Source organism: Parvibaculum sp. (assembly GCF_049651025.1).
GTDB lineage: Bacteria > Pseudomonadota > Alphaproteobacteria > Parvibaculales > Parvibaculaceae > Parvibaculum.
Map to the genome: position 1 here is coordinate 54983 of NZ_JBASBH010000061.1, position 55551 is coordinate 110533.

The following is a 55551-nucleotide window of genomic DNA, read 5'->3' on the forward strand; positions in this document are numbered from 1 at the left end:
TTGAATCTGTGCTGCTGGAGATCGCCAATAGCTTGTCGAAGGGCGATACGGTGAAGCTGTCCTCGTTCGGATCTTTTTCGGTCCGTCAAAAGGGCGGTCGCATGGGACGGAATCCAAAGACGGGTGAAGAGGTGCCGATCAAGCCGCGCCGCGTTCTTGTCTTCCGCCCGAGCCACGTACTCAAGGAACGGATCAATGCGGCGCTGAGCGGCAAGGCCGCGGCCGCCGAATAAGCACCGGAGCATTCCGTGAGCAGATCCGTTTTAAGAATTCGGATTGAAGAGCGGAGCCAAGGACCTGGTTTGTCGATACAAAAGTCGCCCGACGCTTTCAGAACCATCAGCGAAGTTGCGACTGAGCTTGATGTGCCGCAGCACGTGCTGCGTTTCTGGGAAAGCAAGTTCAACCAGATCCGCCCGCTGAAGCGTGGCGGCGGGCGGCGCTATTATCGCCCCGAGGATGTGGACCTGCTGCGCGGCGTGCGCACACTCCTCTATAATGACGGCTATACAATCAAAGGCGTGCAGAAGGTTTTTCGCGAACAGGGCGTGAAGTTCGTGAGCGAAACCGGCAAGGGCACTGTCGATGCGTCGCTCGCCGAGCTTGCCCGCGAGGCCGTGCAGCGTAGCGAGCATGTGGAGCCAGCGGCGGCCGGACTGGTGATCGACGCCGGGGCGCGCAAGACGCTTGAGACATTGCTTGAAGAGCTTGTCTCTTTGAAGGAAGAAATCGACGAAACCATCTGGGAGAGCGAAGACGACGCGGAATAGTGCCTCTGCTCGTCATGCGATGGTTTTGCCGCCATGATTCTCGCGGCTTTGGCTACAGGGTGAGGTGAAAAAAAGCCTCACAAAAGCGGCGATTGAGGCGTTGCCCGGGCAGGAACCCCCGTCTATATTCCGCGCCACTGAGGGTGCCCCGGCGCCCTTTCATCCGGTTTCGTCGGAGCGTAGCGCAGCCCGGTAGCGCACTTGTCTGGGGGACAAGGGGTCGTCGGTTCGAATCCGGCCGCTCCGACCATCTATCGGGGTCAACGTATTGATTGCGTTGACCCCACTTCTAAAGCGGGCATTTGCCGCAAGCGGCAGCCTTATTCGCATTCTGGAGTTTGATTGTCATGCTCACTGTTCTTCCGATCGTCATTTTCCTCGTCGTCATGGCCGCTCTGAACAAGTACCAGACGGGTACGTTCTTCTGATCTGACGTCGAGCTTTCGAGAGCCGGTGCGAGCCTTATTCGTCCGGCCGCAGCATCCAGATCATCACGTAGCGGAACGGGAATGCCCAGATCGTGCCAGCGATCAGGTAATAGGCGAACTGCACCGCGCCATTTTCCGGCAGATGGCCGCTGACGGCGATCGTCATGATCAGCAACGAATAGAAAAACAGAAACACCAGCAGCGCCAGTGTGCCGATGAGCTTGCGTGTGCGTTGGGGCAGGCGAGGCATTTAAATCTCCGGACGGGCCCTGCATAGGGGCACTGGCGTTCTGATACGTTATTCGGCCTGAGGGCGCAAAGGGCGGCCTTCTGTCGCGGGTTGTCCCTGCTGTGAGATATGCCGCGTTCGGGTTATCACTTCACCCATGGACAATAAGCCTCATAACGCCGCTCGGCGGCAGATCGCGGTCTGGCTCTTCGGCGTCTCGGCGCTCATCTTTCTGATGGTCGTGGTCGGGGGGCTGACGCGGCTCACTGAATCGGGATTGTCGATCACCGAGTGGAAGCCCGTCGTCGGCGCTCTGCCACCGCTGAGCGAGGCAGCCTGGGCTGACGCATTCGCCAAGTATCAACAAATTCCGCAATACCAGCTCGTCTTCACGAATATGACGCTCGGCGAGTTCAAATATATTTTCTGGTGGGAATGGAGCCATCGCTTTCTCGGGCGCTTCATCGGCTTTGCCTTCCTCGTTCCTTTCCTCTGGTTCCTCGCGACGCGGCGCATTGAGCGCGCATTGGTGCCGAAGCTTGCGATCATGTTCGTGCTCGGCGCGGCGCAGGGCGCGCTTGGCTGGTGGATGGTCAAAAGCGGTTTGACGCATCGCGTCGATGTCAGCCAGTACCGCCTGACGGCGCATCTCGGCCTTGCGACGATCATCTATGCTTACATGATGTGGGTTGCGCTGGGGCTTTGGCGCGACCGTCCGGTGTTTGTCGTCAGCGATGGTTTGCGCAAGGCGTCATGGGTGCTGCTCGCGCTCGTCTTTGCCCAGATGATGCTCGGCGGTTTCGTGGCGGGCCTCAAGGCCGGCCATATCTACAACACATGGCCGCTCATCGATGGCGCGTTCTTTCCCGCCGGGCTCATGGCGCATGAAGTCTGGTGGCGGAATTTCTTCGAGAACATGCTGACCGTGCAATTCGATCATCGCATGGTCGCTTATCTGCTGACCTTCCTCGCGCTCTGGCATTGGTTTGCGGCACAGCGCTCAGGCATACGCGATGCAGCGCAAGGCGCGACCTGGCTCGGCCTTTCCGTTCTCGCGCAGGTGGGCTTGGGTATCTGGGCGCTGCTTTGGGTCGTGCCCATTCCGCTCGGTGCAGCGCATCAGGCGGGTGCGATGGTTGTCTTCACGCTGGCAATCATCCATGCGCAAAGGCTCAACGCACCCGCCGTCTAGGCGTCAGGCGCTCAGGGCTTTGTCGAGCGCCTTGATGATGTCTTGCGGATCTTCGAGCCCGATGGATAGGCGCACCACATCCGGGCCTGCTCCGGCGGCCTTTTGCTGCTCTTCGGTGAGCTGGCGATGGGTGGTCGATGCGGGATGGATGATGAGGCTGCGCGTATCGCCGATATTGGCGAGGTGGCTCAGCAACTCGATCGAGTTCACCAGCGTCACACCGGACTCATAGCCGCCCTTGATGCCGAAGGTGAAAAGCGCACCGGCGCCCTTCGGCGCATAGCGCTGCTGCAGCTTGTAGGACGGATCGTCCTTCAGCCCGGCATAGGAAACCCACGTCACCTTCGGATGCGTCTTCAGATATTCGGCAACCTTGAGTGCGCTGTCGGAATGACGCTGCATGCGCAGCGGCAGCGTTTCAATGCCGGTCAGGATCATGAAGGCGTTGAAGGGCGAGAGCGCCGGTCCGAGATCGCGCAGGCCGAGCACGCGGCAGGCGATGGCGAAGGCGATGGCGCCGAATGTCTCGTGGATCTTCAGCCCGTGATAGGAGGCATTGGGCTCGGACAAGGTCGGGAATTTTCCGCCCTTCGACCAGTCGAACTTGCCGCCGTCCACGATGACGCCGCCCATCGAATTGCCGTGGCCGCCGAGGAACTTCGTCGCCGAATGCAGCACGATATCCGCGCCATGTTCGATGGGGCGCAGCAGATAGGGCGAGGCCAGCGTATTGTCGACGATGAGCGGAATGCCCGCCTCATGCGCGACAGCAGCGATCGCCGCGATGTCGATGACGAGGCCGCTGGGGTTTGCAAAGCTCTCGATGAAGACCGCCTTGGTCTTCGGTCCGATGGCCTGCTTCACGCTTGCCGGGTCGGTCGCATCGGCCCAATCGACGTGCCAGCCGAACTTCTTGAAGGAGTGGCCGAACTGGGTGATCGATCCGCCGTAAAGCTGCTTTGCCGCAACGAAGTGATCGCCCGTTTCCAGCAGCGTGTGGAACGTCAGCATCTGCGCCGCATGACCTGATGCGACGGCGAGCGCCGCCACGCCGCCTTCAAGCGCGGCGACGCGCTCTTCGAGCACGGCGGTCGTCGGATTGGTGATGCGCGTATAGATATTGCCGAATGCCTGCAGGCCGAAAAGCGAGGCGGCGTGATCCACATCGTTGAAAACGAACGATGTCGTCTGATAGATCGGCGTTGCCCGCGCGCCTGTTGTGGGGTCGGGTTTTGCCCCGGCATGAATCGCGAGTGTGTCGAAGCCATAATCGGTCATGGCATATTCCTTCTACTGTGCTGGTTTTATGATCTTCTTTTGGTCAGCGGATCATTCTTGGTATTTCGATTTTCGGGCAGCGGTTCATTATGACCGTGAGGCCTGCTGCTTCCGCTCGCCTGGCGCCTTCTTCATTCGTCACGCCAAGCTGCATCCAGATATATTTTGCACCGATTGCGATGGCTTCATCGCAAAGCGGTCCTGCCGCCGCAGAGTTGCGGAAGATATCGACCATGTCGATCTTTTCTGGAATGTCGTGGAGGGAGGCATAGACCGTCTCTCCCAGAAGTTTCTTTCCGGCAAGGCCCGGATTGACCGGAATGACGCGATAGCCCTTGCGCTGCAGGAACTGCATCACCTCGTTGCTGTCGCGCGCGGTATTCGCGCTCGCGCCCACAAGCGCGATGGTTTTCGTATCGTGCAAAATGTCGGCGATCAGTTCGGGGCTGTAGCGCAGATGTTCGAGCGTGGCCACTATCGATCCTCCCACTTGGGGTCGCGCTTTTCGATGAAGGCGCCAATGCCTTCTTCGGCGTCGCGGGCGAGCATGTTTTTCACCATGACTTCGCTCGCGTGGTCGTAAGCATCGCTCAGCGGCTTTTCGAGTTGCTCGTAAAAAGCCTCCTTGCCGATGGAGACAGTGAGCGTCGATTTCGCGGCGATTTTCTCAGCAAGCTCCCTGACGGTGGCGTCGAGTTCGGCGCTATAGACCACGCGGTTGATGAGGCCGATTTCGGCGGCCCGCGCGGCGTCGATCATCTCGCCGGTCAGGAGCATTTCCATTGCGTGCTTGCGAGGTAGATTGCGCGACAGCGCCACCATTGGCGTCGAACAGAAGAGGCCGATATTGACGCCGGGCGTTGCGAACTTCGCACTATCGGTCGCAATGGCCAGATCGCAGCTTGCGACAAGCTGGCAGCCTGCCGCCGTCGCAATGCCTTGTACGCGGGCGATGACGGGTTTTGGCAGGCGCACGATGGATTGCATCAGCGCGCTGCACTGGCGCATGATTTTCTGGAAATAGGCGCGGCCCCGATCGGCGTCGCTGCGATGGGCGGTCAGTTCCTTGAGGTCGTGGCCGGAGGAAAAGGCCGGTCCGTTCGCCGCAAGCACGACGACCCGCACGGAGGCGTCCGCTGCGACGCGCGCCAGCTCGTCGGAGAGAGCAGACATCAGACCTTCAGACAGGCAATTGCGCTGCGCCGGACGATTGAGCGTCAGCGTCGCGATCCCGTTGCGGTCATTGCGCAGAACCAGCGGTTCGGCGGCGGTGTCTTTTTCAGCGGGTTGGCTCATCTCTGGTTCCCGGATTGGCCACTTGGTATTCCGCCCGATCATAACCGGACCGGGCGATGAAGTCAGGGCCGAATGGGCGGGCGCCTGAGCCGATAAAGTACGTGACGTTTCAGCACATGGCCGTCCGGCACGCGGGGATGGTCGAAATCGTCCGTCTCGTTGCGCGTCATGCCGAGCCGCTGCATGACCTGTTGCGAGCGGATGTTCGCCGGAACGGTGAGAGCGACGATTTCGTCAAGGCCAAGCTCCTTAAAGCCATATGCCAGCGCCGCTCTTGCAGCTTCCGTCGCATAGCCATTGCCCCAATGCGAGCGAGCCAGTCGCCAACCGACTTCGACGGCCGGAGCATAGGGCGCGTCAGGCCGTACGTTGAGGAGCCCGGTGAAGCCGATGAAGGGCGCAATGCCGGGGGCCTCGACCGCCCAGAACCCGAAACCATGGGTTTCGATATGTGCCTTGAGCAGTCTGGCCACTTCGTCGCTTGCGGCGCGGTCGGGCAGAGGAAGGAGAAATTCCATCACCTCCGGGTCAGCCGACATTGCAGCAAAAGCGTCGAAGTCTTCGTCGCGCCAGGGCCGCAGGATCAGCCGTTCTGTTCTGATGGTCGTCGGGGTCATGGAGCACATCCCTATTGATACGCGCGGAGCATATCCGGTTATGCTCCGCACAAAAATCAGGGAAGGGCGTTTCCATGAACAGGCTGAAAGCGACTGCGACCTATTTCGGCCTTGTCTTTGCGGCCGGTGTTTTCCTCGGGCCCATTCGCGAAAGCTGGGCCGTGCCGCGCTTTGGCGAGGCGGGCGGCGTGCTCGCCGAAGCCGTGCCGATGCTTGCCGTCATGTTCTTTGCGGCGCGATGGATCGTCTATCGTTTTGAATTGCCCGATGCACTGCGCGAGCGGCTGACGATAGGCCTATGGGCGCTGGGCCTGCTCGCGATTGCCGAAGTTGCAGGCGCGATGTTTCTGCGCGGGCAATCGCCCGGGGCCTATGCCGCGCATCTCGTCACGCCGCCCGGCCTTGTCTCGCTCGTCTTGTTTGCTGCTTTCGCCCTGATGCCAGCCCTCGTGCGAAAGGGTTAGGCGAGAGGCGGCGCGGGCCGCTTCTCGCCTGCTTTTTTAGAAGGTGGACTTTGCGACCACGGACCAGTCGCGCACCGTGCCGGGCTTGCGGTCGGACTGCATGCCGCTCATCCAGTTCGGATAGAGCGGGGCAGGCTTGCTGATCGCGTCGATGGCGTCGAGGTCTTCCTGCGTCAGCTTGACGTTCACGGCGCCGAGATTGTCCTTCAACTGCGTTTCGTTTTTCGCGCCGATGATGACGGTCGTCACATAGGGCTTGTGCAATTGCCAGCCAAGCGCGACCTGCGCGACGGTGACCCCGTGCTTCTTTGCGATCTTCTGCAGCACCTCGATAATGTCATAGGCTTTCTCGACATTGACGGGCGGGAAGTTGAATTGCGTGCGCCGCCCTTCATTGGCGCGGCTGTCGCGCGAGAATTTGCCGGAGAGGACGCCGCCAGCAAGCGGGCTCCATGTCATCAGCCCGAGCTTCTGGTCCTCCAGCAGCGGCACGATTTCATGTTCGAGGTCGCGGCCCACCATGGAGTAATAGGCCTGCAGCGTGACGAATTTGTCGAGGCCCTGTTGCGCCGATACGCCGAGGCCCTTCATGATCTGCCATGCGGCCCAGTTGGAGCAGCCGAAATAGCGCACCTTTCCCTGACGGACGAGATCGTCGAAGGCGCGGAGCGATTCCTCCATCGGCGTCACATTGTCGAAGCCGTGGATCTGGTAAAGGTCGATATAATCCGTTCCAAGACGTTTAAGGCTCGCTTCCACCTGCTGCATGACATGAAGGCGTGAAATGCCCACCTGATTGGGCCCGGGGCCCATGCGTCCGAAGACCTTGGTGGCGAGGACGACGTCCTTGCGCTTGGCGCCGAGCGCCTTGCCAAGGATCGTTTCGGATTCACCTGCCGCATACATATTCGCCGTGTCGACGAAGTTGATCCCGGCGTCGAGCGACTGGCCGACGAGTGTTTCGGCTTCCTTCTGGTCGAGGCCGCCCATGACACCGAAGAGAGTGCCCTTGCCGCCAAATGTCATGGTGCCGAGGCAGAGACGTGAAACGAAAGCGCCGGTATTGCCAAGTTGCTGATACTGCATTCGAGTGCTCCATCCATGTTCAGACTGTGATTGCGTCCCAGCAGGCGTCCATGACGCTTTGCTGATCCGTTTGGTCGAGAGTGACGATGTCGGCGATCGCGCGCGTGACGAGCGCGTTCAATGGACCGGAAATGAGGGCTGAGAGAATTTGGGGCGGCAGCGACTTGAAGACGCCTTGCGCGTAGCCGTCGCCGAAAAACCGGGCGAGTTCGCTCGACATATCGATCTGGATCGCCTTGGTGACATCGCGCAGATATGGCGAGAAGGCATATTGCTCGGTGAACTTGAATTTGCGCGGATGCGTGACGCAATAGGCGTAGGTGTTCATCCAGAAGAGCTCAAAGCGGGCGCGCAGCGACATGGCCGGGTCGTAGCCTTCCAGCGTCGCGGCAAGGCGCTCGCGCTTCATCTCCACATAGAGCGCGTGGATCAGCTCTTCCTTGCCTTTGAAGTGCCGGTAGATGGTGCCGACAGGGACACCGGCTTTTTCAGCCAGTTTTGCCATCGAGGCGCCGTGAAAGCCGTAATCGCTGAAAAGCTCAAGCGCCGCCTCCAGAATCTGGCGGCGTTTCTCGTCTTTTGCGGGCGGGGCATCGGAATGAACGTTCATTCTTCGCCAGATAGTGTGACGCAAACGGGGCCGCAAGGGGCGTTTTGCAGGAATTTTGGTTGGGCGGGGCCGGGGAGACCTGTAATCAAGCTTCAAAACAAGGGAGCGCTTGATTCAATGACGCAGAAGCAGTCGCCTACGAAGCCGGTAATGAGCGTTGAAGAGCTCGACACATTCATGGACGTGGCTTTTCCGCAAATGCGTGATGGTGACAGGCTGACCGTCATCGAGGCGGTCGGGCCGCTCAGCGCCCAGCTTCGTCTGCGCTATTCGGATCGGAACCTTCGTCCGGGCGGCACGATTTCGGGACCTGCCATGATGGCCCTTGCCGATTACGCGATGTATGCGGTGGTGCTTGCCCATATCGGGCCGGTGGCGCTCGCGGTGACGACCAATCTCAGCATCAACTTTCTGCGCAAGCCCGGACCGGCCGATGTGGTCGCCGAGGCAAAGCTCCTGAAGCTCGGGCGGCGGCTTGCGGTTGGCGAGGTCGTCATCACGCAGGAAGGACTCGACGGCCCGGTCGCCCATGTCACCTCGACCTATTCGATCCCGCCAAGGAGCTGAATGAAAGTGGGGGACGCGGTCATCCATTCCGACGGATTGCCCATCCCGCGCCGCTATCGCGCGATGCTGACGATCGGGCTTGGCGTGACCATGGCCGTACTCGACGGCGCGGTCGCGAACATCGCTCTGCCCACCATTGCGCGCGAACTCAACGCGACCGCCGCGCAATCGGTCTGGGTGGTCAACGCCTATCAGCTCGTCATCGTCGTCTCGCTGCTTCCCTTGTCGTCGCTTGGCGAGATCATCGGCTATTCGCGCATCTATCGCGTCGGGCTTGCAATATTCGGCGTTGCTTCGCTTGCCTGCGCCCTGTCGAATTCTCTCGAGACGCTTGTTGCCGCGCGCGTGCTTCAGGGCATCGGCGCGGCTTGCATCATGAGCGTCAATTCGGCGCTGGTGCGCTTCATCTATCCGCGCGCCCAGCTTGGGCGCGGCATCGGCATCATCGCTTTTGTCGTGGCGCTGGCCGCGGCAGCGGGGCCGACCGTTGCATCGGGCATTCTCTCCATTGCGCCATGGCAATGGATCTTCGCGATCAACGTCCCGCTCAGCCTGATTTCAATTGCGGTTGCGGGCAGCCTGCCGCTGACGGTGCGGGCGCTTCATCGCTTCGACTGGCTGAGCGCCGCGCTCAATGCGGCGGCCTTCGGCTTCTTCATCCTCGGCGTCGATCATCTCGGCCATGGGCTCGACCATCTTGGCCGCGTGGCGATTGAATTTGCGATTGCCATTGCCTGCGGCTTCTGGCTCGTCCGGCGACAGCTTTCGCGGCCCGCGCCTTTGCTGCCCGTCGATCTTCTACGCATCCCGATATTCGCCCTGTCGATCATGACGTCGATCTGCTCCTTCGGGGCGCAGATGCTCGCCTATGTGACCCTGCCGTTCTATTTGCAGAATGTGCTTCACCGCAGCGCCGTCGAAACCGGCCTGCTGATGACGCCCTGGCCGATCGCGCTCGTCTTCGTGGCACCCATGGCCGGTCGTCTGGCCGACCGTTACCCCGCGGGCCTGCTCGGCGGCATCGGCATGGCGATCTTTGCGGTCGGGCTCGGGGCGCTCGCCTGGCTGCCCGCCGACCCGTCTTCCCTCGATATCTGCTGGCGGATGCTGGTCTGCGGCGTCGGCTTCGGCCTGTTCCAGTCGCCCAATAACCGGACCATGCTGTCCTCCGCGCCCATCGAGCGGGCAGGCGGGGCAAGCGGCATGCTGGGCACCGCCCGGTTGACCGGGCAAACGCTCGGAACGGCCGTTGTCGCCTTGATTTTCAACCTGGCCACGTCGAATGGCAGCAGAATCGCACTGATGACGGCCACGAGCCTCGCTCTCGTCGCCATGATCCTCAGTTCTCTGCGCCTGACGGATGCGGGAAGCTCGGCCCAAAACGGGTGGAAATAAGCGGTATCATAATACCGCACGTCTAAAGGCCCGCTTTTGCGGGGCTTTTCATGCTATTTCGTTGACACATTGCAGGACGTGCCTTAGAAGCGCGCCAACACTGACCTCCATCCTTATTGGGATTTTTCGCATGACGACCTACTCCGCGAAGCCCGCCGATATCGAGAAGAAGTGGATCGTGATCGACGCCGAAGGCGTCGTCGTTGGCCGTCTCGCGAGCTTTATCGCGAACCGTCTGCGCGGCAAGCATAAGCCGACCTTCACGCCCCATCTCGACGACGGCGACAATGTCATCGTCGTGAACGCAGGCAAAGTCGCGTTCACCGGCAAGAAGTACGAAGACAAGCGCTACTATCGCCACACGGGTTATCCGGGCGGCATCAAGGAAACCTCGCCCAAGCGTATTCTCGAAGGCCGGTTCCCCGAGCGCGTCATCGAACTCGCCGTGAAGCGCATGATTTCGCGCGGTCCGCTGGCTCGCAAGCAGATGGGCAACCTGCACATCTATGCTGGCGCCGAACATCCGCATGAAGCGCAGAAGCCCGAAAAGATCGACTTCGCGTCGTTCAACCGCAAGAACGTGAGGGCCGCATAATGGCGCAGGAAACCCATTCGCTCGAAGATCTGAAGGGCGCTATTGAAGCTGTGGACGCTCCCGAAGAGCGCCAGCCCAAGCTCGACAAGTTCGGCCGCGCCTATGCGACCGGCAAGCGCAAGAACGCTGTTGCGCGCGTCTGGCTGAAGCCGGGTTCGGGCAAGATCATCATCAACGGCCGGGAACTGGAGCGTTATTTCGCTCGCCCCGTGCTGCGCATGATCCTCAACCAGCCGCTCGTTGCGGCTGCCCGTGAGAAGCAGTTTGACATCAACGCAACGGTTGTCGGCGGTGGTCTTTCCGGCCAGGCCGGTGCCATCCGTCACGGCATCTCGCGCGCGCTCACCTATTTCGAGCCCGCTCTGCGCGGCGTCCTCAAGAAAGACGGCTTCCTCACGCGCGACAGCCGTGTGGTTGAACGTAAGAAGTACGGCAAGGCCAAGGCCCGCCGCAGCTTCCAGTTCTCGAAGCGCTGATCGCTTATTGCGGTTACGATCAGGGGCGCTTCGGGAAATCGAAGCGCCCTTTTTCTTTGTTTACTGTTCTGCGCGGAGTGCGAAATGGTCACGAAAGTTTTCATCGACGGCGAAGCAGGCACCACCGGTCTTCAGATCAGGTCGCGCCTCGACACGCGGCGTGACCTTGAGTTCATTCAGCTGACCGAGGCGAACCGCAAGGACGCCAAGGCCCGTAAAGACGCGCTCAACGCCGCCGATATCGTCATTCTCTGCCTGCCTGACGATGCCGCGAAGGAAGCGGCGACGCTGATCGTCAATCCGCATACGCGGGTGATCGATGCTTCGAGCGCGCATCGCGTCTCGCCCGGCTGGGTTTACGGCTTTCCGGAAATGGCGTCGGTACAGCGCAAGATCATCCGCGAAGGAAAGCGGGTGACCAATCCCGGCTGCTATCCGACGGGGGCGATTGCGCTCATCCGCCCGCTCGCGCGTGCAGGCATCGTGCCCGATAGCTGGCCGATCACGATCAACGCCGTGTCGGGCTATTCCGGCGGCGGCAAGCAGATGATTGCCGAATTCGAAGACAAGACCTCATCGACGCATACGGATGATGCCTATCGCATCTATGCGATGGGTCTTGAGCACAAGCATGTGCCCGAGATCGAGCAATACAGCCTTCTCGCGCAGCGCCCGCTATTTGCGCCTGCGGTGGGTCGTTATGCGCAAGGCATGATCGTCGAGGTTCCGCTTCAGCTTTGGGCATTGCCCGGCGCGCCGTCGCTCACGCTTGTGCATGAGACGATTGCGGCTGCCTATGAGGGCGAGCGTTTCGTCAGCGTTGCATCGCTGGAAGAAAGCGCCAGCCTCAAGGGCCTTGATCCCGAAGGCCTCAACGGCACCAACAATATGAAGCTGTTTGTTTTCGGCAGTGAGACGAACAAGCAGGCGCGCCTTGTCGCTCTGCTCGACAATCTCGGTAAGGGCGCCTCAGCGCAGGCCGTTCAGTGCATGAACATCATGCTCGGGCTGGACGAAGGTCTGGGCGTCGATCTCGGCTAGAGCTTCAGCAGGATCACGCCCGCCGCGACAATGGCTGCCGCGATCACGGCGCGTATGCCCAAGCCTTCTTTCAGGATCAGGCCCGAAATCAGTGCGCCGAAAACGACGCTCGTTTCGCGCAAGGCAGCGACCGGCCCGAGCGGCGTGATGCTCATCGCCCAGATGACGAGCCAATAGGCGATGGTCGATATGGCGCCGCCGCCAAGCCCGTAAAGCATGTCGATGCGCGGGCGGAGCAGGGCGGGGCCGCGCCGCCACAACGCGATGGCGGTGATGCTGATGCCATCGAGCGCAAAGAGCCAGACCACATAGGAACTGGCGTTTTCGGCCACGCGCCCGCCCAGCCCGTCATTCAGCGTATAGGCCGCGATGAAAAGCGATGTGCCGAGTGCATAGAGGATCGCGCGCGGATTGGACGGGCCTCTTGCGTGGTTTTTCGTGCGCCAGGCAAGGCTGATGATGCCTGCAAGGATCAGGAAAATGCCAAGCGTCGAAAGCGCGGGCAGCGTCTCGCCGAGAAAGAAAAATCCGACCAGCGTGACGATGGCGGGCGCCGTTCCGCGCGCAAGCGGATAGACCTGCCCCATATCGCCATGCGTATAGGATTTGATCAGGAAGACCTTGTAGCCCGTGTGCAGCGCCAGCGAAAGCAGGATGATTTTCCAGACTTCCCAGCTCGGAAACGGCGCGAAGGGCAGCAGCGGCAACATCAGCAGGCTGCCGCTGCCCGCGACAAAGGCCATCATCGAAAGCCGGTCGGCATTGGATTTCAGAAGCGCATTCCAGATCGCATGCAGCAGCGCGGCGAGGAGAATGAGCAGGGTGATGGAAAGGGACAGGGCGGACTCCGGCGTTCAGCGATGGTCGGCAGACCCTACGCGCTGACGGCCCTGCTGCGTATACGGAATTTTCGGCATGGGCTTTGCGTTTTGCCACTCACTCCACCCAATGGAGTCATCCCGGGACACCGCTGAAAATGTGGCGACGCCGTGAAGCTCAATCGTCCGATTTCACCAGCACATACGATCCCGGCGCGTCTTCCAGAACGGGCAGCTTGCCGTCGCCGGGCACGCGTGCGGGCACCATGGGGCCTGATTTGGGCTTCAACCAGTGTTCCCAATCTGGCCACCATGAGCCGGGATGTTCCTGTGCGCCTTCCAGCCATTCGCTTGCGAGCGCGGGGTGCGCGTCGCTCGTCCAGTACTGATATTTTCGTGCGGCGGGTGGATTGATGACGCCTGCGATATGGCCGGAACCGGCGACGATGAATTTCACCGGGCCGCCAAAGAGCCGCGTTGCCTTGTAGACGGAATTATAAGGCGCGATGTGATCTTCGCGGCTCGACTGGAGATAGACCGGCACCTTGATTTTCGTGAGGTCGAGCACCTTGCCGCCAAGCATCATGCGGCCTTCGGCGAGGTTGTTCTGCAGATAGCATTCGCGCAGATAAAAGAGATGCATCTTCGCGGGCATGCGCGTCGCGTCGGCGTTCCAGTAGAGCAGGTCGAAGGGAACGGGTTCGCGGCCGAGCATGTAGTTATTGACCACGTAGGACCAAATCAGTTCGTTCGAACGCAGCATGTTGAAGGTCGAGGCCATGGCCGAGCCTTCAAGCAAGCCGCCATGCGCTTCCATCTGTTGTTCGAGGCCTGAGATTTGTTCCTCGTCGATGAAGACCTGAAGATCGCCCGCTTCGGTGAAGTCGACCTGCGTTGCAAAGAAGGTCGCCGATTTGATGCGCCCGTCTTTGTTTGCCGCCATATGGGCAAGCGTCGATGCGAGCAGCGTGCCGCCGATGCAATAGCCGATAGCGTTCACGTCTTTTTCGCCGGTCGCCTTCTCGACGGCATCGAGTGCCGCATAGGCGCCTTCGATCATGTAGCTCTCGAAGGATTTCATCGCTCGCTTCGCGTCGGGGTTGACCCAGCTCACGACGAAGACGGTGTAGCCTTGCGCCACGGCCCATTTGACGAAGGATTTTTCCGGCGTCAGATCGAGGATGTAATATTTGTTGATCCAGGGCGGGAAGATCAACAGCGGCCGCTGGTGGACCTTTTCCGTCGTCGGCTCATATTGCAGCAGCTGTATGAGGTCGTTCTGGAAAACGACCTTGCCCGGCGTCAGCGCAATGTTTTCGCCGAGCCTGAAGGCGCTCATGTCGGTCTGCTGGATTTGCAGCTTGCCGTTGCCGCGCTCGACGTCTTCGAGAAAATGCTGCATGCCGAGCACGAGATTTTCGCCATTGGTTTGCAGCGTCGTGCGCAGGACTTCCGGGTTCGTCAGCAGGAAGTTCGACGGCGAAAAAGCATTGGCGAATTGCTTGACGTAAAATTCGGCTTTCTTGCGCGTATGCTCGTCGATGCCTTGCGTGTTGCGCACCTGCTGATCGAGCCATTGGCTCGCAAGCAGATAGGATTGTTTCATCAGATCGAAAATGATGTTGTTCTGCCAGTCGGGGTCCCTGAAGCGCTTGTCGGCGCGGCCGGGTTCGGCGATTGGCGCGGCCTCCTGGCCCATCAGCCGTCGCGTCGTCGATTGCAACAGATTGATATAGCCGTTCCAGAGTTGCGTCTGCGCCTCGATGATTTTTACCGGATTTCTTACGTAGCTCGAGGCGACATTCATCATCGTCTTGCCGATGCGGCGCATGTCGTCGGCTGCCGATCCCAGCGAGCTTGAATCCTCGCCGCCGATCATCAACCGGGCGGCTTTCTGGCCCAGCGTGGCGGCCTGAATGAGATTGAGCGCTATCGCACTCATATCGGGAACGGGATAGGCGGAGCCTTCCGGAGGCATTGTGCCTGCAGCAGTCGCTGCGGCGGCGGCTTTGTCTCCGGTCGATTTTTCCCCGGAGGGCGAACTCTTCCTGCGTGACGACACAGCTTTTCCCTGATCCCGTTTGCCGTAAGTGGCGGCTTGCGCGTGGTTATCGGTTTTGTGTTCGGTCCCTATACTATACGCTCTGGCGCGCCCGCCCATGAAAATGCGATGAATCGCGTTGGCCAGGTGGGCTCACGTCGAAATGTCAGGGAGCAGGGACCTTTATGTCCAGACAGGGATCGGAAGTTGCGCGGAACCGGAGCAATCCGTTGGGGAACGCCATGATCAGGGTCGCCGCTGCTGCCGCGCTCATGGGCGGCATCGCCGCATGCTCGTTGATGCCGGACAGCGTGAGGCCCGGCGCCGTTTATGGTGACACAGCGCCCGCCCAGACGCCTGAGGGCACGACGGGCTTTCCCGCCCTTGCCGATGTGCCCGGCCAGAAGCCCGCATCGACCAGCGCGGCGGACCAGAAAGCCATTGCCGACAGCCTTGCCGCCGATCGCGAGAGCGCCAAGCATACCGATGAAGTTCTGCGCGGCGGCACGGAAGCGCCTGCGCCCGCGCCGCAACTGACCCCGCCCGCACCCCTTCCGGTCATGAAGGATGTGCCCGCCGACGACCCGGATGCCGACAAAACCAGCAACGAGCCGCCCAAGCTTCTGCCCATGCCGGGCAGGGGCGGGCATTCGACGCTTGAAGGTGCCAAGCGCATCCAGACCGCGGCCGTGGACCTGACCAAGAGCGCCGAGGCAGCCGCGCCGGAAGAGCCGAAGGCAAATCCGGATGCTGAACAGCCGGTCAGTGCGGCACCCACCACGCCCGTCGAAGTGAAGCCGACGGTCGATGGCGGGAAGAGCATGTAAGGCCGACAAGTCCGATACCGGCATTTTGTTTTGCCGATTGGAAAATAAGGCGCTGGCGGGGATAAATCCGTCATAATCTTGCCGTGAGTTGACTTGCTATTGGGTTGGCCTGCCGTCCGAGCGGATCGCGGCGGCGCCGCCCGTTTTCTGCCCTTTTGACGTGGCCCGGTTCCCGGATTGGCGCTATAAGGGCGGCGTTACAGGGGGCTTTGCGCCCCGTTTCAGGATCTGGCCATGAGCGAAGAATTCCATCGCATTAAGCGTCTCCCGCCCTACGTGTTTGAGAGCGTCAACAAGCTCAAGGCCAAGGCGCGGGCCGAGGGCAAGGACATCATCGATTTCGGCATGGGCAACCCCGACATGCCGACCCCGCCCCATATCGTGGAAAAGATGATCGAGGCGGTGCGCGACCCGAAGACGCATCGTTATTCGTCGTCGCGTGGCATTCCCGGTTTGCGCCGTGCTCAGGCCGCCTATTACGAGCGCCGTTTCGGTGTGACGCTCAACCCGGAAACGGAAGTCATCGCGACGCTTGGCTCGAAAGAGGGTCTGGCCAATCTCGCCCAGGCGATCACTGCGCCCGGCGACGTGATCCTTTGCCCCAATCCGAGCTATCCGATCCATGCCTTCGGCTTCATCATTTCGGGCGCGGTCATCCGCAGCGTGCCCTTCGAGAGCCAGGCCGGTTTCTTCGACATGCTGGAACGCGGCGTTCGCCATAGCGTGCCCAAGCCCGTGGCGCTCGTCGTCAGCTATCCGTCGAACCCGACGGCGCAGGTCGCCGATCTCGACTTCTATCGCGAGATCGTTGCCTTTGCCGCCAAGCACGATCTCTACATCATTTCCGATCTCGCCTATTCCGAGATTTATTTCGACGGCAATCCGCCGCCGTCGATCCTGCAGGTGCCGGGCGCGCGCGAGCGGGCCGTCGAGTTCACCTCGCTGTCCAAGACCTATGCGATGCCCGGTTGGCGCATGGGCTTTGCGGTCGGCAACGAGCGTCTCATCAACGCGCTTGGCCGCGTGAAGTCCTATCTCGATTACGGCGCGTTCACGCCCATTCAGGTTGCGGCCACCGCAGCCCTGAACGGCCCGCAGGATTGCGTCGAGGAAATTCGCCAGACCTACAAGAGCCGCCGCGACGTGCTGGTCGACAGCATGGCCCGTTCAGGCTGGGATATTCCGAGCCCGCCGGCCTCGATGTTTGCCTGGTCGCCGATCCCGGAAAAGTTCCGCCACATCGGTTCGCTCGGTTTTTCGACATTGCTGCTGGAGCAGGCAGACGTCGCCGTCGCGCCGGGCATCGGCTTTGGCGAATATGGCGATGGCCATGTGCGTATCGGCCTTGTCGAGAACGAGCAGCGCATCCGTCAGGCTGCGCGCGGCGTGAAGCGCATGATGCAGCACGCCGATCAGATCCTTGCTGAATACGAAGAACGCGTCGGCATCAAAGGAAACGTCGTTCCTCACCCCAATACGACGAGAGCGGGCCGCACGTGAACAAACCTCTTCGGATCGGCGTAGCTGGCCTCGGCACTGTCGGCGTCGGCGTCGTCAAAATTTTGGCCGAGCGTCGCGAATTTCTCGCTGCCGCTTCTGGCCGCTCAATCGAGATTGCCGCCGTCAGCGCGCGCGACGCGAAGAAGGATCGTGGCATCGATCTGAACGGCGTGCGCTGGGAAACTGATGCGCGCGCGCTCGCATCCGCGCCTGACGTCGATGTCGTCGTCGAGTTGATCGGCGGCGCGGACGGCGTTGCGCGTGAGCTTGTCGAGATGGCGCTCTCGAACGGCAAGCATGTCGTCACGGCGAACAAGGCATTGATTGCCCAGCACGGCGTCGCGCTTGCGCGTGTCGCCGAGCAGCGCGGCGTGGCGCTGAATTACGAAGCAGCCGTTGCCGGTGGCATTCCGATCGTGAAGGCTCTGCGCGAAGGGCTTGCGGCCAACGAGATTGCCAGCGTCGTCGGCATTCTCAACGGCACCTGCAACTACATCCTGACCGAGATGGAAGCGACGGGCCGCGATTTCGCGGAGGTGCTGAAGGAAGCTCAGGCGCTTGGCTATGCCGAAGCCGATCCGACCTTCGACGTTGGCGGCATCGACACGGCGCATAAGCTCGCCATCCTTGCGAGCCTCGCTTTCGGGCGCGAAGTCGATTTCGACAATGTGCAGATCGAAGGCATCGAGAAGATCACCGCGACGGACATCAAGTTCGCCAAGGAGTTCGGCTACAAGATCAAGTTGCTCGGCATCGCGACGCGCGGCGTCGATGGCATCGCGCAGCGCGTGCATCCGGCTCTCGTGCCGGACGGCTCGCCGCTCGGCGCTGTGTCGGGCGTGTTCAATGCGGTGGCTGTGCGCGGCGATCGCGTCGGGCTTCTCGTGCTTGAAGGGCGCGGCGCAGGCGAGGGGCCGACCGCATCGGCTGTGCTCTCCGATCTCATCGACATTGCGCGCGGTCTCGTCATGCCGCCCTTCATCGTGCCGACGAGCCATCTGAAGGCGCCTGCCAAAGAGGCCAATGGTGGGCATGATAGCGCTTACTATCTGCGCTTCAGTGCCATAGACCGTGCGGGCAGCATGGCCGACATCACGCGCGCGCTGGCGCAAGGCTCGGTGTCGATCGAGCGCATCGTGCAACGCGGCGAACGCAAGGAAGGCGAAACGGGCCGCATGCCTGTCGTCTTCGTCACTCATGCAACCGACGAAGGTTCGATGCGCGCCGCGCTCAAACATTTGTCGCAGATAGAAGAAGTGGCGGGCAAACCGCTCGTGATCCGCATCGAAGACGGCGAATCACGTTAATCAGGCTGAACACGTCCGACGAGGAAAAGATCGATGGTTGAGAAGACGGGGCTGAGCAGGATGCTGACGCTGGAGGTGACGCGTGTCACCGAGCGAGCGGCGATACTTTCTTCCTTGCTCGCGGGGCGCGGCGATGAAAAGGCAGCCGACCAGGCGGCCGTCGACGCGATGCGCACGGAACTCAACCGGCTCGACATTGACGGCACCATCGTCATCGGCGAAGGCGAACGCGACGAAGCGCCGATGCTTTACATCGGCGAGAAGGTCGGCACCGGCAAGGGGCCGAAAGTCGACATTGCTCTCGATCCGCTCGAAGGCACGACGCTTTGCGCCAAGGCTATGGCGAATTCGCTCGCCGTGCTCGCCATGGCCGAAGGCGGCAGCCTGCTGCACGCGCCCGACACCTATATGGACAAGATCGCCATTGGCGGCGGCTATCCCGAAGGCATCGTCGATCTCGACGCGAAGCCCGGCGACAACATCCGTGCGCTGGCGAAAGCCAAAGGCGTCGACGTTTCGCAGATCACCGCCTGCATCCTCGACCGGCCGCGCCATGCCGAGCTGATCCGCGCCGTGCGCGAGACTGGGGCGCGCGTGACGCTCATCACTGACGGCGACATTGCGGGCGTCATCAACACGACCGACCCGACGACGGGCGTCGACATCTATATGGGCGTCGGCGGCGCGCCGGAAGGCGTGCTTGCGGCGGCGGCATTGCGCTGCATCGGCGGCCAGATGCAGGGTCGTCTCGTCACGTCGAGCGATGAGCAGAAGGCTCGCGCGGCGAAAATGGGCGTGACGGATTTCAACAAGAAATTCAGCATGGAAGAAATGGCCTCGGGCGACGTGATCTTCGCGGCGACCGGCGTCACCGACGGCAATATGCTTGAAGGCATCCGCTATGTGCGCGGCGGCTTCACGACGCATTCCGTCGTCATGCGTTCCAAGACTGGCACCGTTCGCTGGATCAAGGCGATGCATCCGACGATGCAGAAGTTCAGGGAATAAGGCAGCACGGTTTGGGCGAGGCATCGCGGCATTTTCTGGGCGTTGAGCGGTCGCTGACCGGCCGGGCCTGGGTCAGCCGTCTCGCCGACGATCGGCTCGCGCTTGCCATTTCGCAGCGCGAGGGCTTGCCGGAAATCATTGGCCGCGTCCTTGCCGGGCGCGGCATCGCGCCTGAGGACGTCGCCGCCTATCTCGCGCCGAGCCTCAAGACGCTGCTGCCGGACCCCTCGTCGCTTCTCGACATGGACAAGGCGGCAAACCGCATTGCGCAAGCCATCATGTCGTCGGAGAAAGTTGCGGTCTTCGGCGACTATGACGTCGACGGCGCGACGTCGAGCGCTGTGCTGCAGCGCTTTTTCCGCGCGGTCGGCAGCGATCTGCGCATCTACATCCCCGACCGTATCCGCGAAGGCTATGGGCCCAATGCGCCCGCGCTGATGACGCTGCGCGATGAGGGCATCAAGCTCATCATCACCGTCGATTGCGGAACCATGGCGCACAGGGTTCTCGGCGTCGCGCAGGATGCCGGGCTTGAGATCGTCGTCATCGACCATCATCAGGCCGAGCCTGCCTTGCCGCCTGCCTTCGCGCTCGTCAATCCGAACCGTCTCGACGACACAAGCGGGCAGGGCACTCTTGCCGCCGTCGGCGTCGCATTTCTTTTTATCGTCGCGATCAATCGCTTCCTGCGCGATGGCGGCTGGTATCGGACGCATGACGAGCCCGATCTTCTCTCGTTGCTCGACCTCGTCGCGCTCGGCACGGTTTGCGACGTGGTGCCGCTCACCGGCCTCAATCGCGCATTCGTGTCGCAGGGGCTTCGCGTCCTCGCGCGGCGGCGGAACATCGGCCTTGCGGCGCTTGGCGATGTGGCGCGGCTTGAGGGTGTGCCCGGTGCCTATCACCTCGGCTTTCTTCTCGGCCCCCGCGTCAATGCAGGCGGTCGCGTCGGGCGCTCCGATCTCGGCGCGCGTCTGCTGACGACCAGCGACGCAGAGGAGGCAAGCGCCATCGCCCTTGAGCTCGACGTGCTGAACAAGGAGCGACAGGCGATCGAAGCGCAGGTGCTTGAAGAGGCGCTGCAACAGGTCGATCTCGCGCTCGGCGCAACGCGCCGCAATTCGCCGCCGCCGCTTATCGTCGCTTTCGCAAAGGGTTGGCATCCGGGCGTCATCGGCATCGTCGCCGCGCGCCTGAAGGAGCGCTATGAGCGCCCGGCCATCGTCGTCGCCTTCGACAATAAGGGCGAGGGCAAAGGCTCCGGCCGTTCCATTCAAGGCGTCGATCTTGGCCGCGCCGTCACGGCGGCGCTCGAAGCGGGCCATCTCGTCAATGGCGGCGGTCATGCCATGGCGGCCGGTTTGACGATCCGCGAGGACAAGCTCGAGGCGCTTGTCGCTTTCCTCGAAGCGCGGATGAGCGTTGAGGTCAGCGCCGCATCCGAATCACGTGCGCTGCGCCTCGACGGGGCGCTGGCGGCGCGTGGCGCCAGCCGCGAGCTTTACGAAATGCTGGAACAGGCAGGCCCATATGGTTCGGGAAATCCCGAACCGCGCTTTGCCGTTCCCTCCATGCGGGTCGCTCACGCCGATATCGTCGGTAAGGGCCATGTTCGCTGCATGCTGACGGGTGAAGACGGCGCACGCCTCAAAGCCATCGCTTTCCGCGCCGCAGAGACGCCGCTAGGCCAGGCTTTGCTCGATCGGGGCACCGGTTTGATCCACGTCGCAGGCCGTCTCAAGGCCGATGATTGGCAGGGACGGCGCGGTATTCAGCTCACGATTGAGGATGCAGTCGCAACTCGGGACGCAGTTCCGTAAAAAGGCTCCACAAACTGGCTTAATCGGTCTTGTCAGAGTCGCTTCGGGCCCTTATAAGCCCGGTCAGTGGCCTTCGGGTCCAGCGCTTTGTGCGCCCTTCGTCTATCGGTTAGGACGCCAGATTTTCATTCTGGAAAGAGGGGTTCGACTCCCCTAGGGCGTACCACTTTCCCCGCCATTGGCGGGAAGGCGCGGGCCGGACATCCGGCTATCAATTTCCCAGCTCTGTTCTTTCTGTCATTCGCGATTGCGGGAAGGCTTTGCCATGCGTATCGAACGCGACAACTTTCATATTTTCACCGGCGGGCCGGGTTCGGGCAAAACCAGCGTCATCGAGGCGCTGCGCGCTCATGGGCATGTCTGCGTTGCCGAGGTCGGCCGCCAGATCATTCAAGAGCAGATCGCCATAGGCGGCGATGCGCTCCACACAGCCGATGCGGTCAAGTTTCGCGATCTGATACTGTCGCGCTCCATCTATACCTACAATCAGGTACAGGAACGCGAAGCGCCGGTCTTTTTCGACCGGGGTATCCCTGAACTCGTCGGTTACGGCGACCTGATCGGGGCCGACACGCCTGCCTATATCCACAAAGCCGCCGATTTATTTCGCTACAATAAAAGAGTATTTATCATGCCTCCCTGGGCTGAAATTTATGCTCAGGATGACGAGCGCAAGCAGGACTTTGCCGAAGCCGTCGCCACCTACCGCTTTGCGGCGGAAATCTACCCGAAACTGGGTTACGAACTTGTCGAAGTGCCGAAGTTTTCCGTCTCCGGCAGAGTGGATTTCGTTCTGGCTTCCATCGGATCGAAACCGGAAATCTGATCGAGGATCTTGAATGATGACGACCGCTCCGATGACTGCCAGCGAACTTCCCTTGGAGCGCATCGGGCGCGGCAAGGTGCGCGACATTTATGCAGTCGATGCCGAGCGCGTGCTGCTCGTTGCGACAGATCGCGTGAGCGCCTTTGACGTGGTGATGAATGAGGCCGTGCCGTTCAAGGGCGCTGTGCTGACGCAGATCAGCGCCTGGTGGTTCCGCCAGATGGAAGACGTGACGGCCCATCACATGCTGGCGGCCAGCGCCGCCGAGATCGTTGCCGCCGTGCCCGCGCTCGCCGGTCATGAGCGCGCCATTGCGGGCCGCGCCATGCTGTGCCGCCGCGCCACGGTCTTTCCGATCGAATGTGTGATCCGCGGCTATCTTTCCGGTTCCGCATGGAAGGAATATGCGGCGAGCGGCACACTTGCAGGTGAGCCGCTGCCCAAGGGTTTGCGCGAAAGCGACAGGCTGTCGCCCGCGATTTTCAGCCCGGCGCACAAGGCCGAAACCGGGCATGATGAAAACATCACCATATCGCGCATGCGCGAAACGGTCGGCGCGGAAGCGACGGCGGATCTTGAGCGGTTGACGCGCGCCGTCTATGAGCGCGGCCGCGCCGTTACCGAGACGCGCGGCATCATCATCGCCGATACGAAGTTCGAATTCGGCCGCGCCTCCGATGGCAGCATCATTCTGATCGACGAAGTGATGACGCCGGACAGTTCGCGCTTCTGGCCCGCGGATCAATATGCGCCGGGCCGCACGCAGCCGAGCTTCGACAAGCAGCCATTGCGCGACTATCTCGAAGGCTTGAAGAAGGCAGGGCGCTGGAATGGCGAAGCGCCGCCGCCGCCTTTGCCGTCTGAAGTCGTGGCGGAAACCAGCGCGCGTTATCTCGACGCGTTCAAGCGCGTGACAGGCGCGGCGCTCGATACAGCGTCATACGGCTGATCGCTGTCATCTGCGTTATTGCATCGTGACGCCTTGTTGCGATGCCGGAGAATTGGACTAGGCTCTTCTCATCCGCAAATGAGGAGACATTTCCCATGATCGACTTGTATTACTGGCCTACGCCGAACGGCAGGAAGGTCACGATCCTGCTTGAGGAAACGGGTTTGCCCTACAGGGTCGTGCCCCTTAATATCGGACGCGGCGATCAGTTCACGGAAGAATTCCTGAAGCTCAATCCGAACCATCGCATGCCCGCGATCGTCGACCATGATCCGACTGGCGGCGGCGCGCCCATCGGCATTTTCGAGTCCGGCGCGATCATGATGTATCTCGCCGAGAAGGCCGGAAAGTTCTGGCCGCAAACGCTGCGCGAGAAATATGAAGTGACCCAGTGGGTCATCTGGCAGATGGCAAATCAGGGGCCGAAGCTTGGCGAGTGCGGGCATTTCCGCCGCCTCGGCGACACTCAGGGCGACCAGTCCTATGCGGTTCGGCGTTTCACAGACGAGGCGAACCGTCTCTACGGCGTTCTCAACAATCGCCTTTACGACCGTCGCTATATTGCAGGCGACGAATATTCCATCGCAGACATGATCTCCTATCCCTGGTCCGTCGGCTGGAAGGCGCAGGGGCAGGACATTTCGGAGTTCAAATATTTCAAGCGCTGGTTCGATGAGATGCGCGCGCGTCCTGCCGTCGAGCGTGGCATGGCGGTGGGCGCCGATCTGTCGGACGATCCGGCGAAGCTGCCGCCCGAGGAGCTGGAGCGCCGCAAGAAAATTCTCTACAACCAGCGCGCACGGCCCGCGCCTGAGAAATAGCCTCAGAGCATCCGCTTCAGCAGTTCGAGCGCGAACTCGACGCTCTTCATGCGGATTTCTTCGCGGCCTATATCGCCGAAGCGCTGCATCTCGTGGATAATTCTGCGTCCACGGCGTGCGGCGCCGAAGTGAACGAGACCGACCGGCTTCAGCGCCGTGCCGCCGCCGGGACCGGCAACGCCCGTGACCGACACGGAAATCTGCGCGCGTGAATTGTTGAGCGCGCCTTCGGCCATGGCGCGCGCCACCGGCTCGCTGACTGCGCCGAAATCCGCAATCAGGTCGCCGGGCACGCCGAGCGAATCCCGTTTGGCTTCATTGGAATAGGTGACGAAGCCGCGCTCCACGACATCGGAGGAGCCGGGTATTTCCGTGAGCAGCGCGGCGATGAGGCCGCCCGTGCAGGATTCCGCCGTCGCGATCTTGACCTTTGCATCGCGACAATCGGCGAGCAGAAGCTCGGCGCGTTGTACCAGCGGACGGGGAAATATCGACATCAGAAGCCCTCGACGAATTTGCGCAAGACAAGCAGCACCATCATTGCATAGGCGGCGGCGATTATGTCGTCGAACATGATGCCGAAGCCGCCCTTGATCTTGCGGTCGGCGAGGCTCACCGGCCAGGGCTTCAGCACATCGAAGATACGAAAGCTGACAAAAGCCGCAGCCCATGCGAGCGGCGTCACCGGCATCATGGCCAGCACCAGCCATTGCGCGGCCACTTCATCGATCACCACTTGCGACGGATCGGGGCGACCCGCGGCTTGCGCATAGCGTCCCGCCGCCCATGTGCCCAGGGCGAAAGCAATGCAGGCCGCAACGACAAGCGCCAATGCGCCACCGAAATGCGCAATGAGCAGCGCGGGCGGCAATGCGGCAAGCGAGCCCCATGTGCCCGGCGCTTTCGGCAGAAGGCCGGAGCCGAACCATGTGGCGATGAGTGCGACCGGATCGCGAAGGCGCAGAGATGCGGGGAGCGGGGCGAGCCACGCCATCAGCGGAAACTGAGCGTCGCGAGCGCTTGCGCGGCGAGCCCCTCGCTGCGGCCTGTAAAGCCAAGCCCTTCGGTCGTCGTCGCCTTGATGCTGACGCGATCCATGTTCAGGTCGAGAATATCGGCAACGCGCGCGCGCATGGCTTCGCGCTGCGGTCCGATTTTAGGACGTTCACAGATGAATGTGACGTCGACATGGACGATGCGCGCGCCCGCGTCTCGCGCGAGTTTTGCGGCATGGGCTAGAAAGCGGTCCGACGACGCGCCCTTCCATTGCGGATCGCTTGGCGGGAAATGTTGCCCGATATCGCCTTGGCCGAGCGCGCCCAGTATCGCGTCGGTCAGCGCGTGCAATCCCACATCGGCATCGGAATGGCCGACAAGCCCATGCGTATGCGGCACCGGCACACCGCAAAGCATGACGTGATCGCCGGGTCCGAAGCGATGGACGTCATAGCCGGACCCCGTGCGCGTCTCGCCGCCGTTCATCAGAAGCCGTTCGGCGCGCGCAAGATCGTCGGCGCTGGTGATCTTCATATTGGCCTCGTCCCCCTCGATCATCGCGACCGGGATGCCAGCGCTTGCGGCGACTGCCACATCGTCTGTCAGTTCTGCGCCCGCCGCCTTGCGATGCGCGTCGAGAATAGCCGCAAAATGAAATGCCTGCGGCGTCTGCGCGCGCCACAGCCCGTCACGCGGTATCGTTTCGCCCGCAAACCCGTCGCTTGCGCGCCGCACCGTATCGGTGATCGGCAATGCGACCAGCGCGCCCGCATGTGCATCAAGCGCCTCGATGCTGCGCGAGATGATGCCGGGGCTGACCAGCGGCCGCGCGCCGTCATGGATGAGCACGCGTGACGGTTTCAGCGTTTCCAGCATTTCAAGGCCGAGGCGAACGGAAGCCTGCCGCGTTGCGCCGCCAAGACATAGGGGTGCGAGTTTCGGCAATCCCGCCGCCGCCGCTTCATAAGCCTCGCGGTCGTCTGGATGGATCACGGCCAGCACAATGTCGATGCCCGGATGCGTTGCGAATGCGGCCAGCGCTCGGCGCAGCACGGGCTCGCCCGCTAGCATCCGGTATTGCTTCGGCCCGCCCGGCCCGGCGCGTGTGCCCCGGCCGGCGGCGACTATGAGTGCCGCGACAGTCATATAAAGGTCTGTCGCATTCGGAGCGGGCGGGCGCAAGCCGAAACGGCTGCGGGCGGGGTTAAATCAGCGCTGGCCGGTGGGAGAAACCAGAAAAATATAGTCGCTGAGTTCGAGCCTGATCCTGCCGAAGCTGGCGATGCGGCAGGCGGCAATCGTCAGATCATAAAGCCTGCCGACAAAGGGGCTTTTCCTCCGCAGCGCCGCCCGGCGCGACGACTCGTAATAGATGAGCGCGGTCGCATCGCCGCTTTCCGATATGGCCACGCGCCGAAGCTGCTCAGGGTACATCGAATAGCGCATGAAAGTCGGGAAGGGCGGATAGCCCGGCTGTCCTGCCATTGTCAGCTTGAACAGGTGCCGCAACACCAGAACGTGGAACCAATGCGGCGTGAACTTCGTAATCATGCCGGACAGGGAATTCGGATTGGGCGCCGCCACGACAATCAATCCGCCCGGTTTGATCGCATTGAGGAAATTGGCGAAGACCAGCGCCGGATCGTCGAGATGCTCGAGCACATCCCAGCAAATGATGAGGTCGTAGCCTCGCGCGGGCAGTTTCTCGGTATGCAAATCGCCCAAAATCTTGTGCGCCGCATAGGTGTTCCGCTCAAGCTGCTCGCGCGAAATGTCGATCACGGTCACAACGGCATCATCATCGAGGTCGACCCGGCTCAGCGACCCGCCGCCCGCTTCGAGAACGGAGATCCCTCGCCTGTTTCCAAATTGCCGGGCGATGATGGCGCTCATCCGGGCCTTGGCTTCATCCACGCCGTCGCAAATGACGGGGGTTGACCTCGGCTCGATCAGGCCGGAAGAAAACAATATGTCGCTCATCAGGCCCCGCCTTCGCTACATCCGCCGCGTCGATCTAAAACAGATCAAAGGATTGTAGTTCCTTAGCGCTATCCGGGGATAAGAGACTGATCCACTTGTGCGCTCTTCGCACTTGCGGTAGATTGTTGAAAATTTGTGCAGCCCCCATTGGTGCCTATATTTTGACCATATCCATCGGCCCCCACACGCTTGCAACGCCGGTTTTGCTCGCACCCATGGCAGGCATCACCGACCTGCCGTTCCGGCGCTGCGCGAATAACCTCGGGGCCGGACTGGTCGTTTCCGAAATGGTCGCGAGCGATGAACTCGTTCGCGCGCGGCCCGATGTGGTTCGCCGCGCTGCCGGGGCAGGCGAGGTCGATCCGCTGGTGATCCAACTCGCAGGCCGTGAGCCTCACTGGATGGCGGAAGGCGCGCGGCTGGCGCAGGCGGCGGGCGCGCAGATCATCGACATCAATATGGGCTGCCCGGCCAAGACCGTGACATCGGGCCTTTCCGGCTCGGCCCTCATGCGAAATCTCGATCACGCGCTCACCCTTGTCGAGGCGACCGTCGGCGCCGTCTCGGTCCCGGTGACGCTGAAGATGCGTACAGGCTGGGACCACGAGACGCGCAACGCGCCGGAGCTTGCTCGCCGCGCCGAGGCCGCAGGCGTCAAGATGGTGACGGTGCATGGGCGCACGCGCTGCCAGTTTTACAAAGGCCGCGCCGATTGGGGCTTCATCGCTCGCGTCAAGGAAGCCGTCTCCATCCCCGTCATCGCCAATGGCGACGTGACGAGTTGCGAAGACGCAAAACAAATTCTCGCAGAGTCCGGCGCTGACGGCGTGATGATCGGGCGCGGCGCGCAGGGCCGTCCGTGGTTCCTCGCGCAGGTCGCGCATTACCTCGCAACGGGCGAGCATCTTGCCGCGCCGTCATGGGCGGAGCAGGGGCGTATCGTCGCCGCGCATTATCGTGACATGCTTTCCCATTACGGGCATGAGCTTGGCATGCGCATGGCGCGCAAGCATCTCGTCTGGTACCTCGAAGAAGCCTCGCGCGCTTTCCCCGACGATGCGATGGCGGTGAAAAACGAAGTCGTGCGGATGCGCGAGCCGCTTGCCGTTCTCGCCAGGCTTTCCCGCTTCTATGAGCGCGCGGAAGACGCCGCCGCAACCGTCGCGAGCGAGGCTGCGTGATGGCCCGGATCGCCAGGCCCGCATCGACGCAAGCCTTGCCGGAAGCGGCAGCGATCCTCAACGCCATGCCTCATCCTGTCATCATGGTCGATCGCGATCTGCGCATCGAATATGTGAATGACAGCGCCGAGCAGTTTTTTGCAGCCAGCGCCGCCGTTCTTCTGCATCACCCGTTGCGCGAGGTCGTCGCCTTCGGCAGTCCGGTCCTCTCGCTGATCGAGCAGGTTCTGGAGCATGGCGTTTCAGTCAATGAATATGGCGTCGAAATCGGCACGCCGAAATCCGGCGAGCGCGCCGTCGATATTCAGGTCACGCCGGTCAACGAATATCCCGGCCGCGTTCTGCTGATCCTTCAGGTGCGCACCATGGCGCATAAGATGGATCGTCAGCTCACGCATAGAGGCGCGGCGCGTTCCGTCACCGGCATGGCGGCAATTCTTGCGCATGAAATCAAGAACCCGCTATCGGGCATTCGCGGCGCAGCACAGTTGCTTGAGCTGAATGCCAGTAGCGATGACCGCACATTGACACGGCTGATCTGCGACGAGACGGATCGCATTTGCAAACTGGTCGACCGCATGGAGGTTTTCTCCGACGAGCGCCCCGTGCCGCGCGAGCCGGTCAACATCCATCTCGTACTCGGCCATGTGAAGCAGCTTGCCGCGACGGGCTTTGCGCATGGCATCAAAATTCATGAGGAATACGATCCTTCTCTGCCAGCGGTTCTGGGCGACAAGGATCAGTTGATTCAGGTGTTTCTCAATCTCGTCAAGAATGCAGCTGAAGCAATCGGCGGGCCGGAGGGCGAGATCATTCTGACGACCGCCTACAGGCCGGGCGTTCGCCTTTCCATGCCGGGCAGCCGGGATCGCGTGAGCCTGCCGCTTGAAATCTGCGTCATCGACGATGGCGCAGGTGTTCCAAACGATCTGATGCCGCATCTCTTCGATCCCTTCGTGACGACGAAGTCGTCCGGCACCGGTCTTGGCCTTGCCCTTGTCGCAAAGATCATCGGCGATCATGGCGGCATCGTCGAATGCGAAAGCCAGCCGCGGCGGACGATTTTCCGCGTCCTTCTGCCCATGCATACGGGCGAAACATTCACTTCGAGCAAGCTGTAACAGGAACAGGTTTTATATGGCGAGCGGCACAATTCTCCTGGCAGACGACGACGCGGCAATTCGCACCGTGCTCAATCAGGCGCTCGGCCGCGTTGGTTATGATGTGCGCGCGACGAGCAATGCGGCGACGCTGTGGCGCTGGGTTGCGCAGGGCGATGGCGATCTCATCATCACCGATGTCGTGATGCCCGATGAAAACGCCTTCGATCTCATTCCGCGCATCAAGCGCGCGCGACCGGAACTTCCGATCATCGTGATGAGCGCGCAGAATACGTTGAAGACCGCGATCATGGCCGCCGAACGCGGCGCATATGAATATCTCCCCAAACCCTTCGATCTCAATGAGCTGATCCGCGTCGTCGACCGCGCGCTCACCGCGCCGCGCGACAGGGGAGTGCCGCGCTCGACATTGCCCGAAGACGACAAGATTCCGCTCATCGGCCGCTCGCCCGCGATGCAGGACATCTACCGCGTTCTCGCGCGGTTGATGCAGACCGACCTCACGGTGATGATCTCGGGCGAAAGTGGCACCGGCAAGGAGCTTGTCGCTCGCGCACTGCATGATTATGGCAAGCGCCGCAACGGTCCTTTCGTCGCGATCAATATGGCGGCCATCCCGCGCGAGTTGATCGAAAGCGAATTGTTCGGCCATGAGAAGGGCGCTTTCACCGGTGCGAGCCAGCGCGCCACGGGGCGTTTCGAGCAGGCCGAAAGCGGCACGCTCTTTCTCGACGAAATCGGCGACATGCCGATGGAGGCGCAGACGCGGCTTTTGCGCGTGCTTCAGCAGGGCGAATATACGACCGTTGGCGGGCGCACGCCGATCAAGACCGATGTGCGCATCGTCGCCGCGACCAATCGCGATTTGCGCCAGCTCATCAATCTCGGCCTCTTTCGCGAAGACCTGTTTTTCCGCCTGAATGTCGTGCCGATCCGTCTGCCCCCATTGCGCGAGCGGACGGAAGACATTCCCGATCTGGTCCGGCATTTTCTGGCGCAGGCGGAAGCCGATGGCTTGCCGCCCAAGACCATCGATGCGGAAGGCATGGAACTCATCAAGCACTATCGCTGGCCGGGTAATGTGCGCGAACTTGAAAACCTCGTTCGCCGTCTCGCTGCTCTCTATACGGAAGAGACGATAGGCGCTTCGGTGCTTGCGGGCGAGTTGGCCGAGCCTGATTTCGGAAGGCCATCCGAGCAGGTGCCGACCGACGAGCCGCTGACCTCATCCGTCGAGCGGGCGCTGAACCGCCTGTTTGCCAGCGCTGGCGATACATTGCCGCCGCCCGGCCTTTACGACCGCATATTGCGCGAAGTCGAAAAGCCGCTATTCGGCATGACGCTGGCCGCCACGCGCGGCAACCAGATCAAGGCCGCGCATCTGCTGGGTATCAATCGCAACACGCTCCGCAAGAAGCTCCGCGATCTCGAGGTGCAGGTTGTGCGCGGGTTGAAGTAAAGGCCCGGGGCACCTTCATCCGACAAACCAATGTCACCCCGGCCTCGTGCCGAGGTCCAGGAGCCGCACGCTCCGCATATGACGCTCTGGATCCCGGCACAAGCCCGGGATGACAGCGGAACGTATAGCAACGACTAGTTCGAACGTCGCACGCTGTTCCTCGCCGCCTTCTTCTCGCCCGCAAAATCGAAAAACATTTCCGCGGGCGCGCGCATTCCCTCCGCTGCGCCGAGTAGCACCAGCGCGGTCGTCATCTCCAGCCCTTTCAGCGGCAGCCGCACCATATCGGAGGGTCCGGTATTGTGCTCGGCGAACCATCCAAGCGTAACGGCGGGAATGCGGAACTGGCGTCCATAGCGCTCGACGCCGATGCCGTTTCCCTCTGGCGGGATGAAAAGCTCCGCGCCTGCGCGCTGAAGAAACTCGGCAATCGGATCGTAGAACTGTGCGCCATGAGCGGGCGAGAGCATGGCGATCTTCATGCCAGCAATATCGTGCGGCTTGATTGCACCCTGCGTGGCGAGCGACGATTCCACCGGAACGAGCAGGCCCACCGGCTCGCGTCGCAACACAACCTGTTTCAGATCGTCTGGATAGAGCACTTCGCTGCTGTCGCGTTTTGTCGGCACCGCGTCGAAATCCTGTCGCGAGATCGGCATGCCGATAATAAGCGCGAGATCGAGTTTGTTGCGCGTCAGGTCGTCGACGAGTTCGCCTTGCCAGCGATTGTCGATGTCGAGGGAAATTTCAGGATGCGCCGCCATGAAGCTTTCGATGAGCTGCACACGTTGCGGAATATCGATCGTATAAAATGCAGCGCCGATGCTCAGGCGACGTGCGCTTTCAAGCCGGAGGTTCTTGATCGCACTCTTTATCCGTTCGCTTTCCTCGATCATGCGTCGCGCGTCGCTCAGAAAGGCGCGGCCCTCGCGCGTCAGCTCGATGCGCCGCGTCGTGCGAATGAAGAGATTGAAGCCTAGATGTTTTTCAAGTTCACGCACCTGCATGGATAGCGTCGGCTGCGTGACATGCAGCCGCTCTGCCGCCTTTGTGAATGAATGTTCTTCAGCCACGGCGACGAAGCAGCGAAGCGGTCTGCTTTCGAAATCCATCGGTTAGTTTTCCTCCCATAGAAAACTTTCTTCCTCACCGTCATTTATAGACGATCTTTATAAATCAGAGAAATCTTCCAATTGGACCGGCGGCGGCATGACGCCCACGATGCTCGAGGAGAAGTGAGGGAGGAGCGTCGGATGGCGTGCTGCGCATTTGCGGTGTTTCTGCTCGGCCAGATCGTTTTCGCGTTTGACCGCGCCCGCGACTTTGTTTTCGGCGTCTTCGGCGTGTCGGCAGCGAGGCCGGACACGCATGACCTTGCCGCTTCCTGGAGACCGGGCTGCGCGATGACTGTAGTGGCTGACCGGCCGTGGCATTTGCGGCGCTTCAGCGCGCCGCGTCTTGCCGTTGCCGCGGTCTGTCTTGAGCTTGTCGTCGCGACGGGCGGTGTCGTGGGCTGGTCCGCCTACGCCGGGCAGTCCGCCAGTCTCGATTTCGCCATGGCCTATATCTGCCGTGGCGGTCAGATCCTGCCGCTCTGAATTTCCATGCCATACAACAATAAGACTTGAGGGATCGCGTCATGACGACCATCGAACATAGCGGCGAAGCGTTGTTCTCGCGCAAGCGGGCAGGCGGCAACGGTCCGGTGACGAGCGCGCGTCTGCGCCGCACGGCGATGATCTATGCCGCAGTCTGGTTTGCCGGATTGCTGCCCGTCCTCATCGGCGCGTCTGCCGGCTGGCAGGCTTTCGGCCTCGGGCTCTGGATGCCGGGTGCAGGTTTTGCGGCCGTCGGCGGCTGGGCGATATTGCTCTTTCCACTGACGATCATGCTTTTTGTCGTCTCGCTCATCGCCTGGTTTTGGGCGGGTCTTGTGCTCGCGCCCGTGACGGTTTGGGCGGGTGCTGCACTTCTCGCGGGTGCCATGGCCTCTGAGACGGCTTGGCCGGGCGCGCATGTGGTCGTCGCGCTCTGCATGGCAGGCACGGCATTTTATTTCCGCAGTCGCGGCGAGAAGCGGCGTGAAAAAGACAGGCAGAAATTCGTCGCCCGCACGGGTTTCCTTCCGGCCTCGCTTGCCGAGGTCGAGGCGCGGACCGCCGCCGTGCCGGACGCCGCCGCGCGCGAAATGTCAGCCGATGATCTTGCCGCGCTGCGCTATGTGCTCGACCGCGCCCTGCAGCCCGTCGAGGAGTTCAACGGCTTCAACATCATCGACCAGTTCCAGCCCGCCGCGTTGCGCTATCAGATCAACCATATGGGTTTTACCCTCGGTATTGCGCAGGGCAGCTACACGCCGAATTTCACCGGCTATATGGGCGAGGCGCAGCGCAACCTCATCTCGAAATATCTGCTGCGCAAAGTCTGGGGATATTGGGTTTACGAATCTTGCTGGGGACATCTTAATTTCACGAACTTCGACCCCGCCAATCGCGACAACATTATGCTCACCGGATGGTTCGGAATGCATGTCGGCCAGTACATGCTGAACAGCGGCGATCGGCGTTACGCGGAAAAAGGCAGCCTCACATTCAAGCTCAACGAGCGCACAGCCTATGTGCATGATTTTCACTCAATCATTGGCTCGGTTGTGCAGAATTATGAGCACTATCAGTCACAGTTCTGTTTGTTCCCCTGCGAGCCGAACTGGATATACCCGATCTGCAATCACTACGGCATGACTTCGCTCGTCGTGCATGACAGCCTCTTCGGCACGCAACACACGGCGCGATTTCTCCCCACCTGGCTCGACAAGCTCGACACGGAATTCACCGACGAGAGCGGTTCGATTATCGGTTTGCGGTCGCAGCATACCGGCTTTGAATTGCCGTTTCCGGTGGGCGAGGCGGGCTATGCGAATTTCGCCAATTGCTTCTCGCCCGAACGCGCCCGGCGTCTCTGGGCCATCGCGCGCAAGGAGATCGAACCGGCCTTGACGAGAGATGCCGAAGGGCGGTTGCGGATAAGTCTGCCCGGCAAGGGCATCGACGCCGGGAATTACAGCACCGGCCACACGGCCGCCTATTCCTCGATCCTCGCCGGTGCGCGCGAGTTCGGGGATAACGAACTTGCCGACGCCGCCCAGCGCTCCCTCGACCTTGATTGCGGCTTGAGCACAGAGGGCGGGGTGCGGGCCTATCTCAAGGGTTCGAACCTCGCCAATACCAATGCCGTAATGGGACGATTGATGCGGACAGGCGATTTCCGCCGCTCCTTCGTCGAAGGCCCATCGGCTGCAACGCTGGCCGGTCCCGTTCTCGCACGGGCCAGATATCCTGACGTTCTTGTCGCCCGGGCGTTCAGCAATGGCGACGATCTGGACCTTGTCCTCCATCCCGGTGCCGTGCCTGGCCCCCAACAAATCACGCTCGAACGCCTTCGGGCGGGTGCGGATTATCTGGTCGAAGGTGCCGAACCCGGGCGCTTCACCGCGAGCGGGGAAGGGAAAGCAGCATTGACCGTCGATCTGACGGGACGCACCCGGATCATTGTCAAACTCACCCAATAACGGGGGCAATCCACATAAGGCGTGGTAAACTTGTCACATTCCTGTTGATCGGGCGTGTTCTGTAGGCCACAATGGCCCTTGCCGTTAGTGGCATGTGGCGCATTTGGCACGGGAAATTTGGGCTTGGTCACCGTCGATCATGCTGTTTCGTGCCCGCCGCCGGAACTATGACCGGGTCCAGGACGGGAAATGACGACAGTAGAACGCGTCGACAGGACAAGCTGGGACAACCGGCTCTGGCGACTTTTTTCCCGCAGAGGGTTTTCGGGCACGCTGGCGATCGGTCTGGCGATCGTCGCGATTCTGCTTGGCTCGTTCACCTACATGACGCTGACCGGGCTTGCGCCATTGCCGCCGAGCCGCGGCCTCGTCATTGCGCTGTTGCTCGGAAACCTCGCGATTGTTCTGACCCTCTTCGCGCTCATTTGCTGGCGCGTGGTTCGGATCATCATTGCACGGGTGAGCGGCGCGGCGGGGGCAAAGCTCCATGCGCGCCTCGTCGCCATGTTCTCCATCGTTGCCGTAATGCCCGCCATCATCGTCGCGGTCTTTGCGGCTGTGACGCTCAACCGGGGACTGGACGCCTGGTTCAGCCAGCGCACACAGGTCATCATCTCCAACGCCCAGACGGTCGCCGAGGCCTATCTGAGCGAGCATCAGCACGTCCTGCGTGGCGATACGCTGGCCATGGCGACCGACCTCGATCGCGCGGCGCCATATCTGGCTTCAACGCCCGAGCGTTTTCAGGAGCTTGTCGGGACACAGGCGGCACTTCGTTCGCTGCCCGCCGCCTATCTCATCAACTCCAAGGGCCGTGTGTTGGCGCGGGCGAGCATCGCCGGGCTGCCCGCCATCGGCATTCCATCGCCGGAGCAGTTTGCGGCTGCCAGCAAGGGGGAGGCGGTGCTCTTCACCGTCGACGCGGTCGATCAGATCCGGGCGCTGGTCAAGCTGCCATCCCTTGACGACACGTTTCTCTACGTGGCCCGGCCCGTCGATTCCCGCGTTCTCGAGCATCTTGCCCAGACGCGCGAGGCGATGAGCGAATATAAGAGCCTTGAGCAGCGGCGAATAACATTTCAGGTCACATTTGCGCTTATCTACGTTGCCGTCGCGCTGGTGACGCTGCTTGCGGCTGTCTGGCTGGGTCTGTGGGCGTCGAACCGGATTGTCGACCCCATAGGCAAGCTGGTCGAGGCCGCGGAGCGCGTTTCAAGTGGTGATCTGGGTGCGCGCGTCGAGCCTGGCGAGACGGGCGATGAGCTTGACGTGCTGAGCAGCGCCTTCAATCGCATGACGAGCCAGCTTGAAAGTCAGCGCAACGATCTGATCGAGGCAAATCACCAGCTCGACCAGCGGCGGCAATTCACCGAAGCCGTGCTTTCCGGCGTCAGCGCGGGCGTGTTGGGCCTCGATAATGAAGGCCGCATCAATCACGCGAACAGGGCCGCATCGCGCTTCTTCGGCAGCGTGGATGCCGATCTTGTGGGCCGCGATATCGCCGTTGCAGTCCCCGAGATGGCCGAGGTTGTGAGCGAAGCGCAGGCGCATCCCGAGCGCCGTGCGCAAACCCAGATAGCGATTCAGCGTGAAGGCCGCGAGCGCATGCTCAGCATTCGCGTGACGAGCGAAGTAACGGATTCGGGTCTTGGCGGCTTCGTGCTGACATTTGACGACATCACGGAGCTTGTCAGCGCGCAGCGGACCTCCGCCTGGGCCGATGTGGCGCGGCGTATCGCGCATGAAATCAAAAATCCGCTGACGCCGATTCAGCTATCGGCGGAGCGCCTGAGGCGCAAATACAGCAAGGAAATTCTGACCGACCCGGAAGTTTTCCAGCAATGCACCGACACGATCATTCGTCAGGTGGGTGACATTGGCCGCATGGTGGACGAGTTTTCCTCGTTCGCGCGCATGCCATCTGCCGTCATGAAACCTGTCGAGCTGAATGAAGTCGTCCGTCAGGCGGCGTTTCTTCAGCGCGTGGGGCATCCCGAGATCGAATATGTCCTCGATCTGCCGCTGACATCCGTATGGCTCGATTGCGACGGGCGGCTGGTCAGTCAGGCGCTGACCAATATTCTGAAGAATGCGGCGGAGGCCATTCGCGGCCACAACGCAGCGGAGCATGGCGATCAGGATGTCGAGGAAGGCGAGCTCGGCCGCATTCTCGTTCAACTGACGGAAGCGCCGGATCTTGTTTCCATCGTCGTCACGGATTCAGGCTGTGGCTTGCCGCAGGCCAACCGCACGCGTTTGACCGAACCCTATATGACGACCCGTATCAAAGGCACCGGGCTTGGGTTGGCCATCGTCAACAAGGTGATGGAAGACCATGGCGGCACATTGTGGCTGGAAGACGCGCCAGCGTCAGAAGGCTGGGAGAGCGGCGCGCGCGTGCGTCTTTCTTTCCCGCGCCTGCATCAAGAGACGACCGAGACGACCGAGACGAACGAGCTGAACGAGGCAGTGCATGACATCTGAGATTCTGATCGTCGACGATGAAGCGGATATTCGCGAACTCGTTGCCGGCATTCTGAACGACGAGGGTTACGACACGCGCGTCGCCGGTGACAGCGACGGTGCGTTGGCAGCCATCGAGGCGCGGAGGCCAGGTCTTCTGGTGCTCGACATCTGGCTTCAGGGGAGCCGCCTTGACGGGCTGGAGCTTCTTGATGTCATCCACGAGCGGCATCCCGATCTGCCGGTCGTGATCATCAGCGGGCATGGCAACGTCGAGACGGCGGTTTCGGCGATCAAGAAGGGCGCTTACGACTTTATCGAAAAGCCGTTCAAGGCCGATCGCCTCATTCTCATCGTTCGCCGCGCTCTCGAGGCTTATCGTCTGCGCCGCGAGAATGACGAATTGCGCGTTCGCGTCGGCGACGACACGACGCTGATCGGCGTTTCGGCCGCTGTCGCCCATGTGCGCCAGATCATCGACAAGGTCGCACCGACCGGCAGCCGCGTGCTCATCACGGGACCGTCGGGTGCTGGCAAGGAGGTCGTGGCGCGGCTGCTGCATTCGCGCTCACGCCGTGCCGCGCATTCATTCGTTGCCATCAACACGGCCACCATGGCGCCTGAGCGTATGGAGAGCGAACTCTTCGGCACCGAGGCGTCGGCGGCCGGACCGCGCAAGGTCGGCGTCTTCGAACAGGCGCATGGCGGCACGCTCTTCCTCGATGAAGTCGCTGAAATGCCCATCGAAACGCAGAGCAAGATTTTGCGCGTTCTGGTGGATCAGACTTTTGAGCGCGTTGGCGGCGGGCCGAAGGTGAAGGTTGATGTTCGCGTCGTCTCATCTTCGAGCCGCGATCTCACCGAGGAGATCGCCAAGGGCCGTTTCCGCGAAGATCTGTTTCATCGCCTGAATGTCGTGCCGATCCAGGTGCCGCCGCTTTCGACGCGGCGCGAAGATATCCCGCTGCTCGTCGATTATTTCATGGGGCTGATTTCCAAGACGACGGGCCTTCCTGCTCGCATCATTTCGGAAGATGCGATGGCGGCGCTTCAGGCGCATGATTGGCCGGGCAATATCCGCCAGCTTCGCAACAATGTGGAGCGCCTCCTTATCCTTAGCTCCGGCGATCCTGCGGGCATCGTCACGGCGGACATGTTGCCCGCCGAGGTTGGTTCGTCTGCGCAGATCACCGTCAATGGCGCAGGCGGGGAACACATCATGGCGCTGCCGCTGCGCGAAGCACGCGAGACGTTCGAGCGTGAATATCTGATGGCGCAGATCAGCCGCTTCGGCGGCAATATCTCGCGCACCGCTGCCTTTATCGGCATGGAGCGTTCGGCGCTGCATCGCAAGCTGAAGTCGCTTGGTGTCGCAACGACGAGCCGCGCAGATATCATCGCCTGAATGTGAACCGGGGAGCCATCTTGTCTCGCATCGCTTATGTGAATGGTCGATATGTTCGTCATGCCGAGGCGGGCGTCCATATCGAGGATCGTGGCTACCAGTTCTCCGATGGCGTTTACGAAGTTTGCGGCGTGCGCGGCGGCATGCTCATGGATGAGGAGCTGCATCTGGGGCGTCTCCAGCGCTCCTTGAGCGAGCTTCGCATCCCGATGCCCATGAGCCTTGCCGCGCTCCGCATTGTCTTGCGCGAGGTCGTGAAGCGAAACGAGGTTGCCAACGGCATGATCTATTGTCAGGTGACGCGCGGCGTCGCGCCTCGCGATCATCCGTTTCCGCCCGCGGGGATAAAGCCCGCCATCGTCATCACCGCGAAACGCCTGAATGAGGCGCGTGTCGCGGCGGCGGTGGAGAAGGGCGTTGCCGTCATGACAATGCCCGACCAGCGTTGGGCGCGGCGCGACATCAAATCCGTATCGCTGCTTGCCAATATTCTGGCCAAGCAAACCGCCCGCGAGGCGGGTGCTTATGAGGCATGGCTTGTCGATCCGGACGGTTTCATTACTGAGGGCTCTTCGACCAATGCCTGGATCGTGGACAAGGACGGGCGCGTCGTCACGAGGCCGTTGAGCGCGGACATTCTGGGCGGAATTACCCGGCATGTGCTCCTTGAAGCGGCAGCCCGGGAGGGTATCGAGATTGTCGAGCGACCCTTCACGGTGGATGAGGCGCGGACCGCTCGCGAGGCCTTTGTCAGCGCTTCGACGGCTATCATCATTCCCGTCATTCGCGTCGACGACATGGTGATCGGCAATGGCGCGCCGGGCTCGACTACCATGCGCCTGCGCCGGGCCTATGCCGCCAGTGGCGTATTAAGCTGAGTTTGGACGGTCGTCCGCCCGCCGACAGAAGAAAAAATGACCATAACGACCTGTTGAAGCGAATTCGCACTTGCAGCAATTCTTAATTAGCCCAGATTGTACTTAGGCCGCACCTTTCGCCCCGCCGGGGCAAAGACAATATATGATGAGGCCAGCCGGTGCGGTTGAGCTGGCCCAACCCAATGCGACAATGGGGTTTACCCATGAGTGAGAAGACTCATAACTTGCAGGATACGTTCCTGAACCATGTGCGGAAGCATAAGGTCACGCTGACGATTTTTCTGGTCAATGGCGTGAAGCTTCAGGGCGTCGTGACGTGGTTCGACAATTTTTGTGTGCTGCTGCGTCGAGATGGCCACTCGCAACTCGTGTACAAGCACGCCATATCGACAATTATGCCAGCTTCGCCAGTCCAGCTCTTCGAGCCGGGTGGAAGCGGCGAAGAGGCTTGAACCTCTTTTCCGGAGTCGTGAGACCAGCTTTTGAGTAATGAGACCTTAGTCGGCCCATCGCGCGACGCGACGCGCGCTTTCGTGCTCGTTCCTTGGTTGAAGTCAGCCGAGCATGATGCACGAAAGCGCGGTAGACCCTTGCGTTCGCAGGAGGCGCGTCTCGAGGAGGCTGTGGGCCTTGCCGCCGCCATTCATCTGGACATTGTCGGCACGGCCGTGGCGCCGATCGTAGGCGCGCGGCCTGCGACGCTGATCGGCGAAGGCAAGGTTGATGAGCTGAAGGGGCTTTTCGAAGAGCTGCAAGTCGAGCTTGTCATTGTGGACGGGCATCTTTCGCCTGTGCAGCAGCGCAACCTCGAAAAAGCCTGGAACCTCAAAATCCTCGACCGCACGGGCCTCATCCTCGAAATTTTCGGGGAGCGCGCAAATACGCGCGAAGGCTCACTGCAGGTCGAGCTTGCTCATCTGAATTACCAGAAAAGCCGCCTTGTCCGCAGTTGGACACATCTGGAGCGCCAGCGCGGCGGCTTCGGCTTTCTTGGCGGCCCGGGCGAAACCCAGATCGAAGCCGACAGGCGCGTCATTCAGGAACGCATCGCCAAGATCGAGAACCAGCTCGATCAGGTGAAGCGCACGCGCGAACTTCATCGCAAGACACGCCGCGAGGTGCCGTATCCGATTGTTGCTCTTGTGGGCTACACGAATGCGGGCAAGTCGACGCTGTTCAATCGTCTGACGGCGGCGGGTGTCTTTGCGGAAAACCTTCTATTTGCGACGCTTGATCCGACAATGCGTGCGGTCGCGCTGCCGAGCGGACGCAAGATCATCCTGTCGGATACGGTCGGCTTCATTTCGGATCTGCCGACGCATCTGGTCGCCGCATTCCGAGCCACGCTTGAAGAGGTTCTCGAAGCCGAGGTCGTTCTGCATGTGCGCGATGCTGCGCATGAAGAAAGCGATATTCAGAAAGCGGACGTAGAAGCGGTTCTCGCGTCGCTCGGCCTCGTGGGCGAAAAGGTGGAGGGCGTGCCGCGCCCTCTCGTCGAAGTGCTGAACAAGATCGACAGCCTCGATGAGGCTCGCCACGATGCCGTCGTCAATAGTGCGGAGCGGGCGCCTCTGACGGTTGCCGTGTCTGCACTGACCGGCGAAGGCGTCGATGCGCTGCTGGCATTGATCGATACTCTCATCATCGACAAGGGTGTGCCCGTTCACATCACCTTGCAGGCGGGCGAAGGCGAGGCGCTGGCATGGTTCCATGAGCATGGGCAGGTGCGTCGTCGCGATGTCGGCGAGGACGGGTCCACGACGCTTGATGTGAGCTTGCCTGAGGCCGAACTTGGACGGCTGGAGAAGCGCTTTCCCGGCTTGCAGGCCCGCATGTCTATCGCCGCCGTAAAGGCAGCGGAATGATGTCTGCTCTGGTTGATGAGGTTGCCGATCTGATGCGGGAGGTTGCCGCGCGGGAAATCCTGCCGCGCTTCCGTCTGCTGACGGATGGGGATATCGAGGAAAAATCCAAGGGCGACTATGTGACTATCGCCGACCGTGACGCGGAGCTGTGGTTGAGCCCGCGTCTTGAGGCGCTTCTGCCGGGCTCCATGGTGCTTGGCGAGGAGGCCGCCGCTGCCGACCCAAAGAAACTGTCACTGGCGCAAAGCGATGCGCCGTTCTGGACTGTCGACCCCATCGACGGAACGGGCAATTTCGTGGCGGGCCGGGAGACCTTCGGCGTGATGATTGCGCTGGTGAACAAGGGCCGGGTGCGCAGCGCCTGGATCTATTTTCCGCTCTCGGGCGATCTTGCCGTGGCGGAAGAAGGGGCAGGTGCCTTCTGGCATTCCGGCGACACTGTCCAACGGCTTTTTGCCGGACGTTCCGCAAACGATGTATCGAGGATTTCGGGCGCCTTCAACGTTCGGTTCATGGCCGAGGAGTGGCGCGACCGGGTCGAGCTTTTCGCAGATACGGTGCCGCGTAAATCGACCTATCTCTGTTCGGCATGGGACTATGTGAGCTTGGCGCGCGGCGCGCATGATCTCGTCACTTATAACCGCATGATGCCATGGGATCATGCGCCGGGATCGCTGATCCTGCGCGAAGCGGGCGGCGTGTTGCGCAGTCTGGATGCGGGTGCCGACTATATGCCCGCGACACTCGCCGCGCCGCATCTGGCCGCTCGTGACGAAGAGGGTTGGCAGCGATTTGCTGCGGCCATCCGCAACGCAGTCTGATGCAGCTATTCGCGCTCTTCGCGTTTAGCCTCGTTCCACATTGCATCCATTTCATCCAGGCTTGATTGCGAAGGCTCGCGGCCTTGTGCTGCAAGCATTTCCTCGATCCGCCCGAAGCGGCGGCGGAACTTTGCGTTGGCGCGGCGCAAGGCAGCCTCGGGATCGACCTTGAGATGGCGTGCAAGATTTGCGTAAACGAAAAGCATGTCGCCCAGTTCGTCTTCCAGCCGGTCGTGCTCGCCGCCCTTGGCGACCTCGTGGGAAAGCTCCAGCATCTCCTCATTGAGCTTGTCGAGGACTTCCGCGGTGCCCGGCCAGTCGAAACCGACTTGCGCTGCGCGTTTCTGAAGCTTCAGCGCGCGTGAAAGCGCGGGCAGGGCGAGCGGCACATCGTCGAGAATGCTGGCACGCGCAGGCTTGCCCTTCATGGCCTTTTCCTCGGCCTTGATTTCTTCCCATCGACCCGCAACGGTTCCTGCGGAACGTGCGCTCTCATCGCCAAAAACATGCGGGTGGCGACGGATCATTTTCTCGCAGATCGCCCGGACGACATCCTCAAACGTGAATACGCCAGCCTCGCGCGCCATTTGCGCGTGGAAGACGACCTGCAAAAGCAGATCGCCCAGCTCGTCGCGAAGCTCATCCATGTCGCCGCTCTCGATCGCATCGGCGACTTCGTAAGCCTCCTCGATCGTATAGGGCGCGATGGTCGCGAAGTTTTGCTCAAGGTCCCAGGGGCAACCGCCGTCGGGCGAGCGCAACTTCGCCATGATCGCCAGCAGAGCGTCGATCTGCATCGGTTTGTCGGCTGTGTCGGCGCTCAGCGGAGCCTCCTGAATGGCGTCAGTCTGCCGGCTTGTCTACGAGACCGCCTGCCGTGCCGACGTCCACGACTGCCGCCGCAGCTTCGGTCAGGGGATTCTCGGCATGTGCGGCGTCGCGCTCGGTGAGCTTGCGGCGAATATCTTCCTGTGCGGCCCGATCGAGCGGGAATTTCCACATGACGGCAGCGGCTGCGAGCATGAAGAGCGACGGCAGCACGACATAGAGGGCAGCGAGCTGGTTCAGCGTCTCAGGCGTATTCACGCCCTTGGCGTCGAAGCCGATGAGATCGAGGATCGGATAGGTGATGCCGACGGCGAGCGCGCTGCCGACTTTGCCGGTGAGGCTCAACAGCGAGAAATAAAGCCCCGTGCGCTGCTGGCCCGTTTGCAGATTGTCGTAGTCGGTGACGTCCGCCATGACCGAGCGCAGCAGGAATGAGCCCGCGCCATAGGCCAGCCCGTAAAGCGTAAAGCCCAGAAAGAGCCACCAGAATTCGCCGCGCGGGAACAGCAGCACGATCGGCAGGACCACGGCGCCATAGATCATGGCAATCGACAAGGCGCGATGCTTGCCGATCCTGTGCGCGATCTTGATCCAGAAGGGCACGCCGACAAAGCCGGCGACGAAATAGATGAGCAGCAGCAGGCTCGCGGATTTGGCGAGGCCAAAGACATGCGCTGTGAAGAAGATGTAGAGCGCGCCGGTGATGCTCGGCGCTATGGCGACGAAGAGGTCGGCGATCAGCATGCGCTGAAGGATCTTGTCGCGGATGATGACGCCCCATGCTTCCGCAAAGGGGACGTGATGCGCCGGTTTGACATGCGTCCGCTCGCCCACCATGCGCACGGCAATGCCGATTGTCACAGGCAGAAGGATGATGATGAACCAGCCCATGGCCGACATTTTCATGAAGCCGTCGCCATGTCCGCCCGCCGAGTTCTCGATAATGGCGGGCAGGGTGAGCACGGTGAACATGCCGAAGATCAGCGCGAATTCGCGCGCGCCCTGAATGGTCGAGCGCTCGTTGTAATCGTTGGAAAGCTCGGCGCCCCATGACATGTGGGTGATCGAACTCAGCGAATAGCCGCAATAGACGATGAAGAGGACGATCGTCAGATAGATGGGGCCAGCGCCGGGAAGCGGCATGAAAAGTAGATAGCAGGAGATCATCAGCAGAGGCACGGAGATGACGAGCCAGTGACGTCTGCGGCCCCAGCGTGCCGGGAACTTATCGGTGAAGACGCCGACAAGCGGATCGACGAGCACGTCGCCCAGGCGCACCAGCATGAAGATCATGCCGACGAGGGTGAGGCTCAGTCCCACATCTTGCGAATAGAAGGCCGGCAGGTAGACGACAAGGGGTAGGCCCAAAGCCGAAATTGGAATCGATGGCAGGCTGAAAGCCCCGATTTGCAGCTTCGAAACGCGATTGTCATTCATACCAGGCGCATCCTCATTGGCGCCGGTCTATGCCGGCTTTTGCTCTTTGTATGCGCTAAAGGAACCGATCGCGAGAAATTTGTCTATCGTTCAAACGGCCCATACCGGCAAAGGCGCCGCTGCGTCAGGCGAATAATTCATCGGCTACATAAGGATTGCCGCGTCGCTCCGCGCCGAAGGTCGAGAGCGGCCCGTGGCCGGGTACAAATGTCACGTCGTCGCCGAGCGGCCAGAGCCTTTCGCGAATGGACGAGATGAGTGCCTGATAGTCGCCGCGCGGCAAATCCGTGCGACCGATCGAGCCGTTGAAGAGCACGTCGCCGACGATGGCGAGGCGGGAGGGCTCGTGAAAAAAGACGATGTGGCCGGGCGTGTGTCCGGGGCAATGGCGCACGTCGAAGGTGAGACCGGCGACTTCAACCGTATCGCCATTCTCGAGCCAGCGGTTCGGCTCGAACCCGGGGACGGGCGGAAAGCCATATTTTTCGCTCTGCGCGGGCAATTCGGAGATCAGGAACAAGTCGTCTCTGTGCGGCCCCTCAATCGGAATATCGAGGCGCGCGGCAAGCTCTCCCGCGGCGGCGGCATGGTCGAGATGGCCGTGCGTGAGCAGTATCTTTTCGAGCGTTATACCCAGCTCGCTGACGGTCTGCATGATGCGGTCGAGGTCGCCGCCGGGGTCGCTCACCGCGCCGCGCATGGTCTCGTCGTTCCACAGCAAGGTGCAGTTTTGCTGGAACGGAGTGACTGGAAGAATCGCTGCCTTGAGACTCATTCGTGCCGCGCATGTTCAATTTCGGGGTGAAGCAAACTAGGCAGCCGCATCGCGGATGTCCAATGTTGACGGGCTTTTTCGCGTTTTTGCCCCGAAATCTGTGCATAAAAGGGCATTACACGAACGAAAGAAGCCTTGGGGCACAGCAAACTCTTGGTGTTTTGCACAAACTTGTGAAAGATAGCTGCAGCTTCCACCAAGGACGAATCATCAATCATGGCCACAAAACCTGCCGCAAAAACTGCCGCAAAGGCTGCCGCTCCCGCTGCAAAGCCTGCTGCAAAAGCTGCCGCTCAAGTCACCATCCCGCTCTCGAAGATCATCGCAGAGCTGGCTGAGACCCATGAAATGTCGAAAAAGGCGACCGCCGCCTTGTTCGAGGACTTTGTCGCGCTGACGGTCAAAAACCTGAAGAAGGGGAACAAGGTTCGCATCACCGGCCTTGGCATTCTCGCAGTTCGCAAGCGCGCCGCGCGCATGGGCCGCAACCCTGCCACGGGCGAAGCCATCAAGATCAAGGCGTCGAAGAAAGTCGCCTTCCGCGTCGCGAAGGATCTGAAGGAAGCGATCTGATCGCTTTCTGATCCGCTCGCCGGATAGTCTGAAAGACACGACAGCTTTACGGTTGTCGCGAAAGGCGGTTCTTCGGAACCGCCTTTTTGTTTTGTCGTTGCGGTACGCTTGGCGGGGCTGCTATCAAAACGACCTTCTGGCCTTGGGGCGCAGTTGCTCGCGGGCCTGCAAACAGGGATTTCAAAAATGGCGATCAAGCGGCTGAGCCCCGGCAAGCGGATGAGCGAAGGCGTCGTGCATGGCGATCGGGTCATTCTGGCCGGTCAGGTTGCGGTTGACGGTCCGGCGTCGATCAAGGGCCAGTCGGAACAAGTCCTGAAACAGATCGACGAATTGCTGGCTGCCGCAGGCACGGACAAGTCCAAGCTGCTCTTCGCGCAAATCTTCCTTGCCGATATGGCCGACTATGCGCCCTTCAACGAAGTGTGGGACAGCTGGATCGATCCGGCAAACCCGCCTGCACGCGCCTGCATTCAGTCGCCGCTGGTGCGACCTGAATGGAAGGTCGAAGTGCAGGTCACAGCGGCGATCTGATCGACCTAACTCCATGCGTCCTCATTTCGAGGCGGCGCATGGAGTAGATCATTCGTATACGGATTTTATTGAGGAAAGCGCTCCAGGCATTTTGGGGGCGTCAACCCATAAGCCCTATGCCGCCACTCGCGATGAGCATCAGCCCGATGAGCGAGAGGCCTGCCAACAATGTCGGGCGGAAGCGTTCCGGCGGGACGCGATCATAGACGCGTTTTCCAATTTCAACACCGACCAGCGATGCGGGGATAAGCATTGCCGCATGCAGGAAGATTTGCGTGTTGAGCCCGTCCGTCGCTGCGAGATAGGCGATGGCGACGATATCGATCACAAAGAAATACAGGATGATCGAGCCGCGCAAGCGAGGCGCATCGGGCAGGCGCGCGGACAGAAAGAGGACCGCAGGTGGCCCGCCCATGGCGAAAGCGCCATTCATGAAGCCTGACAAAGAGCCGGCTGCTACAGGCATCCAGCGTGCCGGACCCAGACTGAGTTGGGGCGCCCGCAACATTGTGAGCGTCGACCCCAGAATGGCGACGCCAAGAAGAACCTTGCAAAGCAGCACGGGCAGGTCGTGCAGCAAGATGACCCCGATGACGGTGCCCGCCGCAGCACCGAGAACCATCGGGTTGATGGTCGGCCAGGCGCAGTTCTTCATTTCCTTCGGAACCAGTTTCAACCCGAGCACAAGCTCAATGACGAGCACGATGGGAACGAACGCCTGAGGTGGAAGAACGAAGGTGAGGCCGGCTCCCGAGACGATGGCGAAGGCGAATCCGGACCAGCCGCGGACGATTCCCGCGATAAGCACGATCGCCATGCTCGCCGTCAGCTCGACCACACCAAAAGACAACATTTTTGGCTCCCGCATGTTTTTCGGGGGTGACAGCTATACCTCCATATGAAATTATTCAATCAGAATTTCATTTCAGTGAAATTTCTTTCATGTGAGGTTTCGTGGCCCAGCCGACCCAACCAAGCCCGGTTCCGGAACCCCGGACGTCCGGCGAATCCAAAATTGGCGACCAGATCAGGGATCTTCGGAAGGCGCGGGGCTGCACGATTGTGGAACTCGCCGACAGGATAGGCCGCTCGGTCGGCTATCTCAGTCAGGTCGAGCGGAACATCTCATCGGTGTCGATTCCGACGCTTCAGAAAATTGCCGATGCGCTTGGCGTTCAAGTGAGCTGGTTTTTCCACGGCGGTCGCGAAGTTCCCGAAGGGGAGCGCGATTTCATCGTCCGTCGCGACAATCGGCGTTCGTTGACCTTTGGCGATACCGGCGTTCACGAGGAACTGCTTTCGCCGAATTTGTCCGGCGCTCTGGAACTCATCATGACGACCTTCAAGCCCGGTAGCTGGACGGGTGAAGAAGACCGCATTCGTAAAGGCGAAGAGGCCGGCCTCGTTCTTGAAGGCGTTCTGGAACTCTGGGTTGAGGGGCAGCACTTCCTGCTCTCGCCGGGTGACAGTTTCACCTTTCGTCGCTCAGGTCCGCACCGTTGCCACAACCCGGGCCAGGTCGACACGCGCGTGCTCTGGATCATGACGCCGCCTTCTTACTGACATCCAGTAACGACAACGCATTTGCAGGACAGGATAATGAGCAAGATCACGGTCTTCACGGCCCGCAAAATCCATACGATGGAACCTTCGATGCCTGAGGCGAATGCCGTCGCCGTGCGCGATGGACGCATTCTCGAAGTCGGGACGCTAGAGACGCTCAAGCCCTGGCTTGATCGCCACCCTCACGAAATTGATGACAGCCTGGCGAGCAAGGTTTTACTCCCGGGATTTATCGATCCGCATCTGCATCCGACGATGGCCGCCGTCCTGCTGCCGATGCATTTCGTGACGGCCATGGAGTGGAAGCTGCCATGGGCAACCGTGGCGCCGGTACGCACGAAGGAAGCATTCCTGTCGCGGCTTCGCGACATTGACGCTTCCATGAGCGATGCAGCAGAGCCTCTTTTTGCTTGGGGTTATCACCGCAACTGGCATGGAATCATCACGCGTAGCGATCTGAATGAAATTTCCGCGACGCGGCCCGTCATCGCCTGGCATCGCTCGTTTCATGAAGTCGTGGTTAACGACGCGACCTTGAACTGGATCGGGCTGACCAAGGAAAAGGTGGGGAATAACCCGCAAGTCGATTTCGCAAACGGTCGTTTCTATGAAATGGGACTGCGCGTCATCGTTGATAAGTTCATGCCATATCTTCTTGGCAAGGAGCGTTACCGGGATGGGTTGCAGCGCCTTCGCAGCGTCGTTCATTCCGGCGGCCACACCACCATCGGCGATATGGCGACGGGCCTTTTCAACATGGGCATGGAGTGGGAGGCGACGAAGGCGGTGTTGGATAATGACCAGACGCCGTTCCGCATTCAGCTTATCCCTGATGGAAATGCACTTGCCGGGCATGATCGCAACAATGCCGCTGCACTGGATTTGATCAAGTCGCTCCCGGAGCGAAACACGCATCGGCTTCAGTTCCGCGATCACGTGAAGCTCTTTACGGACGGAGCCTTTTTTTCACAGCTCATGCAACTCGGTGAGCCAGGATATATGGATGGGCATCACGGTGAGTGGATCATGGTGCCCGAACAATTCGAAGCGGCAGCGCGCCTCTATTGGAATGAGGGATACAAGATCCACGTTCATTGCACGGGCGATCTCGGCGTTGAGCTTGCTCTGGATGTTCTTGAAAAATTGCAGTGGGAGAGGCCGCGCTTCGGGCATCGCTTCACGATAGAGCATTTTGGAGTCTCGACTCCGGAACAGGTTCGGCGACTGGCCGAACTCGGCGGGCTGGTGTCGGCGAACGTCTACTACGTCTATGAACTCAGCCACATCTACGCGAAAGAAGGGCTCGGCTATGAGCGCGCCTCGCAAATGGCGAGGCTTGGATCGCTTGCGCGTGCGGGTGTCGTCACTGCGCTTCATTCCGATTACACGATGGCGCCCGCATTGCCGCTCAATAGTGCATGGGTTGCCGCCAATCGCATCAATGTGGAGGGGGAGGTCATGGCGCCGTCGGAGCGGCTCACGCTCGATCAGGCGTTGCGCGCTATCACCATCGACGCTGCTTTCATTCTTGGTATGGAGAGTGAGATCGGCAGCATTCGCGGCGGGAAAATGGCTGATTTTGCCGTGCTCGACGAAGACCCCTATGAGGTGGGAGCAGAAAAGCTCAAGGACATTCCGGTGTGGGGCACGGTGTTCGAGGGTGTTGTCCATCAGGTTGTGCGTCCATGACGGCCGCTATTCCGCTGACGATCATCGGGGGATATCTCGGCGCGGGAAAAACCACGCTGCTTAACATGTTGCTGCGAGGCAATCATGGGAAGCGCCTCGCGGTCATCGTCAATGATTTCGGCAGCGTCAATATCGATGCGGAGCTTATTGCGAACAGGGACGGGGAGACGATGAGCCTCACCAATGGCTGCATCTGCTGCAGCATGACGGATGATCTGGCGACGACGTTGATCGCCTTGAGCGAAAGGGAGACGCCGCCCGATCATATATTGATCGAGACCAGCGGCGTCGCCGAGCCTCAGAAGATCGCGACTTATGCAGACGCCTTGCCTGCATTTCAGCTTCAGGCCGTCGTTGTCGTCGTCGATGCGGAAACCATCCGCAAGCGTTCGAAGGACAAGTTCGTCGGCGGCCTTGTTACGCGTCAGATTGCATCAGCCAACCTTATCGTGATGAGCAAGCTCGATCTGCTCACGCCGAGTTCGGGAGATGAGATCAGACATGAGGTCGCGAAAATCTCCGCTGCTAGGATCATTGCGAGCCACGATGCAGCGCTGCAGGAAACCATTCTGGTCGGAAGCGATGATCGGCGGCATGCAACGATAGAGGCCGAAAACGAAAGCCCGCACGATCACACGCATGGAAACCAGTTTGCGCAATGGTGCTTCACAAGCGACGTGCCGCTGGACCGCGAGTGGCTGCTTTCGATGATTGAAGCAAGGCCGCGCGGCGTCTATCGCGTTAAGGGCATTCTGTTATTGGCTGGCGAGCCGACGCGTCGTCAAACATTACAGGTGGTCGGACGCCAGGTCAGTATCGACGCCGGGCCTGTCTGGGGAGACGACCAGCCGACCACTCGAATTGTCGCCATCGGCGCTCGCGGAGACGAAGACGCCGCCCATTGGGCGGCTGATTGCGAGAGGGGCTTTCGGGCTTAAGGGGTGGCTGAGCGCATTGCCTGAGCCTCTATGGGTCCAGAACTTTGGAATCAATAAGGCGTCGTTCCAATTCCCGTCTCAATCATGGGAATGATCTTCATCAATTCCGACGTCAATGCCCATCTGCTCAGCTTGCAGGTTAGCCTGTCGGCGCGCGACACGGTTACGCTGCGCTATGCGCATATCAGTGCAAATGAATTGGGAAGCCCAATCCAGTTCGGCCAGGCGACGTGCCCGATACTTCCCGATGGTGTGCCGATCCTGATCTCCGGTGTCACCAGTTCGAACCCGTAACTACGCGCCAGTCTCCATCGGCATGTCGGGGTCCCGCGACCATTCCGCCATCGAACCGTCATATACCGCGACCGACGGATGGCCGAGCCGTGTGAGGGCAAGTGCGTCCATGGTCGCCGAGATGCCGCCGCCGCAGTAGCAGATCACGCGGGGCTTCTCCAGTGCGCCGGTGGTTGCAAAAAGCGCACGTAGTTCGGCCTCATTGCGATACGTTCCGTCAGTGTTGAGCAACGACGCATAGGGCACGTTGCGGCTTCCTTTTATATGGCCCTTGCGGCCATAGCTCATGGGCGCCTCGCCACTATGGACACTCGGGGAAAGTGCGTTGATCGTGCAGACCGCGCTGTCGTCAATCGCCGCCAGAACAGCCCGCTTGTCAGCCCATGCATCTGGACGAGCGGCAAGGGAGAGTTCCGCCGGCGGATAATGCTGCGGAGTTGCTTCCACCGGACGGCCCTCGGCTTTCCATTTGTCGAAACCGCCGTCAAGAACAGCAACGTCGTCAAAGCCGGAAGCGCGCAACATCCACCAGAACCGTGTCGCCCACATGGGCGACGTCGTTGAGTAGGCGACGACGCGCGTTCCGCGTCCAATACCGGCCGCTCCAAGCGCATGAGCTAACCGGTCGATGGGGGGCATCGTAAAAGGAAGTGGTGCGGACGTGTCGGATAGCTCGCGGGCCAGATCGACGAACGCCGCACCGGGAATATGGGCGGCGTCGTAATCGGCACGCCCGCTCTCGACCGTATATGGCCCCGGCGTCGCTGGTCGCAGATGAACGGTTGTGTCGAAGATCCGCAGGTCCGGATCGCGGAGATGCTTCGTCAGCCAATCGGTCGATACAAGACCTCTCTGGTCCCACTCGGTCATGCTCGTCTCCCTGTGTAATCGTCGCGATGCTGCAACCTCGCATTGCTCCACGATGAAGGCAATTCGCTGCTCCAAAGGTTGTGACCCTTTGAGAGCGTCGATGTCGAGGTGAGGTGCATCGTCGCGCTTTAAAAAAGGTATATACAATGCTTCTTATGTCGCCTTAGATATGGTTATGGAAGCGGCGAAAGTGCGTTTTTTCGGCGCTCTTGCGTTCAAGTTTCATGTAACCGCATGAGAGGGAACCCTGATGTCCACCCAGATCAGCACCACGCCTCTGCGCAATCGGACCGTCGGCGAAATTGCTGCGACGATGCCCGGTGCAACAGCCATCTTTCGTTCATTTAAAGTGGATTTCTGTTGTCACGGCGAGGTGGCGCTGGGCGAGGCGGCGCGCGAACGTGGCATAGATGTCGCCGAACTGGAGAAGGCGCTCCTTGCTCTCGACGTATCAGAGGGCACCAAGCCGGCGCCGCGCGAAACCGGCGAGCTCATCGACCACATTCTGACCCGCTATCACGAAACCCTGCGCCGCGAACTGCCGGAGCTCATCGCAATGGCCGACAAAGTGGAAGCGGTTCACGCCCGTCATCCTCAGGTCCCGCATGGGATGGCGGATATTCTTCGACAGATGTTGGGCGAAGTCGAAGTGCACATGAAAAAGGAAGAACTTATTTTGTTTCCGGCGATGCGCAAGCGCGCCGCCGGTGGGCTTGATACGCCGATCGCGCAACTTCGTCACGAGCATGTCGACCACGGAGCGCAACTGGAGCAACTTGAACACATGACCGGTGCGTTCACGCTGCCCGAGGGCGCATGCCGAACCTGGCAGGCACTATATGTTGGCTCGGCAAAGCTTGCGGATGATCTGATCCAGCACATTCATCTCGAGAATAATATTTTATTCCCGCGCTACGAGGAGGCATCGAGATCATGAGTGAATCCCTGTATCCTAAAGTGACGAAGGCGCTGGCAGACAAGCGCCACGAACTGGCACCGGACGCCGAAGCGGCCTTTCGCGCGTTCAGTCAGGCCGTGTTCAAGGACGGCGCTCTCTCTCGAAAGACCAAGCAGCTGATCGCTGTCGCGGTCGCCCATGTGACGCAGTGTCCGTATTGCATTCAAGGTCATACCAAGGGTGCGACCAGGGAAGGTGCAACGCCTCAAGAGATCATGGAAGCTATCTGGGTCGCAGCCGAGATGCGGGCGGGTGGGGCAGTGGCCCATTCTACAATTGCGCTGGCCGAGCTCGATGGAGATTCCGATTAAGTCCGGCGGCGAATAGTTTCAGTCTTGTCATTGACCCCGTCGATTTCTTCAACAAGCTCGGCCTGAAACGAAAAACGACCTCATTGCCCATTCGTCGTTTACGGGATGAGGAATGCGGCCTATTTTTTGCTCAACCAGCCTTCTCCGCCAACCTTTGCTTCGCCTTGTTGAAGCTTTCGCCGCGTGTGTGCGGCCAACACAGAGAAGAGCATGATTATTAAATCTTCCGATCAGGTGCCGCGCCACACTTTGTTCAAACGGTTTCCGGTGCCGCGGAATTTCAAGGTGACGCCGGAGTCCCGCATCGTAAAGGGGCAGATATGGCCGGCGCCTGTCGGCGCGACGCGCGTGAAGGCGTTTGAGGTCTATCGCTACGACCCGGACTCGGATGGTCATCCTCGTGTCGATACCTTTCATGTCGATCTTGATGATTGCGGACCGATGGTTCTGGATGCGCTGATCTGGATCAAGAACAAGGTGGATTCGACGCTCACCTTCCGGCGCTCATGTCGCGAAGGCGTTTGCGGTTCCTGCGCCATGAATATGGATGGCACCAACTGGCTCGCCTGTACGCGATTCATCTCGGATACTGCTTCGCCTGCAACGATCTATCCGCTCGCCAACATGCTGATCATCAAGGATCTGGTCCCCGACCTGACCCATGTCATTGCGCAATATGCCTCAATTGAGCCCTGGCTCCGTTCAAAGACGCCCGAGCCGGAGAAGGAACGGCTGCAATCTCCGGAAGAGCGTGGACAGATAGACGGGTATTATGAGTGCATCCTATGCTTCTGCTGCACCTCCGGCTGTCCGAGCCACTGGTGGAATGGCGATCGTTTTCTGGGCCCGGCCGTGCTGCTACAGGCCTGGCGCTGGCTCGTTGATAGTCGTGACGAAGCGAAAGAGGAACGGCTCGACAGTCTTGAAGATCCCTTTCGTCTTTACCGTTGCCACACTATCCTCAATTGCACACGCACCTGTCCAAAGGGATTGAATCCCGGCAAGGCGATCGCCGAGATCAAGAAGATGATCCTCGAACGCGAAAGCTGATCATGGAAAGGACGTCGAAAAGCTCGAACTCGACGAAGACGCGACCCCGACCGCTGTCGCCCAATATCCAGATTTATCGACCGCAACTCACCTCGGTGTTGTCGATCGCCAACCGCGTCACCGGTGTTGTTCTGAGTTTCGCTGCTGTCGGCCTGGTGATCTGGTTGAGCGCGGCGGCCGTCGGGCCGGACGCTTACGCTATTGTTCAGCGCGCGCTTGCGTCGTGGCTTGGTCAGATCACGCTATTTGCCTGCACCTTTGCCTTCTTCCTGCATCTATGCGGAGGCCTGCGCCATCTCATCTGGGATACGGTGCATGGCTTTGATCTCAGGTCGATCTATCTTTCCGGTTGGATCGTGGTGGCCGCGAGCATAGGGCTGACGGTCGCAACATGGGTGTTTAGTCTCTTTATTGGCGGGGGACGCTGATGGAACGCCGCTCCTTCCGCTCGCCGCTGGCGCGCGCCATCGGACTAGGCTCAGCAAGGAAGGGCTCGCAGCATTGGTGGGCGGCAAGAGTTACGGCGGTGGCGCTCGTACCGCTGACATTATGGTTCGCCGCCTCGATAGTCGCGCATGCCGGAAGCGATTATACGGCTGTCATTGCTTGGCTTAGGACATCGCTCACGACGGGCTGCATGATCTTGTTGCTAATCATGCTTTTTCATCACACAGCACTCGGCCTGCAGGTGATGATCGAAGACTACGTCCATTCTACTATGAAGTATGCTGCAGTGATCGCGGTTCAGCTCGGCTGCTACGGCGTTGCCGCGGTCGGGATCATCGCTGCTTTGCGGATCGCATTTGGCGGGTGAGCAAAACATCGGCCTCGAGAATGATACGACTCCTCATTTTGATAACGAATCTGCCACCGGGTAGATGACCGTTCTGTCGGCGCGCACGCTCGCGCCGGGCGTCAGGCTCGCCTCATCGACATGCCCTGCATCGAGAATGTGCATTACATGCTCGCCTGCAGCCAGCAGATAGTCGGTGATGATGCGTCGGTGGCAACGCCACCAGACGACCTCCGCGCACATGATCGCGCAGCGATGCTGATTGCCCAATTTTTGCAATCGCGCCAAACCTGCGGCGAACGGCGCGGTCAGCGCATAATCCGCGTAGTTGTGAAAGCTCTGTACCCGCCAATAGGCGTTTTCAGATGACGCAGTATTGCGCGACTTGCCGCGCAACCCGCCGAGTTCAGCGATGTGTTCATAGCCAATCTGCCGATCGGCCAGCTCGCTCGGAAAGGTTTCCAGATTGAACTGCGGATTGGTATGCGAGCGGGGCATGGATCTGACGTCGACCACGAGATCGACACGCGACTCTCGAAGGAGATCGACGAAGACGTCGACGCTTCTGGTCGAGTGACCGATGGTAAAATAGGTTTTCGTCACGGTGTCCAAGGTAATGAGCGCCTGAGATGTCGCGTGATCGGGTAGGGAGACCAAGCATGAGTCTATCATCAATACCACGTCGCGCCGCACAAGAGCCCTTCCATTGAGGAACTGCGCTCGATAACTCTCTGGACGGACTGAAATGCCGCATTCCAATATCGCAATCATGGGTCGAAGATGAAATCGGTGCGAAGAAACGCTTTTTATGTTTCTTCGTTTGCGGCTAACGAGCCTACTCTTCTTGTCCAGGCGCCCGATCGTCCGCCTATCTGGGAAGTGTCGGTTCGGACCGAGAACAGGGAGGTTTCGTATGAGCCCTATCAAACTTAGAACGCTCTGTGTTTTTGCCGCGGCGCTGCTGTTCAGCTCCGCGCATGCCGGCGCCCAAACGTCCGCGGCTGACTTCGAAACTCCGAAGGCCATGGAAAGCGAGCATAAGGAACTTCACGCCGATCTCGAACGCCTGACGATGGCTGGCGGACGCACGGGCGAAGCCGCAAAGGATGTCGCGGCGCTTATGGAGAAACATTTCGCCAACGAGAATGCATATGCGCTGCCTCCGCTCGGCATCCTCGTCCCGCTGTCCGAGGGCAAATTCTCTTGCAGTATGATGGGCGTACTGAACATGACGGACAAG

Annotated in this window: 61 protein-coding genes and 2 tRNA genes (2 of these 63 only partly in view); 42 read left to right on the forward strand and 21 right to left on the reverse strand. The window is 60.7% G+C overall.

The window, feature by feature from the left end; translation table 11 throughout:
* From WA943_RS08015 to WA943_RS08025, 3 genes are all read left to right on the forward strand, one after another.
* Positions 1-233: the 3' portion of an integration host factor subunit alpha gene (locus WA943_RS08015; RefSeq protein ID WP_424469339.1), read on the forward strand. It extends 85 nt beyond the left edge of the window; 233 of the gene's 318 nt are visible here — the last part of the coding sequence; its start codon lies off the left edge, out of view; its stop codon occupies positions 231-233.
* A 75-nt stretch (positions 234-308) separates the two neighbouring features.
* Complete coding sequence (locus WA943_RS08020; protein ID WP_424469411.1) at positions 309-770, forward strand: MerR family transcriptional regulator; 462 nt, start codon at positions 309-311, stop codon at positions 768-770.
* A 173-nt stretch (positions 771-943) separates the two neighbouring features.
* Positions 944-1020, forward strand: a tRNA-Pro gene (locus tag WA943_RS08025).
* A gap of 212 nt (positions 1021-1232) precedes the next feature.
* Here WA943_RS08025 and WA943_RS08030 read toward each other — a convergent pair.
* Positions 1233-1448, reverse strand: a complete 216-nt coding sequence (locus WA943_RS08030) for a DUF2842 domain-containing protein (protein WP_424469340.1) — start codon at positions 1446-1448, stop codon at positions 1233-1235.
* A 136-nt stretch (positions 1449-1584) separates the two neighbouring features.
* Between WA943_RS08030 and WA943_RS08035 the strand changes: the two genes are divergently transcribed.
* On the forward strand, positions 1585-2619 hold the full coding sequence (locus tag WA943_RS08035; RefSeq protein WP_424469341.1) for a COX15/CtaA family protein: 1035 nt from the start codon (positions 1585-1587) through the stop codon (positions 2617-2619).
* Between the two features lie 3 nt (positions 2620-2622).
* Here WA943_RS08035 and WA943_RS08040 read toward each other — a convergent pair whose 3' ends face one another.
* The 4 genes from WA943_RS08040 to WA943_RS08055 form a co-directional block, all read right to left on the reverse strand.
* A complete protein-coding gene (locus WA943_RS08040; RefSeq protein WP_424469342.1) occupies positions 2623-3897 on the reverse strand; it encodes an O-acetylhomoserine aminocarboxypropyltransferase in 1275 nt (424 codons plus the stop codon).
* 43 nt (positions 3898-3940) lie between these two features.
* A complete protein-coding gene (locus tag WA943_RS08045) occupies positions 3941-4372 on the reverse strand; it encodes a CoA-binding protein (protein WP_424469343.1) in 432 nt (143 codons plus the stop codon).
* Positions 4372-5193, reverse strand: coding sequence for an enoyl-CoA hydratase (locus tag WA943_RS08050; RefSeq protein ID WP_424469344.1), 822 nt, complete (start codon positions 5191-5193; stop codon positions 4372-4374). The genes WA943_RS08045 and WA943_RS08050 overlap by 1 nt, the downstream gene beginning before the upstream one ends.
* A gap of 62 nt (positions 5194-5255) precedes the next feature.
* Positions 5256-5810, reverse strand: a complete 555-nt coding sequence (locus tag WA943_RS08055) for a GNAT family N-acetyltransferase (RefSeq protein WP_424469345.1) — start codon at positions 5808-5810, stop codon at positions 5256-5258.
* A 74-nt stretch (positions 5811-5884) separates the two neighbouring features.
* Here WA943_RS08055 and WA943_RS08060 point away from each other — a divergent pair, with 74 nt between their 5' ends.
* A complete protein-coding gene (locus WA943_RS08060) occupies positions 5885-6274 on the forward strand; it encodes a hypothetical protein (protein WP_424469346.1) in 390 nt (129 codons plus the stop codon).
* 36 nt (positions 6275-6310) lie between these two features.
* Here WA943_RS08060 and WA943_RS08065 read toward each other — a convergent pair whose 3' ends face one another.
* Together WA943_RS08065 and WA943_RS08070 are read right to left on the reverse strand one after the other, a co-directional pair.
* The gene (locus WA943_RS08065) at positions 6311-7360 is read right to left on the reverse strand and encodes an aldo/keto reductase (protein WP_424469347.1); all 1050 of its coding nucleotides are present in this window, start codon (positions 7358-7360) and stop codon (positions 6311-6313) included.
* 19 nt (positions 7361-7379) lie between these two features.
* Positions 7380-7970 (reverse strand): TetR/AcrR family transcriptional regulator, encoded by a 591-nt coding sequence (locus tag WA943_RS08070; protein ID WP_424469348.1) that lies wholly within the window; start codon positions 7968-7970, stop codon positions 7380-7382.
* Between the two features lie 150 nt (positions 7971-8120).
* Here WA943_RS08070 and WA943_RS08075 point away from each other — a divergent pair, with 150 nt between their 5' ends.
* The 5 genes from WA943_RS08075 (at position 8121) to argC (ending at position 12044) form a co-directional block, all read left to right on the forward strand.
* Positions 8121-8537, forward strand: coding sequence for a PaaI family thioesterase (locus WA943_RS08075; RefSeq protein ID WP_424469349.1), 417 nt, complete (start codon positions 8121-8123; stop codon positions 8535-8537).
* Positions 8538-9932 carry an MFS transporter gene (locus WA943_RS08080; RefSeq protein WP_424469350.1) on the forward strand — a complete coding sequence of 465 codons (1395 nt, stop codon included), beginning with the start codon at positions 8538-8540 and terminating at the stop codon, positions 9930-9932.
* A gap of 130 nt (positions 9933-10062) precedes the next feature.
* Positions 10063-10527, forward strand: a complete 465-nt coding sequence (gene rplM / locus WA943_RS08085) for a 50S ribosomal protein L13 (RefSeq protein ID WP_424469351.1) — start codon at positions 10063-10065, stop codon at positions 10525-10527.
* Entirely contained in the window at positions 10527-11003 is a 477-nt protein-coding gene (gene rpsI, locus WA943_RS08090; RefSeq protein WP_424469352.1) for a 30S ribosomal protein S9, read from the forward strand. Before rplM ends, rpsI begins: the two co-directional genes overlap by 1 nt.
* A gap of 18 nt (positions 11004-11021) precedes the next feature.
* Entirely contained in the window at positions 11022-12044 is a 1023-nt protein-coding gene (gene argC, locus WA943_RS08095; RefSeq protein WP_424469412.1) for an N-acetyl-gamma-glutamyl-phosphate reductase, read from the forward strand.
* On the opposite strand, the gene WA943_RS08100 is transcribed toward argC, so the two are convergent.
* Both WA943_RS08100 and phaC read right to left on the reverse strand, forming a co-directional pair.
* Complete coding sequence (locus WA943_RS08100; RefSeq protein ID WP_424469413.1) at positions 12041-12883, reverse strand: EamA family transporter; 843 nt, start codon at positions 12881-12883, stop codon at positions 12041-12043. The genes argC and WA943_RS08100 overlap by 4 nt on opposite strands.
* Positions 12884-13040: 157 nt before the next feature.
* A complete protein-coding gene (gene phaC / locus WA943_RS08105) occupies positions 13041-14840 on the reverse strand; it encodes a class I poly(R)-hydroxyalkanoic acid synthase (RefSeq protein ID WP_424469353.1) in 1800 nt (599 codons plus the stop codon).
* A 305-nt stretch (positions 14841-15145) separates the two neighbouring features.
* On the opposite strand from phaC, the gene WA943_RS08110 reads away from it, so the two are divergent.
* The 9 genes from WA943_RS08110 (at position 15146) to WA943_RS08150 (ending at position 23961) form a co-directional block, all read left to right on the forward strand.
* A complete protein-coding gene (locus WA943_RS08110; protein WP_424469354.1) occupies positions 15146-15730 on the forward strand; it encodes a hypothetical protein in 585 nt (194 codons plus the stop codon).
* A 234-nt stretch (positions 15731-15964) separates the two neighbouring features.
* Positions 15965-17230 carry an LL-diaminopimelate aminotransferase gene (locus WA943_RS08115; RefSeq protein WP_424469355.1) on the forward strand — a complete coding sequence of 422 codons (1266 nt, stop codon included), beginning with the start codon at positions 15965-15967 and terminating at the stop codon, positions 17228-17230.
* Entirely contained in the window at positions 17227-18537 is a 1311-nt protein-coding gene (locus WA943_RS08120; RefSeq protein WP_424469356.1) for a homoserine dehydrogenase, read from the forward strand. The genes WA943_RS08115 and WA943_RS08120 overlap by 4 nt, the downstream gene beginning before the upstream one ends.
* Positions 18538-18570: 33 nt before the next feature.
* Positions 18571-19545: a class II fructose-bisphosphatase gene (glpX, locus tag WA943_RS08125; protein ID WP_424469357.1), complete on the forward strand. Its 975-nt coding sequence runs from the start codon at positions 18571-18573 to the stop codon at positions 19543-19545.
* Positions 19546-19556: 11 nt separating this feature from the next.
* On the forward strand, positions 19557-21365 hold the full coding sequence (gene recJ, locus WA943_RS08130) for a single-stranded-DNA-specific exonuclease RecJ (RefSeq protein WP_424469358.1): 1809 nt from the start codon (positions 19557-19559) through the stop codon (positions 21363-21365).
* Between the two features lie 91 nt (positions 21366-21456).
* Positions 21457-21531 (forward strand) — tRNA-Glu (locus WA943_RS08135).
* 99 nt (positions 21532-21630) lie between these two features.
* Complete coding sequence (locus WA943_RS08140) at positions 21631-22191, forward strand: AAA family ATPase (RefSeq protein ID WP_424469359.1); 561 nt, start codon at positions 21631-21633, stop codon at positions 22189-22191.
* Between the two features lie 16 nt (positions 22192-22207).
* Complete coding sequence (locus tag WA943_RS08145) at positions 22208-23140, forward strand: phosphoribosylaminoimidazolesuccinocarboxamide synthase (protein WP_424469414.1); 933 nt, start codon at positions 22208-22210, stop codon at positions 23138-23140.
* A gap of 95 nt (positions 23141-23235) precedes the next feature.
* A complete protein-coding gene (locus tag WA943_RS08150; RefSeq protein ID WP_424469360.1) occupies positions 23236-23961 on the forward strand; it encodes a glutathione S-transferase N-terminal domain-containing protein in 726 nt (241 codons plus the stop codon).
* A 2-nt stretch (positions 23962-23963) separates the two neighbouring features.
* Here WA943_RS08150 and WA943_RS08155 read toward each other — a convergent pair whose 3' ends face one another.
* The 4 genes from WA943_RS08155 to WA943_RS08170 form a co-directional block, all read right to left on the reverse strand.
* Positions 23964-24458: a CinA family protein gene (locus WA943_RS08155; RefSeq protein WP_424469361.1), complete on the reverse strand. Its 495-nt coding sequence runs from the start codon at positions 24456-24458 to the stop codon at positions 23964-23966.
* Positions 24458-24955 (reverse strand): phosphatidylglycerophosphatase A family protein, encoded by a 498-nt coding sequence (locus tag WA943_RS08160; RefSeq protein ID WP_424469362.1) that lies wholly within the window; start codon positions 24953-24955, stop codon positions 24458-24460. Before WA943_RS08160 ends, WA943_RS08155 begins: the two co-directional genes overlap by 1 nt.
* A complete protein-coding gene (locus tag WA943_RS08165; RefSeq protein ID WP_424469363.1) occupies positions 24955-26103 on the reverse strand; it encodes a bifunctional 2-C-methyl-D-erythritol 4-phosphate cytidylyltransferase/2-C-methyl-D-erythritol 2,4-cyclodiphosphate synthase in 1149 nt (382 codons plus the stop codon). The genes WA943_RS08160 and WA943_RS08165 overlap by 1 nt, the downstream gene beginning before the upstream one ends.
* A 63-nt stretch (positions 26104-26166) precedes the next feature.
* Positions 26167-26937, reverse strand: coding sequence for a class I SAM-dependent methyltransferase (locus tag WA943_RS08170; RefSeq protein ID WP_424469364.1), 771 nt, complete (start codon positions 26935-26937; stop codon positions 26167-26169).
* A gap of 161 nt (positions 26938-27098) precedes the next feature.
* Between WA943_RS08170 and dusB the strand changes: the two genes are divergently transcribed.
* From dusB to ntrC, 3 genes are read left to right on the forward strand one after another with little or no spacing between them, the layout of a single operon-like run.
* A complete protein-coding gene (gene dusB / locus WA943_RS08175; protein ID WP_424469365.1) occupies positions 27099-28118 on the forward strand; it encodes a tRNA dihydrouridine synthase DusB in 1020 nt (339 codons plus the stop codon).
* Positions 28118-29239, forward strand: a complete 1122-nt coding sequence (locus WA943_RS08180) for a two-component system sensor histidine kinase NtrB (RefSeq protein ID WP_424469366.1) — start codon at positions 28118-28120, stop codon at positions 29237-29239. Before dusB ends, WA943_RS08180 begins: the two co-directional genes overlap by 1 nt.
* Before the next feature lie 16 nt (positions 29240-29255).
* Positions 29256-30698, forward strand: a complete 1443-nt coding sequence (gene ntrC / locus WA943_RS08185; RefSeq protein ID WP_424469367.1) for a nitrogen regulation protein NR(I) — start codon at positions 29256-29258, stop codon at positions 30696-30698.
* A gap of 134 nt (positions 30699-30832) precedes the next feature.
* Here ntrC and WA943_RS08190 read toward each other — a convergent pair whose 3' ends face one another.
* The gene (locus WA943_RS08190) at positions 30833-31810 is read right to left on the reverse strand and encodes a LysR family transcriptional regulator (RefSeq protein WP_424469368.1); all 978 of its coding nucleotides are present in this window, start codon (positions 31808-31810) and stop codon (positions 30833-30835) included.
* Positions 31811-31951: 141 nt separating this feature from the next.
* Between WA943_RS08190 and WA943_RS08195 the strand changes: the two genes are divergently transcribed.
* From WA943_RS08195 to WA943_RS08230, 8 genes are all read left to right on the forward strand, one after another.
* Entirely contained in the window at positions 31952-32296 is a 345-nt protein-coding gene (locus tag WA943_RS08195; RefSeq protein ID WP_424469369.1) for a hypothetical protein, read from the forward strand.
* A gap of 41 nt (positions 32297-32337) precedes the next feature.
* Positions 32338-34266 (forward strand): hypothetical protein, encoded by a 1929-nt coding sequence (locus WA943_RS08200; RefSeq protein WP_424469370.1) that lies wholly within the window; start codon positions 32338-32340, stop codon positions 34264-34266.
* 189 nt (positions 34267-34455) lie between these two features.
* Positions 34456-36750 carry an ATP-binding protein gene (locus WA943_RS08205; protein WP_424469371.1) on the forward strand — a complete coding sequence of 765 codons (2295 nt, stop codon included), beginning with the start codon at positions 34456-34458 and terminating at the stop codon, positions 36748-36750.
* Positions 36740-38134 (forward strand): sigma-54-dependent transcriptional regulator, encoded by a 1395-nt coding sequence (locus WA943_RS08210; RefSeq protein WP_424469372.1) that lies wholly within the window; start codon positions 36740-36742, stop codon positions 38132-38134. Before WA943_RS08205 ends, WA943_RS08210 begins: the two co-directional genes overlap by 11 nt.
* A 20-nt stretch (positions 38135-38154) precedes the next feature.
* Positions 38155-39012, forward strand: coding sequence for a D-amino-acid transaminase (locus tag WA943_RS08215; protein ID WP_424469373.1), 858 nt, complete (start codon positions 38155-38157; stop codon positions 39010-39012).
* A 203-nt stretch (positions 39013-39215) separates the two neighbouring features.
* The gene (gene hfq, locus WA943_RS08220) at positions 39216-39464 is read left to right on the forward strand and encodes an RNA chaperone Hfq (protein ID WP_424469374.1); all 249 of its coding nucleotides are present in this window, start codon (positions 39216-39218) and stop codon (positions 39462-39464) included.
* A gap of 30 nt (positions 39465-39494) precedes the next feature.
* Positions 39495-40877: a GTPase HflX gene (gene hflX, locus WA943_RS08225; RefSeq protein ID WP_424469375.1), complete on the forward strand. Its 1383-nt coding sequence runs from the start codon at positions 39495-39497 to the stop codon at positions 40875-40877.
* Positions 40874-41698, forward strand: coding sequence for an inositol monophosphatase family protein (locus tag WA943_RS08230; RefSeq protein ID WP_424469376.1), 825 nt, complete (start codon positions 40874-40876; stop codon positions 41696-41698). The genes hflX and WA943_RS08230 overlap by 4 nt, the downstream gene beginning before the upstream one ends.
* A gap of 5 nt (positions 41699-41703) precedes the next feature.
* Here the strand turns inward: WA943_RS08230 and mazG are convergent, their stop codons facing one another.
* From mazG to WA943_RS08250, 4 genes are all read right to left on the reverse strand, one after another.
* On the reverse strand, positions 41704-42495 hold the full coding sequence (gene mazG, locus WA943_RS08235) for a nucleoside triphosphate pyrophosphohydrolase (RefSeq protein ID WP_424469377.1): 792 nt from the start codon (positions 42493-42495) through the stop codon (positions 41704-41706).
* Positions 42496-42541: 46 nt separating this feature from the next.
* Entirely contained in the window at positions 42542-43963 is a 1422-nt protein-coding gene (locus tag WA943_RS08240) for an MFS transporter (protein ID WP_424469378.1), read from the reverse strand.
* A gap of 124 nt (positions 43964-44087) precedes the next feature.
* Positions 44088-44738, reverse strand: coding sequence for an MBL fold metallo-hydrolase (locus WA943_RS08245; RefSeq protein WP_424469379.1), 651 nt, complete (start codon positions 44736-44738; stop codon positions 44088-44090).
* The gene (locus WA943_RS08250) at positions 44735-44956 is read right to left on the reverse strand and encodes a hypothetical protein (RefSeq protein ID WP_424469380.1); all 222 of its coding nucleotides are present in this window, start codon (positions 44954-44956) and stop codon (positions 44735-44737) included. The genes WA943_RS08245 and WA943_RS08250 overlap by 4 nt, the downstream gene beginning before the upstream one ends.
* Between WA943_RS08250 and WA943_RS08255 the strand changes: the two genes are divergently transcribed.
* Positions 44955-45311 (forward strand): HU family DNA-binding protein, encoded by a 357-nt coding sequence (locus WA943_RS08255; RefSeq protein ID WP_424469381.1) that lies wholly within the window; start codon positions 44955-44957, stop codon positions 45309-45311. The two genes, WA943_RS08250 and WA943_RS08255, sit on opposite strands and share 2 nt — an antisense overlap.
* 186 nt (positions 45312-45497) lie before the next feature.
* On the forward strand, positions 45498-45845 hold the full coding sequence (locus WA943_RS08260; RefSeq protein ID WP_424469382.1) for a RidA family protein: 348 nt from the start codon (positions 45498-45500) through the stop codon (positions 45843-45845).
* A gap of 100 nt (positions 45846-45945) precedes the next feature.
* Here WA943_RS08260 and WA943_RS08265 read toward each other — a convergent pair whose 3' ends face one another.
* Positions 45946-46698 carry a sulfite exporter TauE/SafE family protein gene (locus WA943_RS08265; protein ID WP_424469383.1) on the reverse strand — a complete coding sequence of 251 codons (753 nt, stop codon included), beginning with the start codon at positions 46696-46698 and terminating at the stop codon, positions 45946-45948.
* A gap of 101 nt (positions 46699-46799) precedes the next feature.
* On the opposite strand from WA943_RS08265, the gene WA943_RS08270 reads away from it, so the two are divergent.
* The 4 genes from WA943_RS08270 (at position 46800) to WA943_RS08285 (ending at position 50329) form a co-directional block, all read left to right on the forward strand.
* On the forward strand, positions 46800-47408 hold the full coding sequence (locus WA943_RS08270; RefSeq protein WP_424469384.1) for a helix-turn-helix domain-containing protein: 609 nt from the start codon (positions 46800-46802) through the stop codon (positions 47406-47408).
* A gap of 36 nt (positions 47409-47444) precedes the next feature.
* The gene (locus WA943_RS08275) at positions 47445-49097 is read left to right on the forward strand and encodes an amidohydrolase (protein ID WP_424469385.1); all 1653 of its coding nucleotides are present in this window, start codon (positions 47445-47447) and stop codon (positions 49095-49097) included.
* Positions 49094-50035, forward strand: a complete 942-nt coding sequence (locus WA943_RS08280; RefSeq protein WP_424469386.1) for a CobW family GTP-binding protein — start codon at positions 49094-49096, stop codon at positions 50033-50035. The genes WA943_RS08275 and WA943_RS08280 overlap by 4 nt, the downstream gene beginning before the upstream one ends.
* Positions 50036-50119: 84 nt before the next feature.
* Entirely contained in the window at positions 50120-50329 is a 210-nt protein-coding gene (locus tag WA943_RS08285; RefSeq protein ID WP_424469387.1) for a hypothetical protein, read from the forward strand.
* Here the strand turns inward: WA943_RS08285 and WA943_RS08290 are convergent, their stop codons facing one another.
* Positions 50330-51199: a sulfurtransferase gene (locus tag WA943_RS08290; RefSeq protein WP_424469388.1), complete on the reverse strand. Its 870-nt coding sequence runs from the start codon at positions 51197-51199 to the stop codon at positions 50330-50332.
* A gap of 250 nt (positions 51200-51449) precedes the next feature.
* Here WA943_RS08290 and ric point away from each other — a divergent pair, with 250 nt between their 5' ends.
* The 5 genes from ric (at position 51450) to sdhD (ending at position 54332) form a co-directional block, all read left to right on the forward strand.
* Positions 51450-52136, forward strand: coding sequence for an iron-sulfur cluster repair di-iron protein (gene ric, locus WA943_RS08295; RefSeq protein ID WP_424469389.1), 687 nt, complete (start codon positions 51450-51452; stop codon positions 52134-52136).
* Positions 52133-52468, forward strand: coding sequence for a carboxymuconolactone decarboxylase family protein (locus WA943_RS08300; protein ID WP_424469390.1), 336 nt, complete (start codon positions 52133-52135; stop codon positions 52466-52468). The genes ric and WA943_RS08300 overlap by 4 nt, the downstream gene beginning before the upstream one ends.
* A gap of 210 nt (positions 52469-52678) precedes the next feature.
* Positions 52679-53518: a succinate dehydrogenase iron-sulfur subunit gene (locus tag WA943_RS08305; protein ID WP_424469391.1), complete on the forward strand. Its 840-nt coding sequence runs from the start codon at positions 52679-52681 to the stop codon at positions 53516-53518.
* A gap of 2 nt (positions 53519-53520) precedes the next feature.
* Positions 53521-53946, forward strand: a complete 426-nt coding sequence (gene sdhC, locus WA943_RS08310; protein ID WP_424469392.1) for a succinate dehydrogenase, cytochrome b556 subunit — start codon at positions 53521-53523, stop codon at positions 53944-53946.
* Positions 53946-54332, forward strand: coding sequence for a succinate dehydrogenase, hydrophobic membrane anchor protein (gene sdhD, locus WA943_RS08315; protein ID WP_424469393.1), 387 nt, complete (start codon positions 53946-53948; stop codon positions 54330-54332). The genes sdhC and sdhD overlap by 1 nt, the downstream gene beginning before the upstream one ends.
* Before the next feature lie 33 nt (positions 54333-54365).
* Here the strand turns inward: sdhD and WA943_RS08320 are convergent, their stop codons facing one another.
* Positions 54366-54914 carry a DUF488 family protein gene (locus tag WA943_RS08320; protein ID WP_424469415.1) on the reverse strand — a complete coding sequence of 183 codons (549 nt, stop codon included), beginning with the start codon at positions 54912-54914 and terminating at the stop codon, positions 54366-54368.
* Between the two features lie 310 nt (positions 54915-55224).
* On the opposite strand from WA943_RS08320, the gene WA943_RS08325 reads away from it, so the two are divergent.
* Positions 55225-55551 carry the 5' portion of a hypothetical protein gene (locus WA943_RS08325; RefSeq protein ID WP_424469394.1) on the forward strand. 219 nt of this gene lie beyond the right edge of the window, so the window shows 327 of its 546 coding nt (coding positions 1-327); the start codon lies at positions 55225-55227; its stop codon lies beyond the right edge, outside the window.

Bases quoted from the DNA above. Each gene is read 5' to 3' on its own strand.
- WA943_RS08200 (WP_424469370.1), top strand. From the start codon at position 32,338: ATGACGACCATCGAACATAGCGGCGAAGCGTTGTTCTCGCGCAAGCGG.
- glpX (WP_424469357.1), top strand. From the start codon at position 18,571: ATGGTTGAGAAGACGGGGCTGAGCAGGATGCTGACGCTGGAGGTGACG.
- WA943_RS08165 (WP_424469363.1), bottom strand. From the start codon at position 26,103: ATGACTGTCGCGGCACTCATAGTCGCCGCCGGCCGGGGCACACGCGCC.
- WA943_RS08145 (WP_424469414.1), top strand. From the start codon at position 22,208: ATGACGACCGCTCCGATGACTGCCAGCGAACTTCCCTTGGAGCGCATC.
- WA943_RS08160 (WP_424469362.1), bottom strand. From the start codon at position 24,955: ATGGCGTGGCTCGCCCCGCTCCCCGCATCTCTGCGCCTTCGCGATCCG.
- WA943_RS08285 (WP_424469387.1), top strand. From the start codon at position 50,120: ATGGGAATGATCTTCATCAATTCCGACGTCAATGCCCATCTGCTCAGC.
- WA943_RS08305 (WP_424469391.1), top strand. From the start codon at position 52,679: ATGATTATTAAATCTTCCGATCAGGTGCCGCGCCACACTTTGTTCAAA.
- ric (WP_424469389.1), top strand. From the start codon at position 51,450: ATGTCCACCCAGATCAGCACCACGCCTCTGCGCAATCGGACCGTCGGC.
- phaC (WP_424469353.1), bottom strand. From the start codon at position 14,840: ATGCCTCCGGAAGGCTCCGCCTATCCCGTTCCCGATATGAGTGCGATA.
- WA943_RS08055 (WP_424469345.1), bottom strand. From the start codon at position 5,810: ATGACCCCGACGACCATCAGAACAGAACGGCTGATCCTGCGGCCCTGG.
- WA943_RS08195 (WP_424469369.1), top strand. From the start codon at position 31,952: ATGGCGTGCTGCGCATTTGCGGTGTTTCTGCTCGGCCAGATCGTTTTC.
- WA943_RS08080 (WP_424469350.1), top strand. From the start codon at position 8,538: ATGAAAGTGGGGGACGCGGTCATCCATTCCGACGGATTGCCCATCCCG.
- WA943_RS08245 (WP_424469379.1), bottom strand. From the start codon at position 44,738: ATGAGTCTCAAGGCAGCGATTCTTCCAGTCACTCCGTTCCAGCAAAAC.
- WA943_RS08070 (WP_424469348.1), bottom strand. From the start codon at position 7,970: ATGAACGTTCATTCCGATGCCCCGCCCGCAAAAGACGAGAAACGCCGC.
- WA943_RS08065 (WP_424469347.1), bottom strand. From the start codon at position 7,360: ATGCAGTATCAGCAACTTGGCAATACCGGCGCTTTCGTTTCACGTCTC.
- WA943_RS08265 (WP_424469383.1), bottom strand. From the start codon at position 46,698: ATGTTGTCTTTTGGTGTGGTCGAGCTGACGGCGAGCATGGCGATCGTG.
- WA943_RS08150 (WP_424469360.1), top strand. From the start codon at position 23,236: ATGATCGACTTGTATTACTGGCCTACGCCGAACGGCAGGAAGGTCACG.
- WA943_RS08030 (WP_424469340.1), bottom strand. From the start codon at position 1,448: ATGCCTCGCCTGCCCCAACGCACACGCAAGCTCATCGGCACACTGGCG.
- sdhC (WP_424469392.1), top strand. From the start codon at position 53,521: ATGGAAAGGACGTCGAAAAGCTCGAACTCGACGAAGACGCGACCCCGA.
- WA943_RS08110 (WP_424469354.1), top strand. From the start codon at position 15,146: ATGATCAGGGTCGCCGCTGCTGCCGCGCTCATGGGCGGCATCGCCGCA.
- WA943_RS08190 (WP_424469368.1), bottom strand. From the start codon at position 31,810: ATGGATTTCGAAAGCAGACCGCTTCGCTGCTTCGTCGCCGTGGCTGAA.
- rplM (WP_424469351.1), top strand. From the start codon at position 10,063: ATGACGACCTACTCCGCGAAGCCCGCCGATATCGAGAAGAAGTGGATC.
- rpsI (WP_424469352.1), top strand. From the start codon at position 10,527: ATGGCGCAGGAAACCCATTCGCTCGAAGATCTGAAGGGCGCTATTGAA.
- WA943_RS08115 (WP_424469355.1), top strand. From the start codon at position 15,965: ATGAGCGAAGAATTCCATCGCATTAAGCGTCTCCCGCCCTACGTGTTT.
- WA943_RS08170 (WP_424469364.1), bottom strand. From the start codon at position 26,937: ATGAGCGACATATTGTTTTCTTCCGGCCTGATCGAGCCGAGGTCAACC.
- WA943_RS08050 (WP_424469344.1), bottom strand. From the start codon at position 5,193: ATGAGCCAACCCGCTGAAAAAGACACCGCCGCCGAACCGCTGGTTCTG.
- WA943_RS08280 (WP_424469386.1), top strand. From the start codon at position 49,094: ATGACGGCCGCTATTCCGCTGACGATCATCGGGGGATATCTCGGCGCG.
- WA943_RS08275 (WP_424469385.1), top strand. From the start codon at position 47,445: ATGAGCAAGATCACGGTCTTCACGGCCCGCAAAATCCATACGATGGAA.
- WA943_RS08060 (WP_424469346.1), top strand. From the start codon at position 5,885: ATGAACAGGCTGAAAGCGACTGCGACCTATTTCGGCCTTGTCTTTGCG.
- WA943_RS08205 (WP_424469371.1), top strand. From the start codon at position 34,456: ATGACGACAGTAGAACGCGTCGACAGGACAAGCTGGGACAACCGGCTC.
- WA943_RS08075 (WP_424469349.1), top strand. From the start codon at position 8,121: ATGAGCGTTGAAGAGCTCGACACATTCATGGACGTGGCTTTTCCGCAA.
- WA943_RS08035 (WP_424469341.1), top strand. From the start codon at position 1,585: ATGGACAATAAGCCTCATAACGCCGCTCGGCGGCAGATCGCGGTCTGG.
- WA943_RS08255 (WP_424469381.1), top strand. From the start codon at position 44,955: ATGGCCACAAAACCTGCCGCAAAAACTGCCGCAAAGGCTGCCGCTCCC.
- WA943_RS08230 (WP_424469376.1), top strand. From the start codon at position 40,874: ATGATGTCTGCTCTGGTTGATGAGGTTGCCGATCTGATGCGGGAGGTT.
- WA943_RS08260 (WP_424469382.1), top strand. From the start codon at position 45,498: ATGGCGATCAAGCGGCTGAGCCCCGGCAAGCGGATGAGCGAAGGCGTC.
- sdhD (WP_424469393.1), top strand. From the start codon at position 53,946: ATGGAACGCCGCTCCTTCCGCTCGCCGCTGGCGCGCGCCATCGGACTA.
- WA943_RS08180 (WP_424469366.1), top strand. From the start codon at position 28,118: ATGGCCCGGATCGCCAGGCCCGCATCGACGCAAGCCTTGCCGGAAGCG.
- WA943_RS08210 (WP_424469372.1), top strand. From the start codon at position 36,740: ATGACATCTGAGATTCTGATCGTCGACGATGAAGCGGATATTCGCGAA.
- mazG (WP_424469377.1), bottom strand. From the start codon at position 42,495: ATGCAGATCGACGCTCTGCTGGCGATCATGGCGAAGTTGCGCTCGCCC.
- WA943_RS08240 (WP_424469378.1), bottom strand. From the start codon at position 43,963: ATGAATGACAATCGCGTTTCGAAGCTGCAAATCGGGGCTTTCAGCCTG.
- ntrC (WP_424469367.1), top strand. From the start codon at position 29,256: ATGGCGAGCGGCACAATTCTCCTGGCAGACGACGACGCGGCAATTCGC.
- hfq (WP_424469374.1), top strand. From the start codon at position 39,216: ATGAGTGAGAAGACTCATAACTTGCAGGATACGTTCCTGAACCATGTG.
- WA943_RS08250 (WP_424469380.1), bottom strand. From the start codon at position 44,956: ATGATTGATGATTCGTCCTTGGTGGAAGCTGCAGCTATCTTTCACAAG.
- WA943_RS08155 (WP_424469361.1), bottom strand. From the start codon at position 24,458: ATGTCGATATTTCCCCGTCCGCTGGTACAACGCGCCGAGCTTCTGCTC.
- WA943_RS08300 (WP_424469390.1), top strand. From the start codon at position 52,133: ATGAGTGAATCCCTGTATCCTAAAGTGACGAAGGCGCTGGCAGACAAG.
- WA943_RS08290 (WP_424469388.1), bottom strand. From the start codon at position 51,199: ATGACCGAGTGGGACCAGAGAGGTCTTGTATCGACCGATTGGCTGACG.
- WA943_RS08040 (WP_424469342.1), bottom strand. From the start codon at position 3,897: ATGACCGATTATGGCTTCGACACACTCGCGATTCATGCCGGGGCAAAA.
- WA943_RS08140 (WP_424469359.1), top strand. From the start codon at position 21,631: ATGCGTATCGAACGCGACAACTTTCATATTTTCACCGGCGGGCCGGGT.